The sequence below is a fragment of the Mycobacterium sp. E2327 genome (assembly GCF_001672675.1).
Classification (GTDB): domain Bacteria; phylum Actinomycetota; class Actinomycetes; order Mycobacteriales; family Mycobacteriaceae; genus Mycobacterium.
This window is the reverse complement of sequence record NZ_LZKE01000018.1, coordinates 57,672-99,867: the sequence shown is the minus strand read 5'-3', so window position 1 is coordinate 99,867 and position 42,196 is coordinate 57,672. Positions and strand designations below refer to the sequence as shown.

40 protein-coding genes and 3 pseudogenes (1 of these 43 running past the window's edge) are annotated in these 42,196 nt (G+C 64.6%); 12 read left to right on the top strand and 31 right to left on the bottom strand.

From position 1 onward, the window contains the following. On the top strand, positions 1 to 395 hold a 395-nt coding region (locus A5712_RS02280), incomplete at its 5' end, for a nitroreductase family protein (protein ID WP_231981929.1). Here the strand turns inward: A5712_RS02280 and A5712_RS02275 are convergent. From A5712_RS02275 to A5712_RS02235, 9 genes are all read right to left on the bottom strand, one after another. After that, a complete protein-coding gene (locus A5712_RS02275) occupies positions 373 to 765 on the bottom strand; it encodes a Rid family hydrolase (RefSeq protein ID WP_068100726.1) in 393 nt (130 codons plus the stop codon). The genes A5712_RS02280 and A5712_RS02275 overlap by 23 nt on opposite strands. A gap of 1 nt (position 766) precedes the next feature. Continuing rightward, positions 767 to 1,711 carry an NADP-dependent oxidoreductase gene (locus A5712_RS02270; RefSeq protein WP_231981927.1) on the bottom strand — a complete coding sequence of 315 codons (945 nt, stop codon included), beginning with the start codon at positions 1,709 to 1,711 and terminating at the stop codon, positions 767 to 769. A 112-nt stretch (positions 1,712 to 1,823) separates the two neighbouring features. Next, on the bottom strand, positions 1,824 to 3,302 hold the full coding sequence (locus A5712_RS02265) for an NAD(P)/FAD-dependent oxidoreductase (protein WP_068100724.1): 1,479 nt from the start codon (positions 3,300 to 3,302) through the stop codon (positions 1,824 to 1,826). 38 nt (positions 3,303 to 3,340) lie between these two features. Then, positions 3,341 to 3,775 (bottom strand): cupin domain-containing protein, encoded by a 435-nt coding sequence (locus A5712_RS02260; RefSeq protein WP_068100722.1) that lies wholly within the window; start codon positions 3,773 to 3,775, stop codon positions 3,341 to 3,343. 14 nt (positions 3,776 to 3,789) lie between these two features. After that, positions 3,790 to 4,710, bottom strand: coding sequence for an NADP-dependent oxidoreductase (locus A5712_RS02255; protein WP_068100720.1), 921 nt, complete (start codon positions 4,708 to 4,710; stop codon positions 3,790 to 3,792). A gap of 422 nt (positions 4,711 to 5,132) precedes the next feature. After that, positions 5,133 to 6,146, bottom strand: a complete 1,014-nt coding sequence (locus tag A5712_RS02245; protein ID WP_068100716.1) for an alpha/beta hydrolase — start codon at positions 6,144 to 6,146, stop codon at positions 5,133 to 5,135. A gap of 331 nt (positions 6,147 to 6,477) precedes the next feature. Continuing rightward, positions 6,478 to 6,834, bottom strand: coding sequence for a phosphoenolpyruvate carboxylase (locus tag A5712_RS29970; protein WP_231981925.1), 357 nt, complete (start codon positions 6,832 to 6,834; stop codon positions 6,478 to 6,480). Positions 6,835 to 7,405: 571 nt separating this feature from the next. After that, on the bottom strand, positions 7,406 to 7,717 hold the full coding sequence (gene usfY / locus A5712_RS02240; protein WP_068100750.1) for a protein UsfY: 312 nt from the start codon (positions 7,715 to 7,717) through the stop codon (positions 7,406 to 7,408). A 117-nt stretch (positions 7,718 to 7,834) separates the two neighbouring features. Beyond that, positions 7,835 to 8,212: a hypothetical protein gene (locus A5712_RS02235; protein WP_068100714.1), complete on the bottom strand. Its 378-nt coding sequence runs from the start codon at positions 8,210 to 8,212 to the stop codon at positions 7,835 to 7,837. 681 nt (positions 8,213 to 8,893) lie between these two features. Between A5712_RS02235 and A5712_RS02230 the strand changes: the two genes are divergently transcribed. Both A5712_RS02230 and A5712_RS02225 read left to right on the top strand, forming a co-directional pair. Beyond that, a complete protein-coding gene (locus tag A5712_RS02230) occupies positions 8,894 to 10,132 on the top strand; it encodes a thiolase family protein (RefSeq protein WP_068100712.1) in 1,239 nt (412 codons plus the stop codon). Between the two features lie 154 nt (positions 10,133 to 10,286). Next, entirely contained in the window at positions 10,287 to 11,306 is a 1,020-nt protein-coding gene (locus A5712_RS02225; RefSeq protein WP_369830346.1) for an NAD(P)/FAD-dependent oxidoreductase, read from the top strand. On the opposite strand, the gene A5712_RS29965 is transcribed toward A5712_RS02225, so the two are convergent. The 10 genes and pseudogenes from A5712_RS29965 to A5712_RS29955 all read right to left on the bottom strand — a co-directional run bounded on the left by A5712_RS29965 (position 11,303) and on the right by A5712_RS29955 (position 17,720). After that, the gene (locus A5712_RS29965; protein ID WP_082973230.1) at positions 11,303 to 11,842 is read right to left on the bottom strand and encodes a DUF421 domain-containing protein; all 540 of its coding nucleotides are present in this window, start codon (positions 11,840 to 11,842) and stop codon (positions 11,303 to 11,305) included. The genes A5712_RS02225 and A5712_RS29965 overlap by 4 nt on opposite strands. Before the next feature lie 77 nt (positions 11,843 to 11,919). Beyond that, a complete protein-coding gene (locus tag A5712_RS02220) occupies positions 11,920 to 12,348 on the bottom strand; it encodes a Rid family hydrolase (protein WP_082973229.1) in 429 nt (142 codons plus the stop codon). Positions 12,349 to 12,444: 96 nt separating this feature from the next. Beyond that, complete coding sequence (locus A5712_RS02215) at positions 12,445 to 13,167, bottom strand: RraA family protein (protein ID WP_082973228.1); 723 nt, start codon at positions 13,165 to 13,167, stop codon at positions 12,445 to 12,447. Beyond that, positions 13,167 to 13,439, bottom strand: a complete 273-nt coding sequence (locus tag A5712_RS02210) for a DUF6510 family protein (RefSeq protein WP_068100706.1) — start codon at positions 13,437 to 13,439, stop codon at positions 13,167 to 13,169. Before A5712_RS02210 ends, A5712_RS02215 begins: the two co-directional genes overlap by 1 nt. Before the next feature lie 17 nt (positions 13,440 to 13,456). Further along, a complete protein-coding gene (locus tag A5712_RS02205) occupies positions 13,457 to 14,209 on the bottom strand; it encodes a ferredoxin reductase (protein WP_369830345.1) in 753 nt (250 codons plus the stop codon). Beyond that, positions 14,206 to 14,805 (bottom strand): sulfite oxidase-like oxidoreductase, encoded by a 600-nt coding sequence (locus A5712_RS02200; RefSeq protein WP_068100702.1) that lies wholly within the window; start codon positions 14,803 to 14,805, stop codon positions 14,206 to 14,208. The genes A5712_RS02205 and A5712_RS02200 overlap by 4 nt, the downstream gene beginning before the upstream one ends. Positions 14,806 to 14,894: 89 nt before the next feature. Then, positions 14,895 to 16,244 (bottom strand): annotated as a pseudogene (locus tag A5712_RS02195) (NAD(P)/FAD-dependent oxidoreductase); the annotation flags it as partial. A gap of 401 nt (positions 16,245 to 16,645) precedes the next feature. Continuing rightward, positions 16,646 to 16,807 (bottom strand): annotated as a pseudogene (locus tag A5712_RS29960) (FAD-dependent oxidoreductase); the annotation flags it as partial. Between the two features lie 16 nt (positions 16,808 to 16,823). Next, positions 16,824 to 17,267: a DUF5709 domain-containing protein gene (locus tag A5712_RS02190; RefSeq protein ID WP_068100700.1), complete on the bottom strand. Its 444-nt coding sequence runs from the start codon at positions 17,265 to 17,267 to the stop codon at positions 16,824 to 16,826. A gap of 63 nt (positions 17,268 to 17,330) precedes the next feature. Beyond that, entirely contained in the window at positions 17,331 to 17,720 is a 390-nt protein-coding gene (locus A5712_RS29955) for a four-helix bundle copper-binding protein (protein ID WP_197519276.1), read from the bottom strand. A 531-nt stretch (positions 17,721 to 18,251) separates the two neighbouring features. Here A5712_RS29955 and A5712_RS29950 point away from each other — a divergent pair. Next, entirely contained in the window at positions 18,252 to 18,974 is a 723-nt protein-coding gene (locus tag A5712_RS29950; RefSeq protein WP_255404390.1) for a sigma-70 family RNA polymerase sigma factor, read from the top strand. A 257-nt stretch (positions 18,975 to 19,231) separates the two neighbouring features. On the opposite strand, the gene ctaD is transcribed toward A5712_RS29950, so the two are convergent. The 5 genes from ctaD to A5712_RS02165 form a co-directional block, all read right to left on the bottom strand. Beyond that, positions 19,232 to 20,938, bottom strand: coding sequence for a cytochrome c oxidase subunit I (gene ctaD / locus A5712_RS02185; protein ID WP_068100698.1), 1,707 nt, complete (start codon positions 20,936 to 20,938; stop codon positions 19,232 to 19,234). Between the two features lie 46 nt (positions 20,939 to 20,984). Next, entirely contained in the window at positions 20,985 to 22,076 is a 1,092-nt protein-coding gene (gene tal / locus A5712_RS02180) for a transaldolase (RefSeq protein WP_231981921.1), read from the bottom strand. A gap of 129 nt (positions 22,077 to 22,205) precedes the next feature. Further along, the gene (msrA, locus tag A5712_RS02175; RefSeq protein WP_068100696.1) at positions 22,206 to 22,751 is read right to left on the bottom strand and encodes a peptide-methionine (S)-S-oxide reductase MsrA; all 546 of its coding nucleotides are present in this window, start codon (positions 22,749 to 22,751) and stop codon (positions 22,206 to 22,208) included. Next, complete coding sequence (gene msrB, locus A5712_RS02170) at positions 22,748 to 23,236, bottom strand: peptide-methionine (R)-S-oxide reductase MsrB (protein WP_068100693.1); 489 nt, start codon at positions 23,234 to 23,236, stop codon at positions 22,748 to 22,750. The genes msrA and msrB overlap by 4 nt, the downstream gene beginning before the upstream one ends. Positions 23,237 to 23,309: 73 nt before the next feature. Continuing rightward, positions 23,310 to 24,080, bottom strand: a complete 771-nt coding sequence (locus A5712_RS02165) for an SDR family NAD(P)-dependent oxidoreductase (RefSeq protein ID WP_068100691.1) — start codon at positions 24,078 to 24,080, stop codon at positions 23,310 to 23,312. Between the two features lie 643 nt (positions 24,081 to 24,723). On the opposite strand from A5712_RS02165, the gene A5712_RS02160 reads away from it, so the two are divergent. Continuing rightward, positions 24,724 to 27,555, top strand: a complete 2,832-nt coding sequence (locus tag A5712_RS02160) for an AAA family ATPase (protein ID WP_068100689.1) — start codon at positions 24,724 to 24,726, stop codon at positions 27,553 to 27,555. A gap of 45 nt (positions 27,556 to 27,600) precedes the next feature. Beyond that, the gene (locus A5712_RS02155; protein ID WP_068100687.1) at positions 27,601 to 30,408 is read left to right on the top strand and encodes an AAA family ATPase; all 2,808 of its coding nucleotides are present in this window, start codon (positions 27,601 to 27,603) and stop codon (positions 30,406 to 30,408) included. Between the two features lie 24 nt (positions 30,409 to 30,432). Here the strand turns inward: A5712_RS02155 and A5712_RS30615 are convergent, their stop codons facing one another. Further along, positions 30,433 to 30,600, bottom strand: a complete 168-nt coding sequence (locus A5712_RS30615) for a hypothetical protein (RefSeq protein WP_156766369.1) — start codon at positions 30,598 to 30,600, stop codon at positions 30,433 to 30,435. A 409-nt stretch (positions 30,601 to 31,009) separates the two neighbouring features. On the opposite strand from A5712_RS30615, the gene A5712_RS02150 reads away from it, so the two are divergent. From A5712_RS02150 to A5712_RS02125, 6 genes are all read left to right on the top strand, one after another. Further along, positions 31,010 to 33,286: a LuxR C-terminal-related transcriptional regulator gene (locus tag A5712_RS02150; RefSeq protein WP_068100684.1), complete on the top strand. Its 2,277-nt coding sequence runs from the start codon at positions 31,010 to 31,012 to the stop codon at positions 33,284 to 33,286. Between the two features lie 222 nt (positions 33,287 to 33,508). Beyond that, positions 33,509 to 33,943: a hypothetical protein gene (locus A5712_RS02145; protein WP_231981919.1), complete on the top strand. Its 435-nt coding sequence runs from the start codon at positions 33,509 to 33,511 to the stop codon at positions 33,941 to 33,943. Continuing rightward, entirely contained in the window at positions 33,940 to 34,530 is a 591-nt protein-coding gene (locus A5712_RS02140; protein WP_068100680.1) for a GNAT family N-acetyltransferase, read from the top strand. The genes A5712_RS02145 and A5712_RS02140 overlap by 4 nt, the downstream gene beginning before the upstream one ends. Before the next feature lie 162 nt (positions 34,531 to 34,692). Further along, complete coding sequence (locus A5712_RS02135; protein WP_082973225.1) at positions 34,693 to 35,220, top strand: YkgB family protein; 528 nt, start codon at positions 34,693 to 34,695, stop codon at positions 35,218 to 35,220. 85 nt (positions 35,221 to 35,305) lie between these two features. Beyond that, positions 35,306 to 36,715 (top strand): dihydrolipoyl dehydrogenase, encoded by a 1,410-nt coding sequence (lpdA, locus tag A5712_RS02130; protein WP_068100679.1) that lies wholly within the window; start codon positions 35,306 to 35,308, stop codon positions 36,713 to 36,715. Positions 36,716 to 36,821: 106 nt separating this feature from the next. Further along, on the top strand, positions 36,822 to 37,568 hold the full coding sequence (locus tag A5712_RS02125) for a DUF5666 domain-containing protein (RefSeq protein WP_197519275.1): 747 nt from the start codon (positions 36,822 to 36,824) through the stop codon (positions 37,566 to 37,568). A gap of 184 nt (positions 37,569 to 37,752) precedes the next feature. Here the strand turns inward: A5712_RS02125 and A5712_RS02120 are convergent, their stop codons facing one another. From A5712_RS02120 to sufB, 6 genes and pseudogenes are all read right to left on the bottom strand, one after another. Further along, complete coding sequence (locus A5712_RS02120) at positions 37,753 to 38,100, bottom strand: metal-sulfur cluster assembly factor (RefSeq protein WP_066929521.1); 348 nt, start codon at positions 38,098 to 38,100, stop codon at positions 37,753 to 37,755. After that, a pseudogene (sufU, locus tag A5712_RS02115) lies at positions 38,081 to 38,564 on the bottom strand (Fe-S cluster assembly sulfur transfer protein SufU); the annotation flags it as partial. The gene A5712_RS02120 and the pseudogene sufU, both read right to left, overlap by 20 nt. After that, positions 38,561 to 39,796 carry a cysteine desulfurase gene (locus A5712_RS02110; RefSeq protein WP_068100672.1) on the bottom strand — a complete coding sequence of 412 codons (1,236 nt, stop codon included), beginning with the start codon at positions 39,794 to 39,796 and terminating at the stop codon, positions 38,561 to 38,563. The gene A5712_RS02110 and the pseudogene sufU, both read right to left, overlap by 4 nt. Position 39,797: 1 nt before the next feature. Beyond that, positions 39,798 to 40,634, bottom strand: coding sequence for a Fe-S cluster assembly ATPase SufC (sufC, locus tag A5712_RS02105; protein WP_231981917.1), 837 nt, complete (start codon positions 40,632 to 40,634; stop codon positions 39,798 to 39,800). Further along, positions 40,631 to 41,788 carry a Fe-S cluster assembly protein SufD gene (sufD, locus tag A5712_RS02100; protein WP_068100670.1) on the bottom strand — a complete coding sequence of 386 codons (1,158 nt, stop codon included), beginning with the start codon at positions 41,786 to 41,788 and terminating at the stop codon, positions 40,631 to 40,633. Before sufD ends, sufC begins: the two co-directional genes overlap by 4 nt. Next, on the bottom strand, positions 41,785 to 42,196 hold the final stretch of the coding sequence (sufB, locus tag A5712_RS29945) for a Fe-S cluster assembly protein SufB (RefSeq protein ID WP_156766368.1). Its footprint extends 2,165 nt past the window's final position; the window shows 412 of its 2,577 coding nt (coding positions 2,166-2,577); the start codon falls outside the window, past its right edge; it ends in the stop codon at positions 41,785 to 41,787. The genes sufD and sufB overlap by 4 nt, the downstream gene beginning before the upstream one ends.

Genomic DNA, 42,196 nt, shown 5'->3' with positions numbered 1-42,196 from the left:
CATCCGCGTGGAAGTTGAAGTCACCGCCATCCTGCTTGCGTGAGCGATCCGACCTTCCGATCAGTGCACGCGAAAGGATCCCCGAGATAGTGAGTGCGTACCCGATCGTCGAGTTGTCCACCGACGCGCTGCTGACCACGACCCGCTCGGTGCGCAAACGGCTCGATTTGACCAAACCTGTTCCTATCGGCCTGATTCGGGAATGCCTGGAAATCGCGGTGCAGGCGCCGACGTCCGCCAACGTGCAGAATTGGAGCTTCATCGTGGTCACCGACCCGGAGCAGCGTCGCGCGATCGCCGATGTGTACCGCCGCACATGGGACTTGATCGTCGCATCCCCTTTCGCGTGCACTGATCGGAAGGTCGGATCGCTCACGCAAGCAGGATGGCGGTGACTTCAACTTCCACGCGGATGTTGGGCCACACCAGCCCGTCGATGATGCTGAACATGGCGGCGGGCTGGTGACTGATCACGTCTCTACTCACCGCCAAGTAGGCGGACGCATTGTCACGGCTCGTAACCCATTGCCGCATGTAGACAATGTCGGTGAGCTTGGCGCCGGCCTTAACGAGCGCCCTTTCGATGTTGGCCCAGCACTGCCGGGCCTCTTCGGTGAAGTCCTCGGGCACACTGCCGTCTTCGCGCAGGCCCGGCGTGCCGGAGACGAAAATCTGTGTGCCGCCGCCACCGGATATGGCAATGGCGTCGGCGTATTTGCCGATGTGAGCGGCCACTCCAGTGTAGATCGGGGTAATCGTGGTCATCTCAAGACTCCTCGTTGGGTGTGACGTTTTTCTGGTGTGTGATGGCAACTTCGTCAACGTCTAGCGTGATGACAACTCCCCTGGACTCGTGGCCTGCGACGACGTGTGCGAGGGCGGTGGCAGCCTGATCCAGGCTGCAAGACCGCGGAATGGGCATGCTCAATCGACGGGAGGCGAGGAGTGCGGCGAGGCGGTCGAGTTGAGGCCCGTCGGAGCGGACATACACTGCGGTCACGCTGATCCCGCGGCTGGATGCAGGTAGGTCGGGTGTGATGGTGGCTAGCCGGCCGCCGTCGCCAACCGCGGTCATCGCCGTCGCGGCACCCCCGGGGGCCGCATTGGCGGCGGCGTCGATGGAGCCCTTCGCCAGCTCCCTCGCGTGGCGTGGCCACTGCGGATTGCGATAATCGATCACCTCACGGGCACCATGCTCGCGGACCCGGTCAACGCTGTGCGGGCCGGCAGTGGCGAGGACGTCAACCCCGCGCATGGCCGCCAGCTGGACGATCAGCCCGCCGGTGATTCCGCCCGCACCGTGAACGAGCAAGGTCTCTCCACCATCCAATGCCAACGCCTCGCCGACCACCTGCTCGGCGGTCAACGCCGGCACCGGAAAGATCGCTGCGGTGGCCCATGGAATTTCGGGCGCTTTATGGGCGAGCGATCCGACGGGCGCGATCAGAAGCGGCGCCCAAGTGCCTTGATCGCGCAGCGGAACAGGGTGGCACAGCACCGCATCGCCAACGCCGAATCCGCTCGGGCGGTTACCAACGGCCCTGATGACTCCAGCAGCCTCGACGCCGAGAGCGAGCGGCGGCCTCCGACCGACATCCCAACCTCCGTAGCGAACGATATTGTCCCAGTTGCCAATCCCGGCAGCACGAATGTCAATCAGGACCTCGTCGGCCGCCAGCGGTCGTGGGTCGTGCACTTCGAACGTCTGCACTTGGCCGCCTAGGGTGCGGATCCCCGCCACAAGCATGGTCACAGTGAGGCGACCGGCCATTCGTAGGTCATTGTGGTTCCTTCAAGATCAAGGTTCTACGGCTTTGATTCGCTTACGCGCTCTTCTGTGCTTTGTGCAGCCCGTTTTTCAGTAACGAGGCAAGTTCGGACTCTTGGGTGAGTAGCGGATCCCAGACCTGATTGACCGTCGGATGTGGCGCGACGGCGTGGCGGAGCAGACTGACTGGGACCTTCGCGACGATAGCCAGGGTGGCCGCTTGAACCAGTTCGGAGAACTGTGGGCCGACAAATGTCGCTCCGAGCAGCGTGTTGGTCTCGTCGTTGATGACCAATTTCGCCCATCCTTCGAACCCATCCCGGTAAAGGGCGAGGAATGACACCGCGTCGGGGTAATGGGCAGTTCGCGTCCGCACCGCGAACCCTTCTGCTTTGGCCAGACTTTCGGTGCGGCCCACCCAGGCCACTTGGGGATCAGTGTGGATAACCTGCGCAAGGCTGCCGGCATCTCGGACAGTCAGCTCGTTCTCGGATAGTTCTCGCCCCGCTGCCCGGGCCGTGATGATGTCGGCCACGACACGGCCGTGGTATGTGGAGATATGAGACAGCCGGGCACGACCGGTGGTATCTCCGAGAGCGTATAGCCAGCCGCCTGTGACGCCGACGGCCTGGAGATGGTCGTTCACAGAAACGATCCCGCCGGCCGGCAGGCCAATGGTTTCCAGTCCGATGTTGTCGGTGTTGTTGCGCCGTCCGGTGGCCAGGACGACCTCGTCTACCTCGATGGTCTGGCGTTGAAAAGTAGCGGTGACGGGACCGCCTGCGATGGGGCGGGCTACCGCCGACAACTCTGTCTCAAAGTGAATCTTGACGCCTTTGTTGCGCAGTGACTGCGTGACCAGTTCACGAGCTTCGGGTTCGCAGTTGGCAAGCAGGGTGTTCTCCCGCACCAAAAGTGTTACTGCTGAACCCAAACCGCGCAGGATCGTCGCGAACTCGACGGCGACGGGGCCGCCGCCCACCACCAGCGCGCGAGGCGGCACCTGCGTCATGGTCGTCAAGTCCCGATTGGTCCACGGGCGTGCTCGCGCCAACCCGGGTATCTCCGGCACGTTCGGACGGGTTCCGGTGGCCAGCACGACCGCGTGGCGTGCGGTCAAGACGGTTTCGGTGGTGTCCCCCAGGGCATAGGCCACGCGCACTGTTCGTTGGCCGCTCAGCCGGCCGAACCCATGAAACACTGCTACCCCGGCATGCTGCAACGATGCTGTGCGCTCTTGGTCGGAGAGGTGTTCAATGAGCGCGTCGCGTTTCGCGAAGACGGCCGCAAGGTCGAGTCCTTGCTCCGGAATAATCTCTCGCACACCAGGAACCGCCTTGGCGAGATTGAATACCTCGATCGGGCGCAGCAATGTTTTGCTCGGGTTGCAGCCCCAGTAATGACACTCTCCACCGACCAGACGATCCTCCACGAGAGCTACCGAGAGGCCCACCGACGCAAGCTTCCGCACGGCGGCCACACCGCCCACCCCGCCACCTAGAACGATGACGTCAAAGTCTTTGCTTGCTTTCATTTACCTCTCACCAACGTCTTTCGCTGTCGACGCGACGGTCACCGGCTGGCATCGTCATCCGTGGTAAGCGGCCCGTCTCCGGTATCGAGCAGGAAGACCGCCAGTAATTCAGCCGGTTCGGTGGCGCTCGCATTTTCACTGATCGTGTGGTGCGCCCCGGGGATCTCCTGCCACGTCTCACCGGCGTGGTAGACGCGTGCGGGCTCACCTTCGACCTGGCTGCGGATCGCTCCGGAGATCACGTACGCCATGATGAACGCCGATTTTGCGTGGTGGTGCGCCCCGCTTTTTGCTCCGGGCGGATAACTGACAGTCACTGCTTCAAGTGATTTGCCCGGAACATTGGTCGGCTGATTGAAGACGGGGCGAACCACCGGCTTTTGATCGGAACCCTCTGGCATCGGCTCGGCGTGGGCCCCGGGCGCGAGCATCATCGCGGCTGTCAATGCGACGAGTGGAATTTTCAGGGCCATTTTGCTGCCTTCTTTCAGTCTTCGGCCACGCGAAGGATCGTCTTGCCGGGGATGCGTTTGCCGGGAACGAAAGCGGCGGCGGCTTCGGCGAGCGGCAGCACGGCGCCGACCACGGGCTTAAGCCGTCCATCCCGGACCCGCGCGGCGAGGCCGGCGAGCTGGACCCGGTCCGCCTCCACCAGGAAAAAGATCGCGCGGCCGTCCCGTGGCTGGGTCTTCGGCGGCTCGGCAACGGTGACGAGCGTTCCGCCGGCCCGGACCAGAGCGGCCGATCGGGCGAGGATGTCTCCGCCGATCACATCGAATACCACGTCGACTTCGCCCGCGTCTTCGAGCTTTTCAGTCTCCAAGTCGAGGAAGGTGTGGGCGCCGAGCTCCAACGCCCGGTCTCGGTCTGCGGTCCGGCCGGTACCGATGATCCGTGCACCGACCTCGCGAGCGAGCTGCACCGCGATCGACCCGACCCCTCCCGCGGCCCCGTGGATCAGGACCGTTTGTCCGGCCGCCAGGCGACCGTGGTCGAATAGACCTTGCCAGGCGGCCAATCCAGAGATCGGCAACGCGGCGGCGGTGGTGTGGTCGATGTCCATCGGCAGCGGTGCGAGATTGCGGGCTTCCATGGCGGTGTATTCCGCCAGCGAGCCGTTGCGCGCCCAGTCGGCGAGCCCGAACACCCGCTGACCGACGGTCAAAAGCGTGGTGCCGTAACCCAACTCCACCACGACACCCGACAGCTCGTGGCCGGGCACACTCGGTGTCCGGTCATGACCTGCCCGGTCGATCCAAGTGTGTGGCCAGTCAAGCTCCCCGGGTGTGAAACCCGCGGCGTGTACCCGAACAATGACGTCGTTGTCGGCCGCCTGGGGGTAAGGCAGGTCGCTCAGCGATAGGCCAGCGACACCGGCGTCGCGATCTGAAACAGTGATGGCTTGCATTACAGGTCCTCTCTGATAAGGGTTTTGGTTGCAGGGTCGGGCGCGGGTTGCGGCTGCACGCTAACGAGCTCGAGGCCTAGGTCACGGACCCGGTCGAGCAGTCCGTAAAGTTGTGACTGATCACGGATTTCACCCGTGAACACGCTTTCGGTCGAACCGGCCTCGAGGCGCATCCCTTCTAATGCGGACCCGAGCCGCTCGGTGAGGCGGCCTCGAATGCAGATCTGGTAAATCGTCGACTGCACTTCAGCCTCCGCTCGCCAACTTCCAAATCAGCATTTACCGACGTAGGGTGAATGGTCATCACCCGTCGAGCTAATTCACCCGGGTGAGTGCGGCGGCATCGCTGGAGTATGGAAAGGCATACGGACGCGAACATCCCCGGCCGGGATCTGTGGTGGCGACCTTCTGCAATCGATTCATTATCCGGTCGCATCGCGAATGAACTGGCCAATCTGGCGTAGCGAGCGCGTGGCCTCGGGAATGATCGGCGCCGCGAATTGGAACACGTGGATTTGGCCCGGCCATATCTGCACCTCGACCTGAACACCGGCTGCGGCCAGCCGCTGGGCGGCCAGCTGCGCGTCATGGAGCAGCACCTCGCAGCCGGACACATGGATCAAGGTCGGTGGCAGGCCGGGTCGGATGTGATCGAGTGGTTCGTAGAGCGCGTCGGGAAGCCCCTTGGCGCGGCGCTGAGCTCCAGCGCGAGCGATTAATCCGTGCAAGGCGTCGAACGCTCTGGGCGGAAACATCGCATCCGAGCCGATGTTGGGGTGGGTCGTTTTGCGCGGCGTGGACAGTCGCAGCAGCGGTGACATTGCCACCAGCGCGGCAGGCTGTTCACCGCACTCGAGCAGGCGTTCGGAGAGCGCAAGCGCCAGATAACCACCGGCGGAGTCGCCCGCCAGCACGATCTGATCAGGCTGATAGCCCTGCCGGCGCAACCAGGAGTAGCCGTCGTAGCAGTCATCGACCGCATCGCTGACCGAATGTTTGGGAATCTTGCGATAGTTGGGCACCAGTACGGGGCTGTCGGCGAAACGCGACAGCATGGTCACCAGTCGCCCGTGCGAGTAAGCGCCGCAGGTCAGGAACGCCCCGCCGTGCAAATACAGCACAACCCGGCGGGTACCGTCGGCCGGTAGCACTCCCGCGGCGCGGACGAGCTGCGCGGTGCAATGCGCCAGGCCGATGCCGTCGCGTACCGTGCCCGGTGCCGGCGGGATGGCGCGTGCGGCGAATTCCACTGCGCCCCAAGGCCAGGGCACCGATGGCAGGCAGCAGCCCACGCTCAACGCAGGGCGGATCGTCAGCCGGGCACCGAGCGAGGCGATGCGCCCGGCCATGCTCGGGCCGTCCTGAGTGACGTCAACGACGGCACCGGCGCGGACCGGATACTCCCGTGAACCCGATACACTGGCGAATGAGCTCATGCCATCACTTCCATGTCGGGTCCATCAGTTCCCCTGCACCCCCAACACATTCGCGCACCATCAGATTCGAAACCGGTGGCAGGCTCCCGTCTCGGGCAGCGCGGCTCTGTGACGGCCCGGTGGTCATACCGCTTGCGGAGCGCCGCTCGTCGCCGCGCTCCCACCTTGTGGCGTCGGCGGTCCGCGTAGGCGGTCAGCCCGGCCGCCACCGTTGCTCCCGCACAAATGGCGGCGCTGGCGCCGAAATCGCTTAGCTGACCAACGGTTAACGTGAGGACGGTGTAATCGCCGGAAACTACCGCCACAAATAGCCAGGCCACGCGTAGTCGGTTCATGGTGTCAGGCCCCCGGGCCCGATCGTGCGCACGGTGAAGACGCTGCGCAGGAATCCAGTGGGGCGCCCGCAGGTGGAGCAATGCGGGCGGGCGCCGCATCGGGATGCCATCTCGCTCTTGCCGCTTACGTAATCCGCGATGGCCTGATGCAAAGCAGCCAAGCAGGCTTGACAGAGCGTCTCAACGAGATCGCCGTCTGGGGTTAGTCCTGTCTGGTCACATCCGTCGATGGCGTGTATCTCGGCTACGGCCACTGCCGGCGCACCACAGGCATTGCCGGTCGACACCCGCTGGGCACTGCAAATGGCCTGCAGCGCTTGAAGTTGATCCTCGATCGCCGGTATGGCGTCCATCGGGGTGCCTCCTTTCCGACGCGTCCAAAGCCGGGCAGAGGCGGCCGCGTCCCGCATTCGATCCAGCAGCCACGGTGTTCGCGCGGTCCCGGAGCCGTATTCGGCAGTCGATCGTTGAAATTGGCGAGGCTTCATTTGGTTTTCTCCAATTTGTGGCGATGGGTTCCGCGGTAATCAACGCAGCAAGGTTGTCCACCGTCATCGCGACCCGTTGCTCGCTAATGCGGCCCCGAACACAGAGCCGGTACATGATCGGCTCCACATACCCTCCGCTCGCGATCCCATAAGCCAGCATTCGTTGAGGTGGGATGAGTGGTCATCACCCGGCGAACTGATTCACCCGGGCGATTTGGCGAATATCGCGAGCACCGATTAAGGAAGGAGCGCCGAGAAACCGGGGCGAAGGCGATTCACTCGATAGTGACGATGGCCGCGTGACTACCGCAGGACGCGGGTATTAGCGGCACTAACGTAAATGCGAAATACGTTGGAATACCACGTGATACACCTACGCAAAATGCACTATGCACACCCGTGAGTGTCAATGTCGACGGGCGCTCGGCTGTTGTGATTAGCGAGGGCGCTGGCGCGTCCGACTACCTGCGTGGGCGGCGTCCCACTGCGCATCGATGCGGCTCACGCGGCGAAGCTCCATGACGAGCCGCTGCGCTCCCGCGATCACGCCAAGAACGGCGATGAGCGCCGTGGTGGGCAGCCATTCGTAATGTCGATACGCGGCTTCTGTGGCGGTGCTAATGAGCCCAAATGTCGCTACTACCAGCAGGATCAACCCCGGCCAGAAGAAGTTGTCCTTTACCGTGATACCTGCGTGCGGTTGCGTGGTCCGACAGTGATCCGTCGGATCGTCATGTGTGTCTCCCATCGCCGCTCCCTCCGTCGTCCTCATACGAGATATCGAATTCCATCCATGGCGGACCCGCACGAACTACAGCATCTCGTCGCGGATCACCGATACATCGGTGAGTGCCGGACGGTTTTGTTAGGTCGAGTCGGCCCGGCCGCGGATAAGGAGCTCGGGCAGCGTCACCCCTATCGTCGTCACGAGCCACACCACCGTCGTCGTGGCCAGGCAGGATGGCATACCGTCGATGGTGATTCCGTGCGCCAATATCGACACAAGGATCAACGCGACGATCGTCAATGCCAAGCTGGTGCCCCCAAGGAGCAGCGACGCGTACTCACGGGGCAACTTCAAGATCGCTAAGGACAAGATCCCCTGCATTACGGCGAACGCCAGCACGGCGATGATGAACCCCGGTACCGACAACGAAACTCCGGGAACAATCCACGCCGCAACCAGCAGTCCAATCCCCCACGATGCCAGGAGCACAATTACCCACCGCAGGATTTGCCTCATGGCAATAAGCGGAAGTCCTGGGGCCGGGGACGCGTCCAGGCTTGGTGGGCGCCGACCTCGTTTCGGGATTGTGAATTGCCAGTCATCGAGGTTGATGTGCGCCATCGCTGGGTCCCTTTCCCGGATTTCTTCACCTGCTACGCCGTGCTGACTTTGGTTGTGTAGCGCCGAAACAATCGGTCATTTCCGCACATGTCTGTCGGAAGTCAAGCCTGGTCCGCCGCGGGGTGAGCTGTCTTCATCCCACAACGCCAATCACCCGGGTGAGTGAGGACACTCCGAGGCCGCGGCATCGCATGCTCCCGGACCGGCCGCAAAGCGGTGTGCCGTCAAGGTCAATCTGAAGTGTTGCGTCTCCCGCGGGCGCGATGGAACAGTCATCTATTTGACGTTTTCCAGCGCTTCAGGACGCCCAGCGCGAATCACCCGGGGGAACAGACCGTTGGGGTGATGACGATTCACCCCGCGCGCGGGCATCCTCATCGAGGAGCAGATGCCCCGGGTTCATGAGCACACAGCGGGCGCAGCCTAGTCCCCCGCCAGGTGCGAGTGGATCGGAAGCATAAAGACGGGTGGCCCGGCCGCCGTCAGGGAGCCCGGGAAGGACTACGACATGCGCGGCGCGATGGCCGACTTCAGCCACACCAGACCTTCCGAGCCGGTGCTTTCGAAAGGACGGCGATGACTGAGGCTTATGTTTTGGGCGGCGTACGAACCCCGTTCACTCGCTATGGCGGCACGCTGTCCGGTATTCGGGCCGATGACCTGCTGGGAATGACGATGAAGGGTGCCTGCGACCGGCTGGGTGTGCCGCTGGATGCCGTGGAGGACATCGTGGCGGGTTGCGTGAACCCCGCTCACGAGGGCATGGGCGACGTCGCCCGCTGGGCGGCGTTGTCTGCGGGATTTCCTGACACCGCGGCCGGGGCCACCATGAACAGATTTTGCGGATCATCACTAAGCGCCGCGGTGACCATCAGCCATGCGATCAAGGCCGGCGACCTCGGCCTGGGTATCGCCTGCGGAGTCGAGTCGATGTCTCGATCGGGGTGGGCGTTGATGAAGGGCGAGGCCGCCTTCAGTCCCCGAGGCCCGGTTGTCATGCTCGACACTATGTGGAGCGGTGCTGGAGGACCGCCCAACACGGTATTGCTGGCCCGCAACGCTTACATCACCATGATCGAGACCGCGCAAAATGTCGCCGACCGCTACGCACTGAACCGGGAGGAGATCGACGCCTTCGCACTGCGCTCCCAGCGACATGCCCGGGCCGCCCGTGATCGAGGTCGGCTAGCCAAAGAGATTATGCCCGTGACGATCCCAGCGACCAAGAAGACACCTGCGCGCCTAGCAGAACATGACGAGTTCATCCGCGATGACACCACCGCTGAGGTGCTGGCGGCCTTACCGGCGCAGCCCGGTACGACTCAAATGACGGCGGCCAATTCCTCGCCGTTAAGCGATGGTGCCAGTGCCGTTGTCATCGCTTCCGGGGAGCGAGCCAGGGAACTCGGCATCGAACCGTTGGCCCGCGTGGTATCGAGCGCGGTCTATGGCATCGACCCCCTCATTATGGGCGTGGCCCCTGCATGGGCGATCCCGGCCGCGATCCGCCGGGCTGAGCTTGTCCCCGAGCAGATCGACGTGTGGGAGGTGCACGAGGCATTCAGCGCCCAGGCGCTCGGCGTGCTGCGGGAATTGCCAAACCAGCTAGATGGTTTCGTGGTTCCCGATGACAAGCTGACACCCAATGGCGGCGCGGTAGCGATCGGACATCCGTTCGGGGCTACCGGAACTCGTTATTTGTTGACGTTGGCGATCGAATTGCGTGAAAGAGGTGCCCGTTACGGGGTGATTGGAATCTGCATCGGCTCGGGGCAGGCCGTAGCGATGGTCCTGGAAAGCGTTGCTGCAGAATAGAATCAGATGCGTTCGCCCTGGGGCTGATCAGGACGCGTCTTATCGAAACGACACCCACGACTCTACTGAGGCTTCTATGGATCATTTCGATGTCGCCATCCTCACGGGGCACGCCATCAACCTATGACGCGACACCGAACCACGCTCGCATGCCATGCCGACCCGCGATCACCGAACGCCGGCCCGCACGACAGAGCACCACCGAGTGATGCGGTCCGCGGGCCGGGTTCGTGATGTCATCGTCGCCGGGTCAGGCCCCGCCGGCTACACCGCGGCGATTTACGCCGCGCGAGCCGGGCTTGACACCCTCGTGGTGGAGGGCGTAATGCCTGGCGGTGCACTGGTGGCCGCCGGGTCGGTGGACAACTATCCCGGTATCGGCCCGTCCGTGTGCGGACCCGTCCTGGTGGCTGCGATGCGCGACCAGGCACAGCGCTTCGGCGCCGAATTTCACCAAGGCGACGTCGACCGATTCGTTCTGCACGATGCGGTGAAGACCATCGCCATACGCGACGAACGACACCACGCCCGCGCCCTGATCCTCGCGATGGGTCCCATCAACCGTCCGCTCAATGTGCCTGGCGAGCGCGACCTGTTGGGCCGCGGGCTCAGTACCAGCGCCAAACGCGATGGTGCGGAGTACACCGGTTACGAGGTCGCCGTCATCGGTGGTGGCGACGCCGCGGCCGAAGAGGCGCTCTATCTCGCACCGCTGGTCCGCCACGTGACCCTCGTCCACCATCGTCCCCGGCTCCGGGCATCGGCAATTGGCGTCGCTCGGCTACGCGCTCATCCCAACATCACGGTCCTGATGTCCACTGAAGTGCTAGCCGTCCTCGGCAGACACCATGTCACCGGGTTGCGGGTGCGCGACACGCATAGCACAGCCTTCTACGACATCGACGTTGCCGCGGTGTTCATCGCCGTCGGACAAAGGCCTCGCTCGGACCTATTGAAGGGACTTATCGGCCTCGATACCCAGGGCTACGTTCTAACCCGTGCGGATAGTAACCACACCTCAGTGGACGGCGTATTCGCCGCCGGTGCCCTGATCGACCGACGCTACCGCCAAGCGATAACCGCTGCAGCCACCGGCTGTGCTGCTGCACTCGACGCCCAGCGTTGGATCACCGAATCACACCCCACGCCGCAATGGACTGACAGACGCACTTAAACGTGAAATCGACTTGGCCGCTTGTTAACTCGTACATCATGCCGATGACCCTTCCCATCCGTTGAAAGAATGGAGATAGCGCCTTTGGCTTCGAAGATCGCCAGGTGAATACAATCGGGGCTTTCGTGTCCGTGCTGTCGCAGTACAGCCTGCAGATCGGCATTGGTTAGTCCGCATCGGCGCAGGTTGCGTCGGTCGACATGTCCGTTGCGGATCAGCACTTTGAGAGGCGGATCGATGAAGCGCCGAATCGCCGGAATGAAGCGCAATCTGGCTAGTACCGCGTGGGCGAGAAGAAGGCTGATGAGCGCCGCGGTTGCGCTGAGCCACGAGCTATCGCTGGCTGTTGCAGCCCGACCGACGATGGCTCCGGCCGCCACCGCAGCGATCCAGTCGAACGGCGCGAATTCGGCGAGGGTACGGCGCTCCATGAACCGAAACAGGATCGCAGCCGTGAGGAATAGCGCCGAGGCTTTGATAGCGGCATCGAGGGAACCGAGCGGGTCGCCGATCAGAGCATGAAATAGTCGGTCCACGCCCCTCCGTTCAAGGGTGAGTCGTTTCGCGGCGCCAGGGCGTCGGTGCCTCGGGGCGGCGCTCAGCGATATCGTGCCTACTTGCCGCCGCGTCCCACGATGGCGACGACCTCGATCTCGACGCGCTGGTTGGGCAGCGCGAGCGCCTCGACGCCCACCGCCGTCCACAACGGGAGACTCTCGCCGAACCGCGCGCGGAGTTGGTCCACCATCACCGACATGTGTTCGTCACCAATGGATTCGACGACCGTCGGGACATGGTAGGAGCGAATGTTCACGACGTCGTGCCAGCTGGCGCCGGCCTCGGCGAGGGTCTTTTCGACGTTGTCGCAGGCCTGGACTATCTCCTCCTCCAGAGATGCGCACGACAAGGTGAAATCCACGTCCCAGCCTCCTTGGCCGGAGATCTCGATGCGTTCGCCGATTCGTAGAGCTTGGCGGTAGTGGTTGCGGTTACGGGCGATCTCGCCGTATCCGGGGGTGTCGAAGAACTCGGGTTTGGCCATGCCACGGCTTCCTCTCGTCATTGATTGTTGCGGCCCAAGGCTGTTGTTCTGCTTGTCCGAGAAGCACGGCCGGTCCCCGGGGGCCCGCAGCTCAGATCAACGACAACTATCGGTGGGCATGGGGTGAGATGTCTTCATCCCGCTGGGCAATTCACCCGGGTGGAGACCTCGGTTCTCATTGCCTCCCGGTGTGGTTGAAGTTTCGTCTCTGATGGTGGCGATGGCCGCTGCGTCCTCCACCGCGACTCGGTTTGCGGCGCGGAGTACAGCGCACACGTCGTCGGCGGGTATGACCGCGGCGCCGGAGGCATCGGCGAAGACGTAGTCGCCGGGCCGGACCGCCACCCAGGCGACCACGACCGGACGGTTCGCCTCGTACGGGGTCACGATGTCGCCACCCCGTCGCGTCGTTTCGCCTCGGCAATAGATGGCGAGCTCGTAGCGTTCGAGTTCGGCGAAGTCGCGCGGCCGTCCGTCGGCGAGAATGCCTGCGAACCGATGGTTTCGGACACGCGACAGCTTTGTCCCCCCGCCCAATGACGCATCGGTGCAGCCGTTGCTGGCCAGGACCAGCACGCGCCCGTCGGCGCCGCCTTCGATGGCGTCGTAGAACAACGTCTTGAAGTTGTAGCGCTCGGGCGGGAGAGCGGCCCGGCACGCGGGGAAGTAGGAGAGGGTCACGGCGGGGCCGAAGAGCCGGCGACCGGGAGTGGGACTCACCAGGTCGAGAAGATGACACCGATGTCGGTGCCGTCGCCCCATGGCGTCCACGATGTCGGCGGTACGCACGCGACTGGCGAGCGCTTCGAGGGATTCCATCAGGGCGCCGAGATCGGAACACGCCAGGACCGGGCGCCGCGGAAGTCGAGCCACACATCGGTGGGCGTGCGCACCAGTCGGGCCAGGACATCTCCGCAGCATGGGCAGCGCACCACGATGCCGGGCCCGCGGTGATAGACGTGGCTCTCGGCGAATGTCCTGGCGCAACCGCATTTTCCGCAAGTCAACGTCGCGGTGGTGACATCGAAGCCCAGCACTTCTGCGAAGGCGCCCGCGACCGCGTTACCGTCGACGTGCGTTGGTTCGGTCATTGCCCCTCGCTTCTGAATTAGTTACTCGGCCCGAACCGCTCGGTCCGGATGGCTGACGGCGGATGCCCCTGCGCGATCAGCTTCGCGGTCACCGATTCCACGAATCCCGTTGGACCGCAGACATAGACGCGCGTACCGGCGGCGGGCGCCCAATCCGTCGAAGCGAGGTCAGCGCCACGGACTCGACCGGGCCGCCGGGCGGACTGCGGCGGGGCCACGCGAGTGTAGACCAGCACAACCTGCAACCAGCCACATTCGCGCTCGAGCCGGCCAAGCTCTTGGGCGTAGTACACGTCGTCGGGACTGCGCACCGAATAGACCAGCCGAAACTCGGCGCTGCCCGCCGCTACCCGCTGACGCAGCATGGCCATCAACGGGACGATCCCCGATCCGCCGCCGACGAGCAGAAGCCGAGCCTTGTCGTCAGGCCGCCAGACGAACCAGCCGCCGATGGGTCCTCGAAGTTCGATCTCTTCCCCGACGGGCAGTCCGGTGAGGTAGGGCGAGACTTCCCCGTCGGGAATCTGCTGCACGGTGAGCTCGATGCGCTCACCGTCGGGTGGTCTGCTCAGTGAATAGCTGCGTTGCGCGCTGTAGCCGTCCTCAGCGGTCAGCTTGAGATCAATGTGCTGGCCGGCCAAGTGCCCGCCCCAGCCCGGCACGGTCAGCGCGATCGTTTGCGCCGAGTCGGTCTCGGGTTCAGACTGCACCACACGCGCGACCCGCCAGCGCAACTTCGATTCCAGGTGGACGTCCACAGGCGTCGTCAATCCCCCGCGTAGCGCTGTTCTCGCCAAGGGTCGCCGTAGTTGTGGTAGCCGAACCGCTCCCAGAATCCCGGTGCGTCACTGTCGCGCAGCTCAATGGATTTCACCCACTTCGCGGACTTCCAGAAATATAGGTGCGGCACCAGCAACCGCGCCGGCCCTCCGTGCACCGCGCTAAGAGGTGCGCCCTGGTACGCGTAGACGATCCACGCCTTCCCGCCGAGAAGGTCGCCCAACGGAAGATTCGTGGTGTAGCCGCCGTAGGAACCGACCAGTGCGAATCCGGCAGTGGTGTTGATTGATTCGAAGAGCGTGTCCACAGAGACGCCTTCCCACTCGGTATCCAGTTTGGACCACGTGGTTACGCAGTGGATGTCCACATTGAGTCGCTCGCTGGGCAGGAGCTTGAGCTGGGCCCAGGTCCAAGAGTATTCGGCACCGAGCTCGTTGCGAATCGTGAATCGCCAGTCATCGAGATTGATCCGCGGAGTCGGTCCTGCTTGCAGGACAGGGAAGTCCGCGGTCAAATGCTGGCCGGGCGGTAGCTCACGGGCCGGCTCACCGCGTCGTCCACGAAAGCCTTTGTTGACGATACTCATTGGTGCTCCGTTTGATGGTGGTGATCATCGCGAACAAGTCCGGCGTTGGATGTGTAGCTGAAATGAGAGGCGGGAACTGCCGCTGCCGCCTTCGGCAGATGGACGACTTCGCTTGCCGTGAATTGCGCGTCGGCACCGCAAGCGAATCCCATCGACAACACCGTGCGCGGGAAGAAGACGTCGGTGAGATATGCGAGTGCGACCGCCCAGCGGTTGACGAGGCGCGGAAGTGCGTAGAGGTGGTAGGTACGGGCGACAAACTTTGCGGGATAGCCCGACAGGTGCACGCCTAGCGGGTTGGCGACGGCGTAGCGCGGACCCAAGTCGACGACCATACCCTTGTCGCTATGATGGTAGTCCCTCCGCTCGCCGTAGCCGAGACTTGCAGCGACGTTGTGGGCCAACGTCTTACCTTGTCGGATCGCGTGCTGGGCGGTGGACGGGGCGATCTTGCCGGGCTGAGTTAGGTCCGGAACGGCGGCGGCATCACCCGCGGCAAATACGTCAGGGTAACCTGGTACCTGCAGATCGGTCTGCACCTTCAGTCGGCCCCGCTCGGTTTCCAAGCCCAGCGTGGCGACCAGCGGTGACGGGGCCACGCCAGCTACCCACGCTACCGTGTAAGTGTCGATGCGCGAATCATCGGTGAGCACAACATGATCAGCGTGAACCTCCTTGAGGGTCGTGCCCAACCGCACATCGATTCCGCGAGAGCGCAGCACACGCATTGCCGCGTCGCCGAGCTTCTGCCCCAGCTCGGGCATGACATGGTCGGCCAAGTCCAGCAGCACAAACCGCACCGAGGCCCGATCGAAGCCCATTTGCTTCGCCGCCGCATCGGCGAGCGCTCGCAGCTGCGCCGTCAACTCTGAACCCGAATACGACGCACCGACAACGACAATCGTGCGTCGCGCGGCCGCACGCGCCTCGTTTTCGTCGACGTGAGCGAGTTCCAACTGCTCGATCACTCGATCGCGCAGATACAGCGCCTCGGCCGTCGACTTCAGCCCGTGCGCGTGGGTGGCCAAACCGGGCGTATCGAACAGCCGTGTCACCGAGCCGGGTGCTAAGACCAGCCGATCCCATGACAGCGTCCCTACGTGGCCCTCCGGATCGGTGAACGAGAGGCTACGCCGGTCGAAGTCAACGCTATCGACCCGGCCGCGCACCGCCTGCACGCCCTTGAGCGTTCCGGCCAGCGGAACACAGACAAACCGCGGGTCGACCAGCCCACCGGCCACATCAGCCAGCAGTGGCGTGTACTGCAGGTAATCGACCGGCGAAACAATGGTCACCCTCACATCCGAGGCACGCGCCCTGTCTAACCGCCGGGCCAGGCGGCGCGCGCACTCGTAAGCGGCGAACCCGCTGCCGACGATCACAACTGAGGTGTCCGGTTTCGCCTTTGGGGGTTGACGGTGGGCTGGGACCGCCTTCATATCTTTTCTCCTGTGCGGCATTTGGGTATCGACGTGGTGTCAGCGATCGATCGCAAGAGGTAGTGGTGTTCCTTGGTGGCCACGCGTCCTGCACCGCGACGTGGTAGACGGCTGCGGAGATATCCAGCACAGCATCTCCCGACCCTGTCCATCTGTCATTACTCCTCAGCACCATTCACCCGGGTGATAATGCTTAACCTGGGATCCCGCCACATCGAAGTCCGACGATGGCAATCGCTCGTCGATCGGCGCGATGCGCCATCAACCGCCACCGGAGCCACCGAGCCCTGGTTGGTTTGATTAGTTCGTGCATCAGTTCAGATCATCGCGGGCTATGAGCCGGCGGGCCGCCTCAGTGATCGAGCCCGAGAGCGACGGATAGACCGCAAGCATCTGCGCCAGATCGGCAAAATGCCCGTGCAGTCCCCCGCAGCGTAAATGCCCGCGACGTGTGTCCGCGATACCCGGTCGACACCAATGTAGTTGCCGGGTCCGGGTTCGATGCCCACGCGCTGTAGACCTAGCCGGCCGGTGTTGGGCACCGACCCAACCGTCATCAATGCGTCGGGTCACCACAGCTCAAGTGTCTTCATCGACGACGATATGCATGGCGGCTTCTTCCGCCGATGCAGCGCCGCCGTCAATGCCGACGTCGTGGGCCAGGTAGTCCGTCCCTGGATCCGTCGGGTCGACGGCGAAGGCGACAAGCCGACCTGCGCGCATGTCGCCGACCTGATCGTCGATTAGCTCACCATCGCTGTCGGCGCTATCGCCGATTCCGTCGCCATCCGACTGATCGGTCACGTCGGGCACCTCGCGGGCCAGTCGGCGGGCCAGACTTTCATGGGTCCGCGCTTCCCTCGTCGTGAGACCCCACGCCAGGAGTTCACGCGGGCGTTCCGGCGGTGAGTAGCCCTCGTCGAAGTCGATGCCAGTCTGTTCTGAGTCCAGGCTTTCTTCCGGTTCGAGCAGGTGGGCCTGCACATCATCGAATTCAGAAATCCCCATCAGCGCCGCCTCCATTCCGTATCTCCAAAAGGTCACGCTCGCGCAGCGAAGGCCGTCTATGGCCGCTCGGTCGTTGTCTCAGCCGAGCGCCTCAACAAGGTCGCGGCAGGCTCGTTCACAGCGACGGCATACGTCGGCGCACACGCGGCAATGCTCATGTTTGGGCGCATGCTTGTCGCATTCGTCTGCGCTCGTCTTACAGGAGATGGCGCACGTTTGGAGCACCGTTGTTGTCAGGTTGGCGTCGTAGCCTGTGTGCCGGGACAGGACGCGGCCGGTTGTGGCGCAGACATCCGAGCAGTCAAGGCAAGTACGGATGCATTTAGTTAAGTGATTGACGTCGTCTTCACTGAGGCAGGCGTCTGCACACGCGGTGCAGGCTTGGTCACATTCGATACAGGCCTCGATGCATGCGACCAGCTTGGCCCAGTCGATGCGACCTAGGTCTCGTGGATAGGTCTCAAGCATTCTCCTGGCGGCGCTCACCATGTTCTCCTTGCTCGGGGCGATGGTTATCCCACACACACAACAGAACACGCTGCGCGGGCGTAGACGTTAAGAGCATGGCGCGCAAAGGGGTGAACTGTCGTCGCCCACCCCCGTGACTCACCCGGGTGGTTGACGACAGAAGAATCGTCAAAACCGGTCGATCGGATCGGCAAGTTCACCGCAGCAGTCGATGTGAACCGTTCGGCGTCGAGTTCGCGAATGGCGTTCTGCGACGACGCGCCGGTCCTCATGTCGACACCTCGCCCGGTGAGAGCGATTCACTTGGACTTCAACAGTTTTTGTCATCGACGGCCCCACATACAAAGTGGGCAGGTGAGTTGCCACGACCTCGACGACCGGGCCGATCGCCGAGGTCGACCGCGAAGCGCAGCCGCCAGCATGTCGTCGGTGCCGAGGGCACTGCGCTCACCCGGACGAATTGCGCCAACGGGTGATGACCACTCACCCTGCGCTGGTGAACGCTGGCACCAGACGGCGAGCGGAGGGTCTGTGGAGGCAAGGAAATACCGTACCTGCGGTAATAGCTGCGCGAGGCGGGAATCGGTCCAAGAGGCAACGGCGCCGGACGGCTCGTTGAGCGCTGAATTTGAAAGGGCCCTCATCCCGCTCCTCGAGCCTCTCTACCGGCAAGCTCTTCGGATGACCTCCAATCGAACGGATGCGGAGGATCTGGTGCAAGAAACGGTGCTCAACGCTTATGCCGGTCTGCGGACATTCGAGCCAGGAACGAACCTCGCAGCTTGGCTGCGGCGAATCATGACCAACGCCTATATCAGCAGTTATCGGAGGCAAAAGCGCCGTCCCATGCAACATCCGGTTGGCGAGATCACCGATCGACAGCTAGTGGCCAGTGCCCCGCGCAGTCCCGCGGGCCTACAGTCGGCCGAAGACCAGGCGCTCGAATTGCTGCTAGACCCGTACCTCAAGAAGGCAATGATGGTCTTACCTGAGCACTTTCGCATCACTGTCTATTTCGCTGACATAGCGGGATACTCCTACAAAGAGATCGCCGCCATGACAGGCACCCGTCAAGGAACGGTAGGTTCGAGGCTCACCCGCGGACGAAAACAATTGCGCGATTTATTACTCGACTCGCCAGTCGACCATGCCGCCAGGACAATCGATAAGGCCCCGAGCCGGGGACCCCGACGGCGTGCAATTGTTAGCGACGCCATGCTCAGTGGAGATCATTCACCGGGCGATGATCGCTGACGGTCCTGGTCCCTGGGACAGCCTAGCCCCAATACAGTACCGCCGGACGTTCGTCAGAGGACCTCGCAACTTGGTCCTCATAGCGCCAATAACTGTGCATGGCAACCGAAGTTGCCAGTATGGCTATGGCAGGCGCGCCACTACCTGCGCTCCGCCAGCACCGCCGCCATCCCGCCTAGCGCGGACGCAGCCGCTCGCAGCTCCTCCTTGTTTGTTAGATCGAGTCTCTGCCTCACTCGTACACACTCCAGTGGCAGCTATCGCTTATTCGCTCGTGTGCGCACGAAGTGGGCCTCACTCCGCATGCGGTCGATCATGTGTGGATAGTGCAGCTCGAACGCGGGCCGCTCAGAGCGGATGCGCGGCAATTCAGTGAAGTTATGCCGTGGGGGTGGGCTGCTGGTGGCCCACTCGAGCGAATTGCCGTGGCCCCAGGGGTCGTCGACGGTCACCGGTTCGCCGTATCGCCAGCTACGGAAAACGTTCCACACGAACGGCAGCATCGAAGCACCGAGGATGAGCGCGCCGAGGGTTGAAACGACATTGAGTGTGGTGAACCCGTCGGTGGGCAGGTAGTCGGCGTAGCGCCGTGGCATCCCCTTATTGCCGAGCCAGTGCTGCACCAGAAACGTTGTGTGGAACCCGATCAGCGTCAGCCAGAAGTGCAACTTGCCCAGCCGTTCGTCGAGTAGCCGGCCGGTCATCTTGGGGAACCAGAAATACACTCCGGCGTAAGTGGCGAACACGATTGTGCCAAACAGCACATAGTGGAAGTGGGCGACCACAAAGTACGTGTCGGTGACGTGAAAGTCGATTGGTGGGCTGGCTAGCAGCACGCCCGACAAGCCGCCGAGCAGAAAGGTCACTAGGAAACCCGCTGCGAAAAGCATGGGGGTCTCGAAGGTCAACTGACCCTTCCACATTGTACCGATCCAGTTGACGAACTTGATTCCGGTGGGAACCGCAATCAGGTAGGTGGCGAAGGAAAAAAACGGGAGCAGCACTGCACCGGTGGCATACAGGTGGTGCGCCCACACGGCGATCGACAGCGCCCCGATGCCGATGGTGGCGTAAACCATGGTGAAGTAGCCGAACAACGGTTTGCGGGCGAATACGGGGATGACTTCGGTGATGATACCGAAGAAGGGCAGCGCGATGATGTAGACCTCGGGGTGGCCGAAGAACCAGAACATGTGCTGCCACAACAGGACTCCGCCGTTGGCCGGGTCGAACGCGTGCGCGCCAAGGTGACGGTCGGCGGCCAACCCGAACAACGCCGCCGTCAGGAGCGGGAACGCCACCAGCACCATGATGCTGGTGACCAGGATGTTCCAGGTGAAGATCGGCATCCGGAACATCGTCATGCCCGGGGCACGCAGACACACCACAGTAGTGATCATGTTGACACCACCCAGGATGGTGCCCAAGCCGCCGACGATGAGCCCGACAATCCACAGGTCACCTCCAGGGCCTGGCGAATGGATTGCGTCGGAAAGCGGGGTGTAGGCGGTCCACCCAAAATCTGCCGGGCCGCCGGGGGCGAGGAAGCCGGCCAAGGCAATGACCGCACCCAACACGAAGAGCCAGAACGACAGCGCGTTGAGCCGAGGGAAGGCGACGTCGGGCGCGCCGATCTGCAGGGGCAGCACAAGGTTGGCGAACCCGAACACGATGGGGGTCGCATAAAAGAGCAGCATGACTGTGCCGTGCATCGTGAACAGTTGGTTGTACTGCTCGTTGGATAGGAACTGCAGCCCGGGCGCGGCCAGTTCGGCGCGGATCAGGAGTGCCATGAACCCGCCGAAGAAAAAGAACGTAAAGCACGCGACGACATACATCATCCCGATCACCTTGTGATCGGTCGTGGTGACCAGCCGGTAGATCAGACCACCCTTGGGGCGGACACGCTCTGGGAACGGCCGGCTGGCCCGAAGCCCTCCCAATGGCGGCGCCGAAGCGGACATCAGATCGGTCTCCTGGATAGCTGAAAGTTGAATTCTGACTGGGGGTTCAGCGCCGGAGTGCCCGAGACCAGGATGCCGCGAACTTGGCGACCCCATCGTGTTCCAGCACGGCGAACACGTTAGGCAGATCGATTCCGACCGCAGTCAGCCGGTCGAACACCTCCTGCGCCTGCGCCACTGTGCCAGTCATGGTTTCGCCGGCGATGTAGCCGTGGTCGGCTACCGCCTCTAGTGTCGGCTCCGGAATGGTGCTGACGGTGTTTGGTGCCACGAGTTCGGTGATATACATCGTGTCGGGATAGGCGGTGTTCTTAACCCCGGTGGAGGCCCACAGCAGTCGTTGCACGCGGGCACCCGCGGAGCGCAGCGCGGTGAAGCGTGGTTCGCGTTCAAAGACCTGTTGGTGGGCGGCGTAGGCCAACCGCGCGTTGGCGACTCCCGCCTGCCCTCGGAGTGCGAGCGCCCGATCGGTGCCGACCGCCTCAAGCCGCTTGTCGACTTCGGTGTCTAGGCGAGATACGAACAATGATGCCACCGAATGAATTTGAGTTAGATCAGCACCAGCATGCTGCGCGGCCTGGATGCCGGCCAAATAGGCGTCCATGACCGCTCGGTGCCGCTCTACGGAAAAGATCAGTGTCACGTTCACCGAGACACCTTTGGCCAGCGCCGCTGTGATCGCGGGTAGCCCCTCGGCGGTCGCCGGTATTTTGACTAGCACGTTGGGCCGGTCGACGATCTTGGCCAACTCGACGGCCTGCGCGACCGTCGCATCGGTGTCGTGGGCCAGTGACGGATCGACTTCGATGGACACCCGTCCGTCGATGCCGTCGGAGTTCTCCCATTGCGCGCGCAGCACATCGCAGGCAGCCCGGACGTCGTCGGTGATCGCCGTGCGCACCGCGGTGTCGATGTCCACACCGCGTCCAGTCAGCTCTTCGATCTGGCCATCGTAGGCGCGGCCGTGGGAAAGTGCGCGCTCAAAGGTCGACGGGTTAGTGGTAACGCCGACAACGCTTCTCGTGTGGATGAGTCGTCTCAACTTGCCGGAACGAAGCAGCGGGCGCGACAAGTCATCCAGCCAGACCGACACCCCCGCCGCCGATAGCGCTGCCAAATTCGGGTTCTGAGTCACCACGTCACCGCCGGTCGCCGGCGACTGGCCCGAAGTAAGACCCTCGCCGCAGCCCATGCGGCGCCGTAGAGGACCAACGGCGCATACGCGCTCAACAGCACCTGCCGATCCGGTTGAGTCGTGGGTCCCCGGTTATGCATATTCCGCCGCCACTGCTCCACCGCCCGCACCGTCACCTCGGCTGGGTAGTGTCCATTCGGGACGGATGTAGTGGCAGGTATAGCCGGATGGATAGCGCTGCAAGTAGTTCTGGTGCTCGGGCTCGGCTTCCCAGAACTCGCCTGCCGGGTTGACCTCGGTAACGACCTTGCCCGGCCATCGCCCCGAATCGTCGATGTCGGCGATGGTGTTCAGTGCGATTTGCTTTTGCTCGTCGTCCAGATAGAAGATTGCGGACCGGTAGCTCGTCCCGACATCATTGCCCTGACGGTTCTTGGTGGTCGGATCGTGGACCTGGAAGAAAAATTCCAGCAGCGCCCGGTAATTGGTCTCGTCCGGGTCGTAGGTGATTTCGAGTGCCTCGGCATGGCCCGGGTGATGCCCGTAGGTGGGATGCCTGTTGGAGCCCCCGGTGTAGCCGACACGGGTGGACACCACGCCGGGCTGCCGGCGGAACAGGTCTTCCATGCCCCAAAAGCACCCGCCGGCAAGAACTGCGATCTTGTTATGGTGCGTCATGGGCGCTGCTCGCTGACGCTCAGGCGTTGTTCAGAAGCGTCTTTCGCGAACAAGGCCAGATATTGGCCGTAGCCCTGAGCTTCCAGGTCGTCGCGGTGAATGAATCGCAACGACGCCGAGTTGATGCAGTAGCGCAAACCGCCGGCTTCTGTGGGGCCGTCGGGGAATACGTGCCCCAGATGGCTGTCTGCGCGGGCCGACCGCACCTCGACTCGATCCATGAAGTGACTGCGATCGCGCCGCGCAACGATATTGTCCGCGCTGATGGGCTGGGTAAAACTTGGCCAGCCGGTTCCGCTGTCGAATTTGTTCACCGAGGCGAAAAGCGGTTCGCCAGAGACGATGTCGACGTAGATACCCGGTTCGTGATTGTTGCAATACTCGCCCGTGAACGGGGGCTCCGTGCCGTTCTCCTGGGTGACGTGGTACTGCTCGGGGCTCAGCGCGTCGACCGCGGCGGGGTCCTTGCTGTATTGGTGTGACACCTGGTCTCCTTCGTTTGCCTAGGCTTGTGTTGACGCGCTTCGTGTTTCGGACAATCCCACGTCGCTGCCGAGGTTAGTTGCGGCCGGCCATGATGCCGCCGTCAACGTTGAGAATCGCGCCGGTGACCCAGCTGGCCTCATCGGACAACAGATACGTCACCGCGTTGGCGACGTCGGCCGGGGTGCCGACTCGTCCCAGCGGATGAAGCGGCGCGAAAGTGTCAAGCGTGGCGTCGATCTCGTCCTTGGGGAGGAAGCCCTCGTAGAGCGGGGTCTTGACGACGGCGGGTGCCACCGCGTTGACGCGGATCTTGTGCTCGGCAAGCTCGAGGGCCAGGTTGTGGGTGAGCGCATGCAGGCCCGCCTTTTGCATCGAATATCCCGACGACGGCGTTAGGCCGATCGCCTGATGCGCCCACATGCTGCCGATGTTGACGATGGCCCCACCCTCACCGCGGGCGATCATGCCCTCGACGACGGTCTGCGTCAGGAAGAACAGCGCATAGTTGAGATCCATGTACGAGTCGTAATCCTGTGCGTCGTACGCGAGAAACGGCTTGGGGATGAAGAATCCCGCCGCGTTGACCAACAGTGTGGCGTCGCTGTGCTCCTCGGAAAGCGCCCGTTGCACGTCGGCGACCGCACCGCGATCCGTCAGCTCGGCGGTGATGCCCCAAGCTTGACTACCATCGCGGGTCAGCTCGGCCAGGGTATCGTCGACACGGTCTTTCGACCGGCCGACGATCACCGCGCTGCCACCGTGGTGCACGATATCGACGGCGACCTGCCGGCCCATGCCGGCGCTGCCTCCGACGACGATGACCTTCTTGGAATCGAAGTGCATGGTGAGACCCTTCTGTTAATCACTTTCGACGACTCCTGCCGGGCCATCCGGTGGCTTGCCGGCAAAAGAGTTGACGCCCTGGCGGCGACGACCTGCGCCACCTATATCGGCGTTGAAACTGAGGTCAGTCTGCTGTCCGGCGGGGTGTGCCGTCATCACCCCCGCGTCGTTTCACCCGGGTGAGTTCTGAAGCCGAGTCCTTCGGTTGACGGCCACCAGGTCGTCAACATCGGCTGTCGGTCCTTGTTTGTGGCCACGCGGCACCAGCGGCCATCGCGGTCCGAATTGCCTACTACCACAATCTATTTGATGATGACGCACGTTCAAACGACGGTATCGCAAAGTACCGCCACCAATCGGCTCGTCCTCCGGCGGGTCCGGCGACGCTACCGTTTGTGGGCTCCGGCGACGGTGACGATGCCTCGGTGGTGTCGCGGGTGGCGATACGGGTATACGAGTCACCAGCAATTCCGGCGAGCTCGATTTGGCTGCTGCGGTAGCGCAGATAAACGCGTAACCGCAGTTCGAGGGGCGGAGGAACACGCCTACACTGGCTTCCAGCACTAGCGGTGGCGGGGACTGTGGATACCACAACTTGGACCTCTTCGGCCCACCCACTTCACGTCGGTGGGTGGTGGCCTGAGTGACCACCGCGGGGCCGGCGGGGCAGGTACGCACACCGCCGATTCGTGGCCGCGCGGCTGAGCAGGAAGTGATCGGCGCGCTGGTCGCGGCTGTCGCTCAGGGGCGCGGGGGCGTGTTGGTCATCGAGGGGCCGCCCGGGATAGGGAAAAGTCGTCTGTTGACCGAGGTCATGGCGCGCGCCCAAAAGGCCGGTGTTCGGGCGCTGTTCGGCGAGGCCTTCGAGTACCAGCAGACTGTGCCATTTTTCTCGCTGTTCATGGCGACCCTGCGCGCGGATCCGCCCGTCGGTGATGCGGAGGCTCTGCGCCGCTTGGGCACGTCGGCCGATCTGAGCTACTGGGTGGTGCGCGATTTACAGGCTGCGATACATGCGGCAGCGTCCCGAAAACCCTTGGCGATTCTCCTCGAGGACATCCACTGGGCCGATAACGCCACCCTGCTTGCGCTGCGGTCGCTGGCGACGAGGACCGATGCCCCGGTGCTGTGGGTGTTTACTGCACGAACCGGCGCCGGCGGGCCTGCCGTTCGCGAGACGCTCACGGCGCTTGAACGCGAGGATGCCAGGTTTCTGCGGTTGACGGCAATGACACCGAGCGCCGTCGCCGACATCGTGGAGGACGCCGTGCGCGCCAATGCGGATTCGTCACTGCTGAGTCTGGCCGACAAGGCGCACGGCAACCCGTTCGTGCTGACGGAGCTGCTGCGGGGGCTGCACGAGGAGGGCAGGCTCGACCTCAGCGGCGGCCGCGCGGTCGCCTCCGGGGACGCGCTGCCGCGACGGCTCAGCGACACCATGCAGCAACGACTCGACAAGCTCTCGCACGCTGCGAGCCAAGTCGTGCGGGTAGCGGCAGTTCTGCCCGACCGATTCTCGGCCCGGCTGCTCGCCGCGATGCTGGAACGCCGACCGGCCGCTTTGGTATCGGCGGTGGAGGAGGCGGTACGCGCCGACCTGCTGATCGAAGACGGTGAGCAGATGAGGTTTCGCCATGATCTGCTCCGCGAAGCGACGCGGCAGTCTTTGCCCCGGGCGCTGCGGCGAGCGATGGAGCGGCAATCGGCAACCGTCATGCTCGACATGGGCGCCGCGCCTGAGGAGGTCGCAACGCAGCTCGCTCGCAGCGCTGAGGTGGGCGATCAGGCTGCGATCGCCGCACTCCGCGAAGCCGCTCAGTCCGTCGCCAACAGCGATCCGGGCGCGGCGGCGGATTTGAGTAAGCGCGCTTTGGAGCTTCAGCCTGCGCAAGACCCGGGGCGTGGGCCACTCGTCACGGAAACGATCGTGCTACTCAATCGCGCCACGCGCTATGAGGAGGCGCAAAGGTTGGCTAGCACTACCCTGTCGGCCGCGGTGGAGCCCGAAGAAGAGGCCAAGATTCTCCTCCGGCTCCGGACGGCGATCACAGATACGACGACGCGACACATCGAAGAGAACCGCCGCGCACTTCAGTTGCCGGACCTGAGCGACGTCACCCGGGCACGTCACCGCGCATGGCTGGCGTACAACCTGACGATGTACGGCCAGCATGGACAGGACAGCGCGGCAGCCAACGACGCGGCGGTCGCCGCCGCATCCACGGGCGATCTCGAGTCGAGAATTCTCTCCGCCGTAGCACTTGCCTACCTCGACTGCGCGGATGGGTATGCGGTCCGCGGTCTACGCCGCGTTGAGGAACTTCGAGCGCTGCCCCCCGCGGGCGATATGACCACGCATAACCTCGCCGCATGCCACCTGGCAAACCTGCTTGCCGTGGTTGGAAGGTTGGAAGACGCCGCGGCGCTGATCGCGACCAGCACAGAAGCATCGCAAAAGGAACGCGATGGAATGGCGCTCCACATCTGGGCCTTGATGGCGGGGGTGGTGTGGCTGGCTGAGGGCCGGTTGTCGGCTGCCCGTGCCGCGATCGAGCGCCTGCCAACGCCGGAGCGACCGGGGTCGACTTTTGTCAACGCAATGCGCATGTTCACCCTGGCGGAGGTGGCGGCGCGGACCGACGACCGAACGCTGTTGGTGGAGACAATGAACGAGGCGCGCGACGCGTACTCCAACGGTTCACCTGCTGTGCGTCGCGGATCGGCGTGCGCGCTGGGTCTGGCGGCGTGGCAGCGCGACGACGTTCATGAAGCGGTTCGCTGGCTCGGCGACGATATCCCGCTACTTATGACACCGTTCTTGCCCACCGTCTTGGATCAGCTCACCTTGACCGCGCGCGTGGCGTCCGCCGCCGGTGATGCCGGCCTGCGGGCGCGTCTCCTGGACGCCGTTGAGGCGCTCGAACGTGAGCGGCCGGGGGTGCGGTTGTTCTCGACAGTCGCGCAACACACCCGCGGGATCCTCGAGCGTGATGCCGAGGGGTTGGTGGCTGCAGCGGAATCGCTGCACTCGTCGGCGCGTCCGCTGCTATACGCGAGCGCTGCCGAGGACGCCGGCGCCCAGCTGAGTCGCACACAACACAACGCCGAGGCGCTCGAGCTCCTGAATGCGGCATTCGACACATACATCGAGTGCGAAGCGATTGCCGATGCCCGCCGGGTCGGCCGCACGCTACGCCGATCAGGCGTGGAACGGCGCATCACGCACCCGCGGGCAAGAACCGGCTGGGACAGCCTCACCGACTCCGAACTCAAGGTCATCAACCTCATCGCCGAAGGCGCGACCAACCGCTCCGTCGCGCAGCAACTACACCTCTCCCCTAACACCGTGAAGACGCATCTACACAATGCCTTCGCCAAACTCGGCATCGCGTCGCGCGCAGAATTGGCGCAGCTCATCCGTGGCGCTAATCGATCGATAGCAAATGGGACGCGCGAGGTCGGCGGGCTAGAATGACGTCCACTTGAGTGGCAGTCCGGCAGATCGTGAACAGGACACCCGATGGGGGCTTCAACTGGCATTTTCGATGTCGGTGGTCAGCGGCTGGTCACTCCGCCGATCCGGGGGCGCTCAGACGAGCTCAAACTGATCGGCACCCTGATCGCCGCGGTCGCTCAGGGGCGCGGGGGCGTCCTGGTCATCGAGGGTCCGCCCGGCATCGGAAAAAGCCGGTTGCTGACCGAGGTGTTGGTGCTGGCAGACAAGTCTGGGGTACGCACCCTCTTCGGGGAGGCGTTCGAGTATCAGCAAACGGTGCCGTTTTTCTCGTTGTTCATGGCCACCCTCAACGCCGATCCCCCGGTGGGCGACGCCGAGGCGCTGCGCCAGCTAGGCGGCTCGGCCGATTTGCGCTATTGGGTGGTGCACGATTTAGCCGACGCCATTCACGTTGCCGCAGCACAGAGCCCGCTGGTCATTGTGCTCGAGGACATTCACTGGGCCGATAACGGCACGCTGTTGGCGCTGCGGTCGATGGCCACCGCGCGGCCGGATGCCGCGGTGTTATGGGTATTCACTGCCCGCACCGGCGCCGGTGGGCCGGCCGTGCAGGAGACCTTGTCTGTGCTGCAACGCGCGAATGCCACATTCCTGCGATTGGGAGCCATCACGCCCGATGCGGTCGCCGACATGGTCCAAGACGCCGTTCGCGCGAAAGCCGATGTGTCGCTGCTGAATCTGGCCGCCAAGGCCCACGGAAACCCATTTTTGGTCAGCGAGCTTGTCGGAGGGCTGGGCGAGGAAGACCGATTGAACGTTCGCGGCGGGCGGGCAGTCGCCACGGGACATGGGCTTCCGCGGCGTCTGGCAGTCAGTATGCAGCAGCGATTGGACGTGCTCTCCGATACTGCTTCGGAGGTGGTACGAGTGGCCGCGGTGCTGCCGGACCGGTTTTCGGTGGAACTGTTGGCCGCGATGCTGGAACGGTCGCCGGCATCCTTGCTGTCGGCGCTGGAGGAGGCGGTGCGCGCGGACCTCTTCGTCGAAGACGGCGAGCGGTTGAGGTTTCGGCACGACCTGCTGCGCGAGGCGACCCGGCAGTCGTTGCCGCAGTCATTGCGCCGGGCGATGGAGCGTCAGTCGGCGTCGGTCATGCTGGGGATGGGCGCGGCGCCGGCCGAGGTGGCCACCCAGCTGGCACGCAGCGCGGAACCGGGAGACCGCGAGGCGATTGACGCGCTGCGCCAAGCCGCGCAGGCGGTCGGCCGCGGCGACGCGAGCGCGGCCGCGGACTTGAGCAAGCGCGCGTTGGAGCTGTTGCCCGCTGACGACGCCGAGCATGCTTCCCTGGTCGGGGAGACGGTGGGATGGCTCAACCGGGCCAGCCGCTATGACGAGGCCGAAGCATTGGCCGACGTGGCGCTCTCGGAGGCGGCCTCGCCCGAAGTAGAGGCGGAAATCCGTCTCCGTCTACCGGTGCACACGAAGCACACTGACCAGCGGCGGGTGGCGGAGAATCGGCGCGCGCTTGACTTGAGCGGTATCAGCGAGGTCACCCGCGCACGGCATCTGGCTTGGCTCGCGTACAACCTGATATTCGACGAGGGCGGACAACGGCGCGCGGCCGCCGACGAAGCGGCCGCGGCCGCGGCGGTCACCGGTGATCTGGAGGCCAAGATCATGGCCGGCGTCACCCACGCTCTGCTCGATGCCGGCGAGGGGTACACATCGCGCGCGCTACACCGTTTCGATGAGCTTTGGCCGCTCGCCCGCACGAATGAAACGGCGTTGGCGCATGCGTATGCCGGAATGTACAACGCAAACCTGCTGGCAGTCGTCGGCCGGTTGGACGACGCCGCGGCCCGGGTTGCCGACGGCATAGGGCAAGCCCGCCAAGAAGGCAACGCGATGGCCCTCGCCATGTGGGCCGTCTTCAGCGGACTTGTCCACCTCGCTGCGGGCCGGCTGTCGGCCGCTCGCGACGCGACGGAGTCCCTTCCGCCCCCACAGCCGACAGGGGCAACCGAGCACGACGTCCTCCGCACGGTGATTCTCGCCGAGGTGGCGGTGCACACCGATGACCGGAACCTGCTGCAGCAGATGGTCAATGATGCGCGCCAAGCGCACTCCGCTGGCTCCGCCGGCATTCGACGCGGCTCGGCGTATGTGCTTGCGCGGGCGGCGTGGCAGCGCGACGACATTCACGACGCGACGCGCTGGCTCGGCGACGTCATCCTTTTGGCGACACCTCTGTTCCCCCACGCACTGGTTCGGCTGATCTTGGGTGCGCGGGTGGCCTCGGCCGCTGGTGATGCCGGCTTGCGCGCGCGGGTCCTGCAGGCCACCGAGGTGCTTGAGCGTGAGCAGCCTGCGGTGCCCCTCTTCGCCGCGGTGGCCGGATATGCCCGCGGCATCCTCGAACACGATGCCCAGGCCTTGGTGGCTGTTGCGGAGTCACTTCGCGCATTCCCGCGCCCGCTGCTCTACGCCAGCGCCGCCGAGGACGCCGGCGGCGAGCTGAGTCGCACGCAGCGCAACGCCGAGGCACTCGACCAGCTGAACGCGGCGTTCGACACTTACATCGAGTGTGGGGCGACCGCCGATGCCCGCCGCGTCGGCCGCATGCTGCGCAGCTTGGGCGCGGAACGGCGCATCGCCACGCACCCGCGGACAAAAACCGGCTGGGACAGCCTCACCGACTCCGAACTAAAGATCGTCAACCTGATCGCCGAAGGGGCGACCAACCGCTCCGTCGCGCAGCAACTGAACCTGTCCCCCCACACCGTGAAGACCCACGTGCACAACGCATTTGCAAAACTGGGCATTACTTCCCGCGCCCAATTGGCGCAGCTCATGCGCGGCGCTGATTGACCAGCCCGTCAAATATCCAGGCCACTACGCATACACCGCCCCGGCCCTAATGATCATCCGCTGGTCGATGGTGACGGCCGCGCCGCGCTGCCAACGTAGTGATTGAGCCTGATTGTTGTCACCGCCGCCGTTCAACGGGAACCGACGACCGAGAGCAACGACATGGGGAATCGAGAGAACGATGATGAGCACGTTGTTGGGAATGTTGATGATGTTGCCGGTGGTGTTCGGCGTCGGTGGGTACGTGTTGGTGTCCCGACGGTCGTGATGGGTCGGCGGAGCCGATACATCGATGCAGGAGAGGAGAAGTACGGTGAGCGGGCAGAGCGTGAGCGCGGCTCACGAGAAAATCCTCGAGCCTTTAGCGGGACGCGGGTCCGCCGGCCAAAGCGGGAACCTCAGGCGTGCGCCGGAGGTAATCACCGAAAACGCTTCTGGTTCAATAGCCTCACCGCGATCGCCGCGCCGAACGAGCCCGCCCGACCCCGCAGCGAAGAACAGGGAATCGGAGAGGCCGGCGCCCACCCAGGATGCGGCAACGCCGAGTGTTGGCGTCCGGACGCTCGGTCCAATCGATTCGGAGAGTTCGGGGAGTTCGCACATGACCGGCTCGGATGGCGTCAGAGGCAACGGCTTTGGAGAAGCCGCCGCGCGGGCGGTCCTGCTCGGCACCAAGCTGCACATCCCTGCCATCGGGGCCCAACTCGTTCACCGGACCACCTTGCTTGACGCATTGTCGTCGGGGCGCCGCCGCAGGCTGACACTGCTGAGTGCGCCGGCGGGATGGGGCAAGACGACATTGCTGGCTCAGTGGGTCCTCGGGGCGGACGAGGATCAGCGATTCGGCTGGCTGTCCCTCGATTCCTCCGACAACGACCCGGTGTGGTTCTGGATGTACGTGATCGCCGCGCTGCAGAAGATCAGTCCCGGGGTGGGGATACGCGCGGTTGAACTGCTGGCGATGGGCGCCGACCCGGTGCAGGTCGTTCTGCCGACCCTGCTGAATGATCTGGACACTGTCGATGGTCCGATGGCGCTCATCCTCGACGACTATCACCTGGTGGTCAGTCGAGCGGTCCATGAGCAGCTTGCGTTCTTTATCACCCGGATGCCGGCCGATCTTCACTTGGTGTTGGCCACCCGATCGGATCCGATGCTGCCGCTGGCTCGGCTGCGGGCCAGCGGCGATCTTGCCGAGATGCGTACTGACGATTTACGTTTCGGGCCTGATGAGGCGGTCCATCTACTGAACGGTGTCCTCGGACTGGACCTGGCCGACGAAGATATCCAGCTCTTACACCGACGCACCGAAGGCTGGGCTGCCGGCCTGTACCTTGCCGCCCTTTCCCTTGCAGGCCGTGTTGATGCGCCGGCGTTCATCAGAACATTCGCGGGCGACAACCGTCATATCGTCGACTACTTGATGGCCGAGGTGCTCGAGGGTCAGCCACCTGAATTGCGCAGCTTTCTCCTACGTACCTCGATCTTGGGGCGACTCAGCGGTCCGCTGTGCGACGCGATGTTGCAAACATCCGGTTCGGCCTCAATCTTGGAGAGGATCGAGCGTGAAAACCTGTTTGTGGTGCCGCTGGACATGTCTCGTCACTGGTATCGCTATCACCAACTGTTCGGAGAATTGTTACGCACCGAGCTGCGTCGTTCGGAGCCGGATTTGGTCCCCGAGCTGCACCGACGAGCCGCAGCATGGTTCGAGCGCGAGGGGCTGATCGACGAGGCGGTCCGCCACCTGGTCGCCGGCGGTGACAACGAGCGCAGTACTGATCTGATTGCCGCGGACTGGGTCGACGAGTTCAACGGGGGCGGCTTGTCGACCGTCTCCGGCATGCTTGACCTGCTTCCCGAGGAGACCGTTCTACAGGATCCGCGGCTGAGCGTGGCCCGTGCCTGGATGGCCCTCAGTGTTGGCCAACTCGATGATGCCGCTGAGTGGATCGATGCGGTTGAGGCCGGATCAGCGGGCGACACCGCCGACGCCCGCGCCATCAGCGCTCAAGCCGTCGTCTTGCGCGCGGTTCACTTGCTCAAGACGGCTGAAGTCACCGCGGCGCTCGAGGCGGCTCGCCGCGCCGTCACCCTCGATCTCGCCGAAGCGCCGTTGGGCCGATCAATCGGCTACTGCGTCTTCGGATCCGCACTGTACTTTTCGGGCAGCACCGACGAGGCACAAGCCGCGTTCCAGCGGGCCGTACAGCTGGCCGAAAATGTGGGTGACCGTCGCGCCCGCAGCCACGCGCTGGGCCATCTGGCGCTGATTTCGGCGGAAAATGGCAGGCTCGCAGACGCCGAACGTCAGATCCGCCGGGCTTCCGGCAGCTCCCGGCCCCTGGCGGACGCAGAACACCTTGTGGACGTGATGGTGTCGCTCGCCACGGCCGAAGTCCTCCGTACGCGGGGCGAATTGGCCGCAGCGGCGGCCGCCGCCGACATCGCCGTCGCGTCGGCGCGCCAAGGTGGGGCAATCCTCGAGGTGGCCAAGACGCTGTTGGTCAGGGCGAAGATCGCCGAGCAACTGGGAGACCACCAAACCGCAGCGCCCATCTACGAAGAGGTCGACAACCTGGTGGGCGGTTGCGCGGACGCCGGAATCACCGCGACGCTGCCCGCTTCGGCCGAACGCAACGCGGGCGCTGCGGTGACTTCGCGCAGGGAAGGGAGCGCACTCGGCGAGGAGCTGACCCCCAAGGAGTTCGAGGTTCTTCGCCTGCTCGCCACCCGGCTTTCGCGGCGTGAGATCGGTGAGCGGCTTTACGTCTCGCTCAATACCGTGAAGAGCCACCAGCGCGCCGTTTACCGCAAGCTCGGCGTGGAGCATCGCAGCGCGGCGGTTAGCCGGGCGCGAGAACTCGGCCTGCTTTAATTCCGCGCGGACCGTGCCCGGCTGCGCCGATCGAGCCGTCCACGAAAACTCGCGGCGAATCATCGCGCCTAGGAAAAGCCCCTTGCTAATCACCCGGGTGAACAGACAGTCGGGCGATGACGATTCACCCGACAACGCGGCAACCTTGTCAGAACAACGCAGCGGTAGCCACCGCCACGAAGACCGGGAACGGAACCACGACATGCCTACGGTGATACCGCCATGAGGCCGCAGACGCCGGTCGATGCCCGTGTTGCGATCACGGGCGGCAACCCCACGCCCGTGCCGCGCTGGGTGCCTTCGACCACGCCGAACCCCGGGAGCCTTGGTTCGCCGGCGCAATCCGACCCGCCGATGGACCCGCCGTTTATCTCCGACGAGGACATGGCGTGGTCGCTGGTCGATGCGGTGAAGCCGTGTTTGACCGACTATGAGCGCACGGTAGCTTTCGTCGAATTAGGCTGCGGGGAAGGCTATCTCGTGATCAAGCACATCCTCACCGCGCTCCTGTCCACCCCGGCAACGTTGCCGCTGGCGATCCTCGCGAAGCTGAGCGGCTGGCTCAATGGCTACGCCGGTTGCCCAGAAGAGCCGCACATGCGGATGATGCTCGCCCTGATTTGCCTGCAGCGGTGCGAGGTCAGGGAGACGGCGTGATTGAGCATCGCCACCTCGACTGGGACGCCGACACGCGCCGCATCCGGACAACCCGGCTGGTGTTGCGCCCGTGGCAACTCGATGACGACATCGACGCGTACGCCATTTACGGCGCGCCCGAAGTGGCACGTTGGCTGTGTCCGGCCTTGTGCTCCATCGTCGGTCGGACCGAAATGCGTCGTGTCCTGGGGACGTGGGTCACCGAGAGCGACCCGACAGGGCTGCCGCTCGGTCGCTGGGCGATCACCGACAAACGCTCTGGAGACGTGATTGGGGGCGTGGCCCTGCTTCCGCTGCCGCCCGGTGGCACGGATCTAGAGATCGGCTGGCAGCTGTGTCCGAAGGTCTGGGGCTACGGTTACGGCGCGGAAGCCGGTCACGCGGTTGCCCATCTGGCATTCGAAAACCTCGGTGTCAGCGAGGTTTTCGCGGTCGTTCGACCGGGGAATCGCCGCGGTGTGGCTACTGCCCGGCGGGTGGGGATGGAATGGGTCGGTGAGACCGACAAGTACTACAACCTCACGCTACAGGTCTACCGCCTGACAAAGGCCGACCTGGACCTACCGGAGCCGGCGTGTGCGCGATGAATTCGACGGAATGACATGCTAGCCCGCCCGCCGGCTGATCGTCCCCTCACCCGGGTGGATTGCACGCGGGGGTGAGGACAACTCACCCCCCGCGCAGAGATAGTGGTCGCTGAATTGAGCCGCGTCCGAAGCCGCCGCGCAACGCACAGAACGGAAGACCGCATGTCACAGAATGAGGCCACCACCATGACGCGCGCTGGGCGGGGAAAATCCCGAGCAGCCGGCGTCGCGCCACTCGTCGCGCGGTATGGCCTGGTCATAGTACTGGCGTGGTTCGGCGCAATGAAATTCACTGACTATGAATCCCAAGGTATTTCGCATTGGGTCGCCCACAGCCCGTTCTTGAATTGGGTTTACGAAACCATGTCGATCGACACCTTTGGTCGATTGAACGGATCAGTGGAACTGATCACCGCGGCGCTGCTGGCCGTCAAGCCCTGGTTCCCGAAAGCGTCGGTGGTGGGCGGCATATTCGCCTCCCTGTTCTTCGTGATCACGCTGAGTTTCATGGTCACCACGCCCGGCGTCGGTGAGGCGTCCGCCGGTGGCTTTCCCGTTTTGTCCGCCGACGGAGAATTCTTGATGAAGGACATCGCGCTCCTCGGCTTAGCGTTGTGGCTGCTGGTGGACGCCGTCGACGCGGCCCGTGAACAGGCGGGCGTCGCCGCATCAAGCTGGCAGACCCCCTGACTGAGTTGCGAATGAGGAGGAAACTGGCGCGCGGCCACGCCCAGCTCGCCGGGACGTCAAGCCATGCGGCAGAACAGGAGCCAAGTTGACCACCCCAGCCGGCGATCACTACGACCTCCTCGTCCTCGGCGCCGGCTCCGGAGGATATGTGGCAGCCATCCGCGCGGCCCAGCTTGGCATGACTGTCGGGATAGTCGAGGAACGCTATTGGGGCGGGGTGTGCCTCAACACGGGGTGCGTCCCCTCAAAGGCGTTGCTGCGCAACGCAGAAATTGCCTCCATCATCACCCACCAGTTTGCCACGTTCGGCATCTCCGGCGACGTTAGTCTCGACTACGCCCGTGCCCTGTCACGTAGCCGCGAAGTCGCCGAGGCTCGGGTCCGCGGCGTGCACTTCCTGATGCGCAAGAACAACATCGTCGAGATCGACGGCCGTGGCCGATTCACCGGTTCCCACAGCCTCCACATCGACCTGCGCGAGGGGAACAGCACATTGGTGACCTTCGACCACGCCGTCATCGCGACCGGATCGCGCGTGCGCATGCTGCCAGGGCTTGCCCTCACCGACAACATCGTCACCTACGAACAGCAGATTCTCAGCGCCGATCTGCCCGAGTCGATCGTGATCATCGGCGGTGGCAGCATCGGCATGGAATTCGCCTACATCCTGCACAGTTACGGCGTAAATGTCGAGATCCTCGAATTCGCCGACCGTGTCCTTCCTGGCGAAGATGCGGACGTTTCACGAGAACTTCAGCGGCACTACCGGCGGCGCGGGATCGCGATTCACACACGCACCCGCGTGGACAAGGTCATCGACCATGGCGACCACGTTGTCGTCAGCCATACCAGCGCTGACGGAACGTCCGCCGTCGCACAAGCCACGCGGGCCTTCATCTGCATCGGATTTCGTCCCAACGTCGAGGGAATCGGTCTCGACACCGCTGGTGTGCGTCTCACCGCCGGTGGCGCTATCGACATCGACGATCAGATGCGAACATCCGCGCCGCACATCTACGCCGTCGGTGACGTCACCGCCAAAGTTCAACTGGCCCACGTCGCTTCCGCCCAAGGCGTGATCGCCGCCGAAACTATCGCCGGCGTCGAGACGATGCCGCTGGACTACCGGATGATGCCGCGCGTGACGTTCTGCCAGCCGCAAGTCGCCAGCTTCGGATACACCGAAGAACAGGCCCGCGCGGCCGGTCATCGCTTGCGGGTCGCAACATTTCCTATGCAGGCCAGCGCCAAGGCCCACGGCCTAGGTGAGCGCGGCGGTTTCATCAAGGTGGTCGCCGACGACGCGTACGGCGAGATCCTAGGCGCGCACCTGGTGGGCAGCGAAGTCAGCGAACTTCTGCCGGAATTGACGCTCGCGCAGTTGTGGGACCTCACCGCCACCGAGCTGGCACGAAATGTGCACACCCATCCCACACTCGGTGAAGGGCTACAGGAGTGCTTTCACGCCCTGACTGGGAACGCCATCAATCTGTGAGTGACGCCACCGCCCGGCCGGTGATCTGGGTTACGAGACGGTGAATTCTCGCTGCAAGCGGGTATCCCGGGCTCAACATCTCTAGGTAACGATCGGAGCCGCGTCGATGTCTGCCAGCACGGTGAAGCCTCGGCTGGCCCAGATCGCGCTCGTCGCGGTGGTGGCTTTCATCGCGTTGAGCGTCGCCATGTGCCACTCGGGTGGCACGGCAAGCAACACCGGCACCACCGCGAAACCGACCGTGACGGCGACCCCGCGCAGCCCGGCCGCCGCCCCGGTGCCGCCGCCGGCCCCCGCTCCGCCGCCTCCCGCCAAGGATTACGTCGAGGGCCTGGTCCAGTCGGTGACCGGCGGCACGATCCAGCTCAGGACGCGGACCGGGTCGGCCACGGTGGACTTCACGCCGCAGACCAGGGTCGTCGAGACCTCGCCGGCCCAGCTCGCCGACGTCACCCCCGGCAGCTGCGTCAACGTGCGCGCCACCCCGCAGAGCGCGCCCACCCCCGGCGCGGTCACCGCCCAATCGGTGACGGTCACCCCGGCCGTCGACGGCAAGTGCCCGCCGCCGGCCGGGTTCTACGGCACGGTCAGCTCGGTTTCCGGCAACACGATCGCGGTCAGCGGTATCGGCCCCCAACCGACGCCCACGAACGTGACGGTCGCGGACACGACGTCCTACCAGAAGCAGACGGCTTCGGACGCCCAGGCGATCACGAACGGAAAGTGCATGGGGGCGCAGGGAACTCAGGACGCCGGCGTGCTGCACGCGATGACCATCAGCCTGGAGACGTGCCCGCCGATGGGGCATCCGCACCACCACCTGCACCTGCCCCACCTCCCCTTCCACCTTTAGTGGCGATCGCGAGCGCGGCGTAGCCGGGCGCGGCGGGTCGCCGCCATCGGAACAAGTGGCGATCGCGAGCGCGGCGTAGCCGGGCGCGGCGGGTCGCCACCATCGGAACAAGTGGCGATCGCGAGCGCGGCGTAGCCGGGCGCGGCGGGTCGCCACCATGGGGTCAAGAGGGGACGCGCGGGACTCAGACGGTGAAGCCGAGGGCGCGCAGCTGCTCGCGACCGTCCTCGGTGATCTTGTCGGGTCCCCACGGCGGGTTCCACACCCAGTTGATCCGCAGGTCGTCGACCAGACCGCTGCCGACCAGCGCGCTGCGCGATTGGTCCTCGATGACGTCGGTCAGCGGGCAGGCCGCCGACGTCAACGTCATGTCGATCAGGGCGACGGTTCCCTCGTCGCCCTCCTCCACGTTGAGGCCGTAAACCAGGCCGAGATCGACGACATTGATGCCCAATTCGGGGTCGACGACGTCGCGCATCGCCTCCTCGACGTCGGCGAGGAACTCGTCGTTCGGTGCGGTGGTTTCGCTCATTTTTGGTCCTCCTCGAAGCCTGCGCTGGCCTGAGCCAGGGCGTCCTTGAAAGCCATCCAGCCGAGCAGCGCGCACTTAACCCGCGCCGGGTATTTGGCGACGCCGGCGAACGCGACCCCGTCGCCCAACACGTCCTCGTCACCGTCGATCGTGCCGCGCGAGGACACCATCTCGCTGAACGCGGTGGTGGTCTTGAGTGCCTCCCCGACGCTGCGGCCGATCACCTGCTGGGTCAGCACTGACGTCGACGCCTGGCTGATCGAGCAGCCCTGCCCGTCGTACGAGACGTCGGTGATGGTTTCACCGTCGTCGGACAGCGCAACCCGCAGGGTGATCTCGTCACCGCAGACGGGGTTGACGTGGTACACCTGCGCGCCGAACGGCTCCCGCAGCCCCCGGTGCTGCGGGTGCTTGTAGTGATCGAGGATCACGTCCTGATAGATCTGTTCGAGGCGCAACGTCAGTCTCTCCCAAAGAAATCCAGCGCGCGTCGCACGCCGGCCACCAGTCGCTCGACCTCGTCGTGGGTGTTGTAGACCGCGAACGACGCCCGCGCGGTGGCCGCCACGCCGAACCGGCGGTGCAACGGCAACGCGCAGTGGTGGCCCACCCGCACCGCCACGCCGTCGTCGTCGAGCACCTGGCCGACGTCGTGGGCATGCACGCCGTCGACGACGAACGCCACCGGGGAGCCCCGGTTCTCCATCGACGTCGGCCCGACGATGCGCAGGCCTTCGATGCCGGACAGGCCGTCGATGGCCGCGGCGACCAGCTCGCGTTCGTGGGCCTCCACCGCGTCCATGCCGATGGCGTCGAGATAGCGTGCGGCGGCTGCCAATCCGACCACCTGGGAGGTCATCGGGGTGCCGGCCTCGAAGCGCTGCGGCGGCGCCGCGTAGGTGCTGACCTCCATGGCGACCGTCTCGATCATCGAACCGCCGGTGAGAAACGGCGGCGCGGACGACAACAGCTCGCCACGCCCGTACAGCACGCCGATCCCGGTGGGGCCCAGCATCTTGTGGCCGGAGAACGCGGCGAAGTCGACGTCGAGCGCATGGAAATCGACCGGCCGGTGCGGCACCGACTGGCAGGCGTCCAGCACGGTCAGCGCGCCCACGGCCTTGGCGCGCCCGACCAGCTCGCCCACCGGCGCGACGGCGCCGGTGACGTTCGAATGGTGGCTGAACGCAAGCACTTTGACTCGCTCGTCGAGTTGCAGCGAGTCGAGATCGATGCGCCCGTCATCCGTGACGCCGTACCAGCGCAACGTCGCCCCGGTGCGCCGGGCCAGCTCCTGCCACGGGACCAGGTTGGCGTGGTGCTCGAGCTCGGTTGTCACGATGACATCGCCGGACCCGACGGCGTGCTCGAAACGGTTGTCGCCCAGCACGTATGAAACCAGGTTGAGCGCCTCGGTGGCGTTCTTGGTGAACACCAGCTCGTCGGCGTCGGCGCCCACGAAGGCCGCGATGTCGGACCGCCCCTGCTCGTAGGCGTCCGTAGCCTCCTCCATCAGCTGGTGCGCCCCGCGATGCACCGCGCCGTTGGAGGTCAGCAGAAATTCCCGCTCGGCGTCGAGCACCTGCAGCGGACGCTGCGAGGTCGCGCCGGAATCCAAGTACGCCAACTGGTTTCCCCCGCGCATGATGCGTTTGAGGATCGGGAAGTCGGCCCGGATGGCCGCGACATCCAACATCTCAGGCCCCGGTAGCCGCCGCCCGCGGCGATCGCGAGCGCGGCGAAGCCGGGCGCTGCGGGTCGCCGTCATCGGTCCGGGAGAAGCGCACATACCCGTTCTGCTCGAGCTCGTCGGCCAGCTCCGGGCCGCCGGACTCGGCGATGCGGCCGCCCACGAACACGTGCACGTACTCCGGGTGGATGTAGCGCAGGATGCGGGTGTAGTGCGTGATCAACAGGATTCCGCCGTGCTCGGTTTCGGCGTAGCGGTTCACGCCGTCGCTGACCACCCGCAGCGCGTCGACGTCCAGCCCCGAGTCGGTCTCGTCCAGGATCGCGATCTTGGGCTTGAGCAGTTCCAGCTGCAGGATCTCGTGGCGCTTCTTCTCACCGCCGGAGAAACCCTCGTTGACGCTGCGCTCGGCGAAGACGGGGTCGATCTCGAGGGACGTCATCGCCCCCTTGACCTCTTTGACCCAGTGGCGCAGCTTCGGGGCCTCGCCGCGGATGGCCGTCGCGGCCGAGCGCAGGAAGTTCGACACCGACACGCCGGGCACCTCGACGGGGTACTGCATCGCCAGGAATATCCCGGCACGCGCGCGCTCGTCGACGCTCATCGCCAGCACGTCCTCGCCGTCCAGCGTGATCGACCCGGAGGTGACGCGGTACTTGGGGTGACCGGCGATCGCGTAGGACAGCGTCGACTTGCCGGACCCGTTGGGCCCCATCAGCGCATGCGTCTCACCGGATTTCACCGTCAGGTCCACGCCCTTGAGGATGGGGATCTCGCGCTCGCCCTCGGCGGCGTTGGGGTCGTCGACGCTGACGTGCAGGTCTTTGATTTCCAGGGTCGTCATGATGTGGTTGTTTTCTCCGTAATGGCCAGTTCGTGTTCGATGGCTGCGGTCAGGCGTTCGCGTACTTCGGGCACCGCGATCTTCGAGATGATCTCCCCGAAGAACCCGCGGACCACCAGGCGGCGGGCCTGATCCTCCGGGATGCCGCGCGAACGCAGGTAGAACAGTTGCTCGTCGTCGAAACGCCCGGTGGCGCTGGCGTGTCCGGCGCCGGCGATCTCGCCGGTCTCGATTTCGAGGTTGGGGACCGAGTCGGCGCGCGCGCCGTCGGTGAGCACCAGGTTGCGGTTCACTTCGAAGGTGTCGGTGCCGGTGGCTTCGGCGCGGATCAGTACGTCGCCCACCCAGACCGTGTGCGCGTCGGGCAGCGCGGAATCCGGATCCCCTTGCAGCGCACCCTTGTACAGCACGTTCGACTTGCAGTCGGGCCGCGCGTGGTCCACCAGCAGCCGCGACTCGAGGTGCTGGCCGTCGTCGGCGAAGTACAGGCCCAGCAACTCGGCGTCCCCGCCGGGACCGGAAAACCGCACGTTGGCCGACATCCGCACCACCTCACCGCCCAGCGTGACGGTGACGTGCCGCAGCACCGAGTCCTTGCCCAGCCTGGCGTGGTGCGCGCTCAGGTGCACCATGTCGTCGGCCCAGTCGGCGATCCACACGACCGTCAGCCGGGCGGCGTCGTCGACGACGAATTCAACGTTGTCGGCATAGGTTCCGCCGCCGCGCTGGTCGATGACCACCACCGCCTCGCCGAGCTCGTCGACGCGGACCTGCAGATGCCCGTAGGCCACGGCGCCTTCGCCGGGGCCGGTGACGGTGATGTTGATCGGCTCGGCGATCCTGGTGTCCCGGCCGACGGTGACGACGGTCGCGGAGTTGAAGGACGAAAATGCCTGGGCGGCGACGCGATCGGCGGGGGCACCGCCCTGGCCGAGCCGCTCGTCGCCGCGGCGGACGGTCTCGACCTGCACGCCGGGCCGCTGGTCGACGGCGACCTCGGCGCGGCCGGTGGCCTTTGCAGAACCGTCGTGCAGGCCGCGCAGCCGCCGCAGCGGGGTGAACCGCCACAGCTCGTCGCGGCCGTGCGGAACCTCGAAGGCGTCAACGTCGAAGGACGCGAAGAGCTCGCCTTTATTCAGAGCAGTAGCGGTCATCCGACCGCGCCCTCCATCTGCAACTCGATCAGCCGGTTGAGCTCCAGCGCGTACTCCATCGGCAGCTCTTTGGCGATCGGCTCGACGAAGCCGCGCACCACCATCGCCATCGCCTCGTCCTCGGTCAGCCCGCGGCTCATCAGGTAGAACAGCTGGTTTTCGCTGACCTTCGACACCGTGGCCTCGTGGCCCATCGTGACGTCGTCCTCGCGGATGTCGACATAGGGGTAAGTGTCGCTGCGGCTGATCGTATCGACCAGCAGCGCATCGCATTTCACGCTCGAGCGCGATCCGTGTGCGCCCTTGTTCACCTGCACCAGGCCGCGGTAGGAGGTGCGGCCGCCGCCGCGGGCGACCGACTTGGACACGATGTTGCTCGAGGTGTTGGGCGCCAGGTGCAGCATTTTG

Coding starts and splice junctions, on each gene's coding strand:
- sufD (WP_068100670.1), bottom strand. CDS start 41,788: ATGACCGCTACTGCTCTGAATAAAGGCGAGCTCTTCGCGTCCTTCGAC.
- A5712_RS02225 (WP_369830346.1), top strand. CDS start 10,287: ATGCCGACCCGCGATCACCGAACGCCGGCCCGCACGACAGAGCACCAC.
- A5712_RS02120 (WP_066929521.1), bottom strand. CDS start 38,100: ATGAGCGAAACCACCGCACCGAACGACGAGTTCCTCGCCGACGTCGAG.
- A5712_RS02155 (WP_068100687.1), top strand. CDS start 27,601: ATGGGGGCTTCAACTGGCATTTTCGATGTCGGTGGTCAGCGGCTGGTC.
- A5712_RS02255 (WP_068100720.1), bottom strand. CDS start 4,710: ATGCAAGCCATCACTGTTTCAGATCGCGACGCCGGTGTCGCTGGCCTA.
- ctaD (WP_068100698.1), bottom strand. CDS start 20,938: ATGTCCGCTTCGGCGCCGCCATTGGGAGGGCTTCGGGCCAGCCGGCCG.
- msrA (WP_068100696.1), bottom strand. CDS start 22,751: ATGACGCACCATAACAAGATCGCAGTTCTTGCCGGCGGGTGCTTTTGG.
- A5712_RS02125 (WP_197519275.1), top strand. CDS start 36,822: ATGTCTGCCAGCACGGTGAAGCCTCGGCTGGCCCAGATCGCGCTCGTC.
- A5712_RS02165 (WP_068100691.1), bottom strand. CDS start 24,080: ATGCACTTCGATTCCAAGAAGGTCATCGTCGTCGGAGGCAGCGCCGGC.
- A5712_RS02220 (WP_082973229.1), bottom strand. CDS start 12,348: ATGGCCAAACCCGAGTTCTTCGACACCCCCGGATACGGCGAGATCGCC.
- A5712_RS02150 (WP_068100684.1), top strand. CDS start 31,010: ATGACCGGCTCGGATGGCGTCAGAGGCAACGGCTTTGGAGAAGCCGCC.
- A5712_RS02265 (WP_068100724.1), bottom strand. CDS start 3,302: ATGAAAGCAAGCAAAGACTTTGACGTCATCGTTCTAGGTGGCGGGGTG.
- sufC (WP_231981917.1), bottom strand. CDS start 40,634: ATGACGACCCTGGAAATCAAAGACCTGCACGTCAGCGTCGACGACCCC.
- A5712_RS02245 (WP_068100716.1), bottom strand. CDS start 6,146: ATGAGCTCATTCGCCAGTGTATCGGGTTCACGGGAGTATCCGGTCCGC.
- A5712_RS02260 (WP_068100722.1), bottom strand. CDS start 3,775: ATGGCCCTGAAAATTCCACTCGTCGCATTGACAGCCGCGATGATGCTC.
- A5712_RS02275 (WP_068100726.1), bottom strand. CDS start 765: ATGACCACGATTACCCCGATCTACACTGGAGTGGCCGCTCACATCGGC.
- A5712_RS29970 (WP_231981925.1), bottom strand. CDS start 6,834: ATGGACGCCATACCGGCGATCGAGGATCAACTTCAAGCGCTGCAGGCC.
- A5712_RS02230 (WP_068100712.1), top strand. CDS start 8,894: ATGACTGAGGCTTATGTTTTGGGCGGCGTACGAACCCCGTTCACTCGC.
- A5712_RS02210 (WP_068100706.1), bottom strand. CDS start 13,439: ATGACCGAACCAACGCACGTCGACGGTAACGCGGTCGCGGGCGCCTTC.
- A5712_RS02215 (WP_082973228.1), bottom strand. CDS start 13,167: ATGGAATCCCTCGAAGCGCTCGCCAGTCGCGTGCGTACCGCCGACATC.
- A5712_RS02235 (WP_068100714.1), bottom strand. CDS start 8,212: ATGAGGCAAATCCTGCGGTGGGTAATTGTGCTCCTGGCATCGTGGGGG.
- A5712_RS02190 (WP_068100700.1), bottom strand. CDS start 17,267: ATGGAGGCGGCGCTGATGGGGATTTCTGAATTCGATGATGTGCAGGCC.
- A5712_RS02135 (WP_082973225.1), top strand. CDS start 34,693: ATGTCACAGAATGAGGCCACCACCATGACGCGCGCTGGGCGGGGAAAA.
- A5712_RS02200 (WP_068100702.1), bottom strand. CDS start 14,805: ATGAGTATCGTCAACAAAGGCTTTCGTGGACGACGCGGTGAGCCGGCC.
- usfY (WP_068100750.1), bottom strand. CDS start 7,717: ATGGGAGACACACATGACGATCCGACGGATCACTGTCGGACCACGCAA.
- A5712_RS02145 (WP_231981919.1), top strand. CDS start 33,509: ATGAGGCCGCAGACGCCGGTCGATGCCCGTGTTGCGATCACGGGCGGC.
- A5712_RS02110 (WP_068100672.1), bottom strand. CDS start 39,796: ATGTTGGATGTCGCGGCCATCCGGGCCGACTTCCCGATCCTCAAACGC.
- A5712_RS29955 (WP_197519276.1), bottom strand. CDS start 17,720: ATGCTTGAGACCTATCCACGAGACCTAGGTCGCATCGACTGGGCCAAG.